This is a genomic window from Primorskyibacter sedentarius (assembly GCF_004342065.1).
GTDB lineage: Bacteria > Pseudomonadota > Alphaproteobacteria > Rhodobacterales > Rhodobacteraceae > Primorskyibacter > Primorskyibacter sedentarius.
In genome coordinates this window covers 112473-169072 of sequence record NZ_SLZU01000006.1, presented here as the reverse complement: position 1 = coordinate 169072, position 56600 = coordinate 112473, and the positions used below count along the sequence as shown (strand labels likewise).

The 56600-nt window shown below is 62.9% G+C and carries 56 protein-coding genes (2 of these 56 cut by a window edge); 30 read left to right on the top strand and 26 right to left on the bottom strand.

Annotated features, from left to right (window positions below; genetic code table 11):
• The 4 genes from EDD52_RS11020 to EDD52_RS11005 all read right to left on the bottom strand — a co-directional run.
• Nucleotides 1-383: the 5' end (the start) of a TRAP transporter large permease gene (locus tag EDD52_RS11020; protein WP_132244841.1), read on the bottom strand. 895 nt of this gene lie to the left of the window's left edge; the window shows 383 of its 1278 coding nt (coding positions 1-383); the start codon lies at nt 381-383; its stop codon lies off the left edge, out of view.
• Between the two features lie 3 nt (nt 384-386).
• Nucleotides 387-890, bottom strand: coding sequence for a TRAP transporter small permease (locus EDD52_RS11015; protein ID WP_132244839.1), 504 nt, complete (start codon nt 888-890; stop codon nt 387-389).
• Between the two features lie 75 nt (nt 891-965).
• The gene (locus EDD52_RS11010) at nt 966-1937 is read right to left on the bottom strand and encodes a TRAP transporter substrate-binding protein (protein ID WP_132244837.1); all 972 of its coding nucleotides are present in this window, start codon (nt 1935-1937) and stop codon (nt 966-968) included.
• Nucleotides 1938-1948: 11 nt separating this feature from the next.
• A complete protein-coding gene (locus EDD52_RS11005; RefSeq protein WP_207906010.1) occupies nt 1949-2680 on the bottom strand; it encodes a GntR family transcriptional regulator in 732 nt (243 codons plus the stop codon).
• A 108-nt stretch (nt 2681-2788) separates the two neighbouring features.
• Between EDD52_RS11005 and uxuA the strand changes: the two genes are divergently transcribed.
• Nucleotides 2789-4003, top strand: a complete 1215-nt coding sequence (gene uxuA, locus EDD52_RS11000; RefSeq protein ID WP_132244835.1) for a mannonate dehydratase — start codon at nt 2789-2791, stop codon at nt 4001-4003.
• Nucleotides 4004-5503, top strand: a complete 1500-nt coding sequence (locus tag EDD52_RS10995) for a mannitol dehydrogenase family protein (RefSeq protein WP_132244832.1) — start codon at nt 4004-4006, stop codon at nt 5501-5503.
• On the opposite strand, the gene EDD52_RS10990 is transcribed toward EDD52_RS10995, so the two are convergent.
• The 7 genes from EDD52_RS10990 to EDD52_RS10960 form a co-directional block, all read right to left on the bottom strand.
• Nucleotides 5500-6216 carry an alanyl-tRNA editing protein gene (locus tag EDD52_RS10990; protein WP_132244830.1) on the bottom strand — a complete coding sequence of 239 codons (717 nt, stop codon included), beginning with the start codon at nt 6214-6216 and terminating at the stop codon, nt 5500-5502. The two genes, EDD52_RS10995 and EDD52_RS10990, sit on opposite strands and share 4 nt — an antisense overlap.
• On the bottom strand, nt 6213-8657 hold the full coding sequence (locus EDD52_RS10985) for a DUF3772 domain-containing protein (protein ID WP_165907517.1): 2445 nt from the start codon (nt 8655-8657) through the stop codon (nt 6213-6215). Before EDD52_RS10985 ends, EDD52_RS10990 begins: the two co-directional genes overlap by 4 nt.
• Nucleotides 8657-9691, bottom strand: a complete 1035-nt coding sequence (locus EDD52_RS10980) for a cysteine synthase A (protein ID WP_132244826.1) — start codon at nt 9689-9691, stop codon at nt 8657-8659. Before EDD52_RS10980 ends, EDD52_RS10985 begins: the two co-directional genes overlap by 1 nt.
• Nucleotides 9692-9756: 65 nt before the next feature.
• On the bottom strand, nt 9757-10896 hold the full coding sequence (locus EDD52_RS10975) for an NUDIX domain-containing protein (RefSeq protein WP_132244824.1): 1140 nt from the start codon (nt 10894-10896) through the stop codon (nt 9757-9759).
• A gap of 57 nt (nt 10897-10953) precedes the next feature.
• Nucleotides 10954-12177: an SAM-dependent methyltransferase gene (locus EDD52_RS10970; protein ID WP_132244822.1), complete on the bottom strand. Its 1224-nt coding sequence runs from the start codon at nt 12175-12177 to the stop codon at nt 10954-10956.
• A gap of 77 nt (nt 12178-12254) precedes the next feature.
• Nucleotides 12255-13676 carry a cryptochrome/photolyase family protein gene (locus EDD52_RS10965; protein ID WP_132244820.1) on the bottom strand — a complete coding sequence of 474 codons (1422 nt, stop codon included), beginning with the start codon at nt 13674-13676 and terminating at the stop codon, nt 12255-12257.
• A gap of 179 nt (nt 13677-13855) precedes the next feature.
• Entirely contained in the window at nt 13856-14440 is a 585-nt protein-coding gene (locus EDD52_RS10960; RefSeq protein ID WP_132244818.1) for an HNH endonuclease, read from the bottom strand.
• A gap of 244 nt (nt 14441-14684) precedes the next feature.
• Between EDD52_RS10960 and EDD52_RS10955 the strand changes: the two genes are divergently transcribed.
• Nucleotides 14685-15125: a VOC family protein gene (locus tag EDD52_RS10955; RefSeq protein WP_132244816.1), complete on the top strand. Its 441-nt coding sequence runs from the start codon at nt 14685-14687 to the stop codon at nt 15123-15125.
• Nucleotides 15126-15150: 25 nt separating this feature from the next.
• Here EDD52_RS10955 and EDD52_RS10950 read toward each other — a convergent pair whose 3' ends face one another.
• Entirely contained in the window at nt 15151-15816 is a 666-nt protein-coding gene (locus EDD52_RS10950) for an alpha/beta hydrolase (RefSeq protein ID WP_132244814.1), read from the bottom strand.
• Nucleotides 15813-16472 carry a DNA-3-methyladenine glycosylase family protein gene (locus tag EDD52_RS10945; RefSeq protein WP_132244812.1) on the bottom strand — a complete coding sequence of 220 codons (660 nt, stop codon included), beginning with the start codon at nt 16470-16472 and terminating at the stop codon, nt 15813-15815. The genes EDD52_RS10950 and EDD52_RS10945 overlap by 4 nt, the downstream gene beginning before the upstream one ends.
• A gap of 90 nt (nt 16473-16562) precedes the next feature.
• Here EDD52_RS10945 and EDD52_RS10940 point away from each other — a divergent pair, with 90 nt between their 5' ends.
• Nucleotides 16563-17822 carry an MFS transporter gene (locus EDD52_RS10940; RefSeq protein ID WP_424449913.1) on the top strand — a complete coding sequence of 420 codons (1260 nt, stop codon included), beginning with the start codon at nt 16563-16565 and terminating at the stop codon, nt 17820-17822.
• Between the two features lie 22 nt (nt 17823-17844).
• On the opposite strand, the gene EDD52_RS10935 is transcribed toward EDD52_RS10940, so the two are convergent.
• The 4 genes from EDD52_RS10935 to EDD52_RS10920 all read right to left on the bottom strand — a co-directional run bounded on the left by EDD52_RS10935 (nt 17845) and on the right by EDD52_RS10920 (nt 22655).
• Nucleotides 17845-18603 carry a squalene/phytoene synthase family protein gene (locus EDD52_RS10935; protein WP_132244810.1) on the bottom strand — a complete coding sequence of 253 codons (759 nt, stop codon included), beginning with the start codon at nt 18601-18603 and terminating at the stop codon, nt 17845-17847.
• Nucleotides 18604-18925: 322 nt separating this feature from the next.
• Nucleotides 18926-20560: a citramalate synthase gene (gene cimA, locus EDD52_RS10930; protein ID WP_424449912.1), complete on the bottom strand. Its 1635-nt coding sequence runs from the start codon at nt 20558-20560 to the stop codon at nt 18926-18928.
• A 98-nt stretch (nt 20561-20658) separates the two neighbouring features.
• Complete coding sequence (gene cysS / locus EDD52_RS10925) at nt 20659-22059, bottom strand: cysteine--tRNA ligase (protein ID WP_132244808.1); 1401 nt, start codon at nt 22057-22059, stop codon at nt 20659-20661.
• A 218-nt stretch (nt 22060-22277) separates the two neighbouring features.
• The gene (locus EDD52_RS10920; RefSeq protein ID WP_132244801.1) at nt 22278-22655 is read right to left on the bottom strand and encodes a VOC family protein; all 378 of its coding nucleotides are present in this window, start codon (nt 22653-22655) and stop codon (nt 22278-22280) included.
• Between the two features lie 93 nt (nt 22656-22748).
• On the opposite strand from EDD52_RS10920, the gene soxR reads away from it, so the two are divergent.
• The 6 genes from soxR to EDD52_RS10890 all read left to right on the top strand — a co-directional run bounded on the left by soxR (nt 22749) and on the right by EDD52_RS10890 (nt 25487).
• Nucleotides 22749-23210, top strand: a complete 462-nt coding sequence (soxR, locus tag EDD52_RS10915) for a redox-sensitive transcriptional activator SoxR (RefSeq protein ID WP_132244799.1) — start codon at nt 22749-22751, stop codon at nt 23208-23210.
• 28 nt (nt 23211-23238) lie between these two features.
• Nucleotides 23239-23586 carry an MmcQ/YjbR family DNA-binding protein gene (locus EDD52_RS10910; protein ID WP_132244797.1) on the top strand — a complete coding sequence of 116 codons (348 nt, stop codon included), beginning with the start codon at nt 23239-23241 and terminating at the stop codon, nt 23584-23586.
• Between the two features lie 68 nt (nt 23587-23654).
• Nucleotides 23655-24482: an isocitrate lyase/PEP mutase family protein gene (locus EDD52_RS10905; protein WP_132244796.1), complete on the top strand. Its 828-nt coding sequence runs from the start codon at nt 23655-23657 to the stop codon at nt 24480-24482.
• Nucleotides 24479-24823: a TfoX/Sxy family protein gene (locus EDD52_RS10900; protein ID WP_132244794.1), complete on the top strand. Its 345-nt coding sequence runs from the start codon at nt 24479-24481 to the stop codon at nt 24821-24823. The genes EDD52_RS10905 and EDD52_RS10900 overlap by 4 nt, the downstream gene beginning before the upstream one ends.
• Nucleotides 24824-24912: 89 nt before the next feature.
• Entirely contained in the window at nt 24913-25086 is a 174-nt protein-coding gene (locus tag EDD52_RS10895) for a YqaE/Pmp3 family membrane protein (protein WP_132244792.1), read from the top strand.
• Nucleotides 25083-25487, top strand: coding sequence for a DUF4112 domain-containing protein (locus tag EDD52_RS10890; protein ID WP_132244790.1), 405 nt, complete (start codon nt 25083-25085; stop codon nt 25485-25487). Before EDD52_RS10895 ends, EDD52_RS10890 begins: the two co-directional genes overlap by 4 nt.
• Nucleotides 25488-25612: 125 nt before the next feature.
• Here EDD52_RS10890 and ndk read toward each other — a convergent pair whose 3' ends face one another.
• Entirely contained in the window at nt 25613-26035 is a 423-nt protein-coding gene (gene ndk / locus EDD52_RS10885; protein WP_132244788.1) for a nucleoside-diphosphate kinase, read from the bottom strand.
• Nucleotides 26036-26243: 208 nt separating this feature from the next.
• Here ndk and EDD52_RS10880 point away from each other — a divergent pair, with 208 nt between their 5' ends.
• The 3 genes from EDD52_RS10880 to EDD52_RS10870 all read left to right on the top strand — a co-directional run bounded on the left by EDD52_RS10880 (nt 26244) and on the right by EDD52_RS10870 (nt 29559).
• The gene (locus EDD52_RS10880; RefSeq protein WP_132244786.1) at nt 26244-28100 is read left to right on the top strand and encodes an ABC-F family ATP-binding cassette domain-containing protein; all 1857 of its coding nucleotides are present in this window, start codon (nt 26244-26246) and stop codon (nt 28098-28100) included.
• A 208-nt stretch (nt 28101-28308) separates the two neighbouring features.
• A complete protein-coding gene (locus tag EDD52_RS10875; RefSeq protein ID WP_132244784.1) occupies nt 28309-28938 on the top strand; it encodes a MarC family protein in 630 nt (209 codons plus the stop codon).
• A gap of 39 nt (nt 28939-28977) precedes the next feature.
• Complete coding sequence (locus EDD52_RS10870) at nt 28978-29559, top strand: retropepsin-like aspartic protease family protein (RefSeq protein WP_132244782.1); 582 nt, start codon at nt 28978-28980, stop codon at nt 29557-29559.
• Nucleotides 29560-29685: 126 nt separating this feature from the next.
• Here the strand turns inward: EDD52_RS10870 and EDD52_RS10865 are convergent, their stop codons facing one another.
• Complete coding sequence (locus tag EDD52_RS10865; protein WP_132244775.1) at nt 29686-30144, bottom strand: DNA polymerase III subunit chi; 459 nt, start codon at nt 30142-30144, stop codon at nt 29686-29688.
• Nucleotides 30145-30201: 57 nt separating this feature from the next.
• Nucleotides 30202-31674 carry a leucyl aminopeptidase gene (locus tag EDD52_RS10860; protein WP_132244773.1) on the bottom strand — a complete coding sequence of 491 codons (1473 nt, stop codon included), beginning with the start codon at nt 31672-31674 and terminating at the stop codon, nt 30202-30204.
• A 166-nt stretch (nt 31675-31840) separates the two neighbouring features.
• Here EDD52_RS10860 and lptF point away from each other — a divergent pair, with 166 nt between their 5' ends.
• The 6 genes from lptF to rsmA all read left to right on the top strand — a co-directional run bounded on the left by lptF (nt 31841) and on the right by rsmA (nt 39345).
• Nucleotides 31841-32950: an LPS export ABC transporter permease LptF gene (gene lptF, locus EDD52_RS10855; RefSeq protein ID WP_132244921.1), complete on the top strand. Its 1110-nt coding sequence runs from the start codon at nt 31841-31843 to the stop codon at nt 32948-32950.
• Nucleotides 32947-34041, top strand: a complete 1095-nt coding sequence (gene lptG, locus EDD52_RS10850) for an LPS export ABC transporter permease LptG (RefSeq protein ID WP_132244771.1) — start codon at nt 32947-32949, stop codon at nt 34039-34041. Before lptF ends, lptG begins: the two co-directional genes overlap by 4 nt.
• Nucleotides 34038-36182 carry an LPS-assembly protein LptD gene (locus EDD52_RS10845; RefSeq protein ID WP_132244769.1) on the top strand — a complete coding sequence of 715 codons (2145 nt, stop codon included), beginning with the start codon at nt 34038-34040 and terminating at the stop codon, nt 36180-36182. The genes lptG and EDD52_RS10845 overlap by 4 nt, the downstream gene beginning before the upstream one ends.
• 7 nt (nt 36183-36189) lie before the next feature.
• Entirely contained in the window at nt 36190-37419 is a 1230-nt protein-coding gene (locus EDD52_RS10840) for a peptidylprolyl isomerase (RefSeq protein ID WP_132244767.1), read from the top strand.
• Nucleotides 37416-38396, top strand: a complete 981-nt coding sequence (pdxA, locus tag EDD52_RS10835; RefSeq protein WP_132244765.1) for a 4-hydroxythreonine-4-phosphate dehydrogenase PdxA — start codon at nt 37416-37418, stop codon at nt 38394-38396. The genes EDD52_RS10840 and pdxA overlap by 4 nt, the downstream gene beginning before the upstream one ends.
• A 106-nt stretch (nt 38397-38502) precedes the next feature.
• Nucleotides 38503-39345 carry a 16S rRNA (adenine(1518)-N(6)/adenine(1519)-N(6))-dimethyltransferase RsmA gene (gene rsmA, locus EDD52_RS10830; protein ID WP_132244763.1) on the top strand — a complete coding sequence of 281 codons (843 nt, stop codon included), beginning with the start codon at nt 38503-38505 and terminating at the stop codon, nt 39343-39345.
• A 72-nt stretch (nt 39346-39417) separates the two neighbouring features.
• Here the strand turns inward: rsmA and EDD52_RS10825 are convergent, their stop codons facing one another.
• The 6 genes from EDD52_RS10825 to EDD52_RS10800 all read right to left on the bottom strand — a co-directional run bounded on the left by EDD52_RS10825 (nt 39418) and on the right by EDD52_RS10800 (nt 44879).
• Nucleotides 39418-40101, bottom strand: a complete 684-nt coding sequence (locus EDD52_RS10825) for a DUF4167 domain-containing protein (RefSeq protein ID WP_132244761.1) — start codon at nt 40099-40101, stop codon at nt 39418-39420.
• Between the two features lie 213 nt (nt 40102-40314).
• Nucleotides 40315-41142 carry a peptide chain release factor N(5)-glutamine methyltransferase gene (prmC, locus tag EDD52_RS10820; RefSeq protein WP_243651900.1) on the bottom strand — a complete coding sequence of 276 codons (828 nt, stop codon included), beginning with the start codon at nt 41140-41142 and terminating at the stop codon, nt 40315-40317.
• Nucleotides 41139-42188 (bottom strand): peptide chain release factor 1, encoded by a 1050-nt coding sequence (prfA, locus tag EDD52_RS10815; protein WP_132244759.1) that lies wholly within the window; start codon nt 42186-42188, stop codon nt 41139-41141. The genes prmC and prfA overlap by 4 nt, the downstream gene beginning before the upstream one ends.
• 73 nt (nt 42189-42261) lie before the next feature.
• Nucleotides 42262-42669, bottom strand: coding sequence for a DUF1499 domain-containing protein (locus EDD52_RS10810; protein ID WP_132244757.1), 408 nt, complete (start codon nt 42667-42669; stop codon nt 42262-42264).
• Nucleotides 42670-42732: 63 nt separating this feature from the next.
• Nucleotides 42733-43704 carry an agmatinase gene (gene speB, locus EDD52_RS10805; RefSeq protein WP_132244755.1) on the bottom strand — a complete coding sequence of 324 codons (972 nt, stop codon included), beginning with the start codon at nt 43702-43704 and terminating at the stop codon, nt 42733-42735.
• A complete protein-coding gene (locus tag EDD52_RS10800) occupies nt 43704-44879 on the bottom strand; it encodes a M20 aminoacylase family protein (protein WP_132244753.1) in 1176 nt (391 codons plus the stop codon). Before EDD52_RS10800 ends, speB begins: the two co-directional genes overlap by 1 nt.
• A 62-nt stretch (nt 44880-44941) precedes the next feature.
• On the opposite strand from EDD52_RS10800, the gene mazG reads away from it, so the two are divergent.
• The 11 genes from mazG to EDD52_RS10745 form a co-directional block, all read left to right on the top strand.
• Nucleotides 44942-45760, top strand: coding sequence for a nucleoside triphosphate pyrophosphohydrolase (gene mazG, locus EDD52_RS10795; protein WP_132244751.1), 819 nt, complete (start codon nt 44942-44944; stop codon nt 45758-45760).
• An 84-nt stretch (nt 45761-45844) separates the two neighbouring features.
• Nucleotides 45845-46852, top strand: coding sequence for a Fe(3+) ABC transporter substrate-binding protein (locus tag EDD52_RS10790; protein ID WP_243651899.1), 1008 nt, complete (start codon nt 45845-45847; stop codon nt 46850-46852).
• Between the two features lie 530 nt (nt 46853-47382).
• Nucleotides 47383-47748 carry a glycine zipper family protein gene (locus EDD52_RS23675; protein ID WP_165907516.1) on the top strand — a complete coding sequence of 122 codons (366 nt, stop codon included), beginning with the start codon at nt 47383-47385 and terminating at the stop codon, nt 47746-47748.
• A gap of 24 nt (nt 47749-47772) precedes the next feature.
• Nucleotides 47773-48159, top strand: coding sequence for a hypothetical protein (locus tag EDD52_RS10780; RefSeq protein WP_132244749.1), 387 nt, complete (start codon nt 47773-47775; stop codon nt 48157-48159).
• Nucleotides 48156-49010 (top strand): SDR family oxidoreductase, encoded by an 855-nt coding sequence (locus EDD52_RS10775; RefSeq protein ID WP_132244747.1) that lies wholly within the window; start codon nt 48156-48158, stop codon nt 49008-49010. Before EDD52_RS10780 ends, EDD52_RS10775 begins: the two co-directional genes overlap by 4 nt.
• Complete coding sequence (locus EDD52_RS10770; protein WP_132244745.1) at nt 49007-49660, top strand: hypothetical protein; 654 nt, start codon at nt 49007-49009, stop codon at nt 49658-49660. Before EDD52_RS10775 ends, EDD52_RS10770 begins: the two co-directional genes overlap by 4 nt.
• 63 nt (nt 49661-49723) lie before the next feature.
• The gene (locus EDD52_RS10765) at nt 49724-50188 is read left to right on the top strand and encodes a hypothetical protein (protein WP_243651898.1); all 465 of its coding nucleotides are present in this window, start codon (nt 49724-49726) and stop codon (nt 50186-50188) included.
• A 253-nt stretch (nt 50189-50441) separates the two neighbouring features.
• Nucleotides 50442-51797, top strand: a complete 1356-nt coding sequence (locus EDD52_RS10760; RefSeq protein ID WP_132244743.1) for a PepSY-associated TM helix domain-containing protein — start codon at nt 50442-50444, stop codon at nt 51795-51797.
• Between the two features lie 273 nt (nt 51798-52070).
• Complete coding sequence (locus EDD52_RS10755; protein WP_132244741.1) at nt 52071-53045, top strand: LysR family transcriptional regulator; 975 nt, start codon at nt 52071-52073, stop codon at nt 53043-53045.
• A 207-nt stretch (nt 53046-53252) separates the two neighbouring features.
• Entirely contained in the window at nt 53253-55688 is a 2436-nt protein-coding gene (locus tag EDD52_RS10750; protein ID WP_132244739.1) for a GcvT family protein, read from the top strand.
• A 7-nt stretch (nt 55689-55695) separates the two neighbouring features.
• Nucleotides 55696-56600, top strand: the 5' portion of a protein-coding gene (locus tag EDD52_RS10745) for a GlxA family transcriptional regulator (RefSeq protein ID WP_165907515.1). 181 nt of this gene lie beyond the right edge of the window; only the first 905 of its 1086 coding nucleotides appear in the window; its start codon is at nt 55696-55698; its stop codon lies off the right edge, out of view.

Sequence of the window (56600 nt, the reverse complement as noted above, 5' to 3'; positions counted from 1 at the left end):
GCTTTCTTCATCCCCGGGATCATCACGCCACCGATAGAGGCCGCATCCGCCACGGCCGTCCCCGTGATCCCGCCAAAGAGCATCGAGGCGGCGATATTGGTCAGGCCCAAGCCACCCCGGATCCAACCCACAAGAGAGTTGGCAAAGCGGATGATCCGCTCGGTTATGCCTCCCTGATTCATCAGGTTGCCGGCAAGGACGAAGCCCGGGATCGACAGCAGCACGAAGACATCCATGCCGGCATACATCTTCTGCGGCATGACCACCGGCGGGATACCCGCCAGCAGCAGATAGGCCAGCGACGAGACGCCAAGCGTGATCGCCACGGGAACACCTGCGATCAGCCCGCCGACGAAGACCAGAAACAATACAGTGACTTCCATTGCTCAGTCCTCTTCGGGTTTGCGGGGTTTGCCGTCTTCGGTGCCTGTCAGCATTCCGAGGACGCGCAGGCTGGCGAAAACCGCCAGAAGTGCCAGCATCAGCCAGACGGTGAAATGCACGTAATGCATCTTGATCCCCAGCGCCGGGGCGGTCTGCATCTTGCCGATGGAGACATATTTCCACGCATGCGGCAGCAGGTAGATCGCCAGCCCGGCGGTCACGATGGCCGCGAACAAGCGCAGCACCCAGGGCGCCCTGCCCGGCAATGCCTCGCAGATCACGTCGACATTCACCAGATCGCCGGTGCGGAAAGAAAGCCCCGCCCCGAAGGCGGCCGAGAACAGCAAGGCATAACGGGTCAGCTCTTCTGTCCAGACCGGAGAGCTGCCGATGAACCGGCCGACCACCTGGATCAGAACGGTCCCGATCAGCACCGCAAAGGAGACCCCCGCCCCGATCCGGGCAAGCAGCACGATGAATTGAATTAGGTGGTCTGCGCGTTTCACCAAGGCCCCCAAGGCTGAAAGGAAGGGCGCCGCCCGCGCGGGGCGACGCCGTTGATGTAGCTGCGTCGGTATCGCTTATTCGGCGAACAGGCTTTCGACGATCGGCTTGATCTCGTCGCTGACATTGGCCAGCACGGCATCCTTGGCTTTCGCCTGGAATGCGGCACCGTCAACTTCGACGAAGGTCATGCCGTTTTCCTCCAGATAGGCGCGGTCAGCGGCGATGCTTTCGTTGAACAGCTCGCGCTCATAGGCCTGCGCACGCGACGCGGCCTCCATCACGGCGGCCTGATCTTCTTCGCTCAGCTTTGCCCATGTGCTTTCCGCAATGGTCAGATAAATCCAGCTGCGCACATGCTCTGTCATGTTGACGTGGCTCTGGACCTCGTTGAAGCTGGCCGAGCGGATCAGCGCAAGCGGGTTTTCCTGCGCCTCGATGGTGCCGTTCTGCAGCGAGGTGAACACTTCGGAGAACGCCATCGGGCCGGGATTCGCGCCAAGCGCCTTCCAGACATCGATGAAAAGCGGCACGTTCGGCACGCGCATCTTCAGGCCGTTCAGATCATCCGGCGAGGTGATCGGCCGGTTGGAGGTCAGGTTGCGCGGGCCACGTGCGAAATGCGTGACGGGCCGGATCTGCACCTTCTCGATGATCTCTGCCTTGATCTGGTCACCGATCTCGCCGCTGGCGACTTCATCCATGTGATCCAGAGACTTATAGGCGTACGGCACCGCCAGCAGGGCCGCCATGGGCGCCCAGTTCTGCAGGCTCTCGCCGGTGATCGTCATGTCGACCGTGCCCAGCTGCATGCCGTTGATCAGGTCGATTTCCTTGCCAAGGCTTTCATTCGGAAACACCTCTACCGCGATGCGGCCTTCGGTCAGCGCCGAAAGCTCTTCACCGAATTTCACGCTGGCCTTGTGCCAAGGGTTGTCCTCATTGGCGAGGTGGCCAAGCTTGAGCACCATGTCTTGTGCCATCACCGGGGCGGCCAGCACTGCGGCGAGCGCTGCGGCCAGGGCGGGTAGTCTAAAATTGAACGTCATATATCCACTCCTCATTGGATCGGTGCATTTACCGGAAGGGGAAGCCCCCCCTCCGGCAGGTCGAAAAACTCTGGGTAGGCGGCGACAATCGGCGGCAGATCCGACAGGACCTCGCGCAGGTGGCAGCGGATGGCCTTGTTGGCGCCCTGCCTGTCGGCGGCGGCAATACGGTCCACGATCTCGGCATGCTGGTCGATCAGCTTTGCCACCGGGAACTGGGCCAGCGACAAAAAGCGGACGCGGTCCATCTGCGATTTCAACCCCTCAACCAGTTTCCATGCGCCGCCTTTTCCGGCAGCTTCCGCCAGCGTGAAGTGAAACCTCTCGTCCAGCTGAATGAATTCTGCACGGTTCTGCTCTGTCACTGCTCGTTGAAGATCCAATTGGGCACGCAGGGTGGCGATCAGACTGTCATCGGCGATCTGAACAAGAATGCTGACGATATCGGCCTCTATGGCTTCGCGCAGGAACCGCGCGTCCAGTACGGCCGCATAGGCAATCTTGTTGACGATCGTGCCGCGCTGGGGTCGTACCGCCAGAAGCCCCTGCTCTTGCAGCTTGATAAAGGCCTCTCGGACGGGTTGGCGGCTGACATCGTGAAGCTTTGCGATTTCGGATTCCGAGATCAGGTTCCCGGGCTTCAGATCGTTCTGGATGATACGGTTGCGCAGGATCCGAAACACCTGTGGCGCAATCGGCAGCGCAGGATCAAGCCCCCTGTCATTCGCAATTGTCCCCATCATGATTCGATCTCCCCCTACCGGCTCATATCATGCTTCCATACTTCCATACTAGCCGCCAATCCCGGACTCTGCTATGGCAGTCGCAGACGACGACTCGGGGAGGAAGTGATGAAACAAACCTGGCGCTGGTTCGGTCCAAAGGACATGGTTTCGATTGACGATGTGGCGCAAGCGGGTGCGACTGGCATCGTGACCGCCCTTCACCATGTGCCCACGGGCGCTGTCTGGACGGCGGACGAGATCGCCGCGCGACAGGCGCAGGTGGCGCGGATGCGCGATGGTCGCCCCTCCGGTCTGACATGGGACGTGGTCGAAAGCCTGCCCGTCAGCGAGGATATCAAGAAACAGAACGGGGATTGGCGCGCCCATATCGTCAACTACCGCGAGAGCCTTGGCCACCTTGCCGATGCGGGGATCGAGGTGATCTGCTACAATTTCATGCCCGTGCTGGACTGGACGCGCACCGATCTTGCCTGGCGCCTGCCCAATGGCGGCACCTGCATGCGCTTTGATCTGACCGATTTCGCGGCATTTGATCTGCATATCCTCGAACGCCCCGGCGCGGCCGAGGATTATGATGATGCGCTGAAAGAGGCTGCTGGCAAACGCTTTGCCGAGATGGCCGACTCTCAGCGCACGCAATTGCTGCGCAACGTGGTCTTTGGCCTTCCCGGTGCGGCAGAGAATTTCTCGCTGGAGGATGTGCGCACGCATCTTGCCGAATATGCCGCGATCAGCGAGGACCAGCTGCGCGCAAACCTCGTGACCTTCCTCGAAGAGGTCGCCCCCACGGCCGAAAAGCTGGGCCTGCGGCTGTGTTGCCATCCGGACGATCCACCCGTTCCGCTGCTTGGCCTGCCCCGGATCATGTCGACCGAAGCGCATTACAAGGCGGTGATGGACGCGGTCGACACGCCTGCAAACGGTATAACGCTATGCTCGGGCTCGCTGGGGGCCCGGCCGGACAATGACCTGCCCGGGATGATGGAGCGGTTGGGCGACAGGGTGCATTTCCTGCATCTGCGCAATGTCAAACGCGAGACCTCCGACATTTTCGGCTCTTTCCACGAGGCGGAACATCTGGGCGGCGACACCGACATGGTCGCGCTGGTCGAGGCCGCCCTGCGCGAAGAGGCGCGCCGCAAGGCCGCGGGCCGGGCCGACTGGTCCATCCCTTTCCGGCCCGATCACGGGCAGGACATTCTTGATGATCTGGGGCGCAGTGCCCAGCCCGGCTACCCTTCCATCGGGCGCCTCAAAGGGCTGGCAGAGCTGCGCGGCATCATCGCGGCACTCAGCCCGCGCATCACGGCGGAGGCCTGAATGACCGACCGCCTGTCGCATCCGGACCAACTGCCCGAAAACGTTGCCCCTCCCTCCTACACGCCCGCGGATCATGGTCCCGGCATCGTCCATATCGGTCTGGGGGCGTTCCACAAGGCGCATCAGGCGGTCTATACCGACACGGCTCTGGGTCTTCACGGCGGGGATTGGCGTATCATCGGGGTCAGCCTGCGCAGCCCGGAGGCAGCGGGCGAGCTTGCGCCGCAGAACGGGCTTTATACGCTGATCGAACGCGACATGCAGGGCAGTTCGGCCCGCGTGATCGGATCCATAGCCGCAGCGCTGTGCCTGCCGGATGACCGGCAGAGCATCCTCGACGCGCTGGTCAGCCCCGCCACCCGGATCGTTTCGCTGACCGTGACCGAGAAAGGCTATGGCATTGATCGCACCACCGGCGGTGTCGACATCACGCATCCGGCCATCGCGGCGGATCTTGCCACACCAGAGGCTCCGATCGGCGTCGCAGGCCTGCTGGTCTGGGCATTGGCGCAGCGTCGCGCGCAGGGCACCCCGCCCTTCACCGTGCTGTGTTGCGACAATCTGCCAGAGAACGGGCCGATGCTGCGCGAATTGCTGGTGGATTTCGCGCGCCGGACAGCGCCGGATATTGCAGAGCACATCGCGACAGAGGTCGCGTTTCCCGCGACCATGGTGGACCGCATCACGCCTGCGCGCAACGCAGACACGCTTGCCGCCGCGCGCGAAATGACGGGGCTGGAAGACGCTGCCGCCATCGAGACAGAGCGTTTCACGCAATGGGTGATCGAGGACCACTTCCCGAAGGGACGCCCTGCCTGGGACGCCGCCGGGGCGATCTTTGTGCAGGACGTGGCCCCGTTCGAGATGATGAAGCTGCGGATGCTCAACGGCACGCATTCCATGCTGGCCTGGTGCGGGTTCCTGTCTGGCCACCGATACGTGCGCGACGTGATGCGTAATGCGGCATTGGTGGGGCTGATCCGGCGTCATCTTCATGCGGCGGCCGCGACATTGCCTGCCTTGCCGGATGTCGATCTTGGTGCCTATGCCGATGCGCTGGCGACACGTTTTGCAAATCCGCATCTGGCGCATGAGACCTACCAGATCGCGATGGACAGCACGGAAAAGCTGCCTCAGCGCATATTGGCGGCCGCAGTAGATGCGCAGGCGGCAGGGTTGCCGTTGCGGGCTTTCGCCTTCGCCACCGCTGGCTGGATGCGCTACGCCCTTGCCCGGCATGACAACGGCGATGAGTACGGCCTGCGCGACCCCCGCGAGGCGGAGATCGCGGCAGCCCTGTCGGACGTGGAAAGCGCCGCCGAGATCGTGAAGACCCTGAGCGCCCTGCCCGGCGTTTTCCCCGAAACGCTTCGTCAGGACGCGCAGTGGCAGGCAGAGGTGACCGAGGTTCTGGACGCGATGATTGCCCTTGGCATGAAAGAGGCGATCCGGCGCGAGGCCTCTGCCAGTCCCGGCCCGGAGGTGGCGAAGGTCAGCTAGTCGAGATGGAGCGTCACCCGGCGGTTCTGACGGCCCTTGTTTTCGACCTTGCCCAGCCGGATCTGGCCGATCTCACCGGTGCGCGCGACATGCGTGCCGCCGCAGGGCTGCAGATCAATCTGTGAACTGCCCTTGCCGATCCGGACGAGCCGGATCTTTCCCGCGCCGCGCGGGGGCTGCACCGACATGGTCTTGACCAGCGAAGGGTTGGCGTCCAGCTCCTCTTCGGTGATCCAGCCGTCCGTCACTTCAAGATCGCGGTCCACAAGCTGGTTCAGCGCATCCTCCACGGCATCGCGATCTTCCAGCGCCTCGGGCATGTTGAAATCCAGCCGGCCGCGATCCGCGCCGATCTGGCCACCGGTCACGGGCAGCGGAATGACCACTGACAGCAGGTGCAGCGCGGTGTGCACGCGCATATGGCGATGCCTGCGCTCCCAATCGAGCCGTTGCGTCACATGCGCCCCGATGGGTGGCAGCGCGCGAGGCTCTGCCGCGACAAGGATGCTGGCATCGCCCTCCCCCTTCACGGCCGTCGCGATGGGAAGCGCCTTGCCATCCCATAGGATCTGCCCGCTATCGCCGGGCTGTCCACCGCCCGTGGGATAGAAAAGCGGCGCATCTACAACGATGCCCCCCTCTGGGGTATGCGCGATGACCACACCGGGCGCCTCGCGCTGGTAGGGATCACGCCGGTAAAGCGGTTCTTTCATATCTCACCGTCATCAGGGTCAGATGTTGCGGCCGGATCGGTCCTGGGGATCGGGTTTCTGGCGGGCTTTTCGCTCTCTGTCGTGTCTGCCTCTGGCGGGGATGCAGCCTCGACCTGAACCTCGCCCTTGTCCTGCCGCAGGGTTTCAGGATTGCGCAGCCAGACATCGCGCTGTGCGAAGGGAATCTCGATCCCTTCCTTCGCGAAGGCCTCGACGATCTGGTGGTTCATTTCGGTGCGAACCTTCAGCCCTTCATTGATGTCGGACAGGACGGCCCGGATCTCGAAATCCATCGAATCCGCGCCAAACGCCTTGAACAGCACGTAAGGTTCAGGGGTCAACATCACCAGCGGATGGAACCGCGCGATCTTTAGCAGGATCTTTTCAACCTTGCGCGTGTCCGTGCCGTAAGCCACGCCGACCGGCACGATGATCCGACCCAGCGCATTGCCGCGCGTGTAGTTCGACACGCGTCCCGAGACGAAATCCGCATTGGGGATGATCACATCATACCGGTCGAACGTCTCGATCCGGGTGGACCGGACAGAAATGCTGCGCACCGTTCCATGCGTGCCACCGACTTCGATCCAGTCGCCTTCCGAAATCGGGCGTTCGATCAGCAGGATGATCCCCGACACGAAGTTCGACACGATGTTCTGAAGCCCGAAACCGATGCCGACAGACAAGGCACCTGCAACAATGGCCAGCGATGACAGGTCAAGCCCCGCCGCCGTAATCGCAATGATCGCGGCAAGGAAGATCCCCAGGTAGCCGACACCGGAAATGATCGCGTTTTGCCCGCCAATATCCAGCTTGGTCTTGGGCAGGACCGATCCGCGCAAGCCGCCCTGCAACAGCCGTGTCGCGCCGTAGCCCACAGCAAAGACCAGCGCGAATGTCAGAAAGTCGGTCGGGGCAATCCTGGTGTCGCCAAAGGTAAAACCTTCGCGGAACTGGGCCCAAAGCTCTGTCAGGTCAGCAACCCGCGCGCCCCAGATCAGCGCCAGAACCGGCAGCGCGGCGAGCGACAGCAGGAACCCCGCAAGGACCGGCAGCAATCCGTCTGCCTCTTCCTCGTCGCGCTGCGTCACGGCGGCGTAGAGGTCGGAGATAAAATGCTGCAACAGCAGGACAAGCCCCAGCACCACCAGCGTCATCACCGCCGGGTAGACCATCGCCTCGCCCGCATTGGTGTACCCGATCATCGCCATGACCGGACCAAGCACCGCCACGACCATGGCCGCCTGACCCAGCAGGCGCACGATCCGCAGGCGATAGGCCAGATCCGTCCCGTCCGGGTTGTCCAGCTGGTCCGCGGCACCAACCTTGCGCAGGCTGACACCAAGGCGGAACAGGATGATCCCGGTCAGAACGATCACCGGGAAGGTCAGAACGACGCTTGTCGCGCTGTTGTAATCCTCGTAGGCCGCGATGGATCGGACCACGTCAAAGGCGACCAGCATGACGCCAAGCAAGCGGGTGTTGATGCGCGCCTCGGTCCGTTGCGCCTGTGTGAGCGGGAGCAAGCCGGTCTGATGGGTCTTGGAGAAGACCTGCTCGCCCAGCCACCAGACGCCCAGCACGATCATGGCCCAGCCGGGCACTTCCGCCAAAAGCAGCGCGCCGCGCGTGCCCAGCATCCCGGTGGACAGCGCCGCGCGTGACAGCGCCAGTATCCCCAGCATCGGCACGATGATCTGGCCCAGCGAGACCAGAAAGCTCCAGACCCCTGTGCCGTGCCGCGTCAGGTCACGCAGGCGCTGTACGGCATTGCCGACCCAGCGGCGCCCCCGCAGCAGCAACACCATCCCGACCACCAGCAACAGCAGGGCAAGCGGTGCGGTTTGCTTTGCCCCGGCGCGTTTCTCGTCCGAGGCCCAGTTTTCCTGAAATTCACTGATAAGCTGCCGGACCGATGTCAGGAAAGATTCCGCGGCCTGCGGCCATAGCGCGGGGTTGATCGGCGCCGGGCCCAGCTCCAGCAGCTCTCTGGTCTGGCGCTCGCGGATCTTTGAATCGATTTCGGAAATGATGCCATTGGCCCGGCTATAGGCCTCTTCGGCGCGGCGCACCGGCGACCGCAGCTCTGCCATCTGGCTTTCAAGCGACAACCGCCGTTCAGAGATTTCTTCCGTTTCCTCGACGCCCTCTTCGGGCGGCGCGCCCAGAGCATCGATCTGGCCCTGCAACGTGGCGATCCGCTGGGCATTCACCTTGGTGCCTTCAAGGAACTCCTCGCGCCAGGTCGCCACATCGGCGCGCAGGCTTTCCAACTGCGCGTCCGTCGCATCGCCGCTTTCAACCGTGGCTTCGGCAGTCGCCGCCAGATCGGACCACGCGTCGTAGTCGATCTCTGTCTGGGCGATCCCCTGCACCGCCAGCGTGACGCATAGCGCCAGCGCAAGAAGCGCTGATTGCAGAAAAGTCCTTGGGTTGGGCATCATGTTTCCTGAAACACGCCCGGAATGGATGCAGGCGCGCGGTCGAGCCAGCTTGGCACGGGCAGACCTTTGTCCTTGAGGAAATCCACATTGAACAGCTTTGACTGGTAGCGCGTGCCGTAATCGCAAAGAACGGTCACGATTGTGTGGCCCGGGCCCATTTCGCGGGCCATGCGCACAGCCCCGGCCACGTTGATGCCGGACGACCCGCCCAGGCAAAGCCCTTCCTCTTCCAGCAGATCAAAGACGATGGGAAGCGCCTCCTCATCCGGGATCTGGTAGCTGAAGTCAGGTGTGAACCCTTCGAGGTTCGCGGTTATCCGCCCCTGCCCGATGCCTTCGGTGATAGACCCCCCTTCGGACGCAAGCTCCCCGGTCGTGTAGTAGCTGTGCAGCGCGGCGCCCATCGGATCGGCCAGACCGATCTTCACGCCTTTGGGCTGCAAGGCCATGCCGACCCCGGCGAGCGTGCCGCCTGACCCGACGGCGCAGATGAACCCATCGACCTTGCCACCGGTCTGTTCCCAGATCTCTGGCCCCGTGCCCTCGATATGGGCCTGACGGTTGGCGATATTGTCGAACTGGTTGGCCCAGATCACACCCTTTTCCGAGGATGCGGCCAGCTCTTCGGCCAGACGGCCGGAATAGCGCACGTAATTGTTGGGGTTGCGATAGGGGGCTGCCGGCACCTGCACCAACTCTGCGCCCGCCAGGCGGATCATGTCCTTCTTTTCCTGGCTCTGGGTTTCGGGGATGACGATGATCGTCTTGAACCCCATCGAGGCCCCCACCAGCGCCAGACCGATGCCGGTATTGCCGGCCGTGCCTTCGACAATGGTGCCACCGGGCTTGAGAAGCCCTTTTTCGACAGCGTCGCGGATGATGAACAGCGCCGCGCGGTCCTTGACCGACTGGCCGGGGTTCATGAACTCGGCCTTGCCCAGAATTTCGCAGCCCGTTGCCTCGCTCGCGCGCCGCAGCCGGATCAGTGGAGTGTTGCCGATCGCCTCGGCCAGATCACCTGCAATGCGCATACGGCGTTCCCTTCGCGTGTTCGTTTTCTTTCAGCCCAAAGGTGTAGGGCGCACAAGGGGGGACTTCAACCCGGGCTGGTGTGTCCAATGCGCAAGTTTGGCCGTTCGCGCGCCAGCCACAGCAGCATCATCGCAAGCGGGCCTGCATTCACTTCTCCGCTATCAAGCAGCGCCATCGCCGCATCGAAGCTGATCACATGGCTGCGAATGTCTTCATGCTCTGTATCCAGCCCGCCCAAACCGCCCTCTCGGGTGCCCATATCGCACAGCCCGAGAAAGCAGTGGAAGAACTCGCTGGTATAACCGGGCGAGGCATAGACTTTGGGCATGGGCAGCATGCGCCCCAGCGTCATGCCGGCCTCTTCCTCGGCCTCGCGCCGGGCGCACTCCTCTGGCGTCTCGCCGGCATCGACAAGCCCCGCGACGGGCTCCAGAACCCACGGCGCCGGATCGCCGCGCATCAGGGGGCCGTACCGCATCTGTTCGATCAACAGCACACGGTCGGTGGCCGGATCATAGGGCAGCACCAATGCGGCGTCGAAGGCAACAAACGCCTCGCGGTCCATGACCTCGCTCCAGCCGCCATCAAAGGTCCGGTGCCGCAGGGAAAACGCCCGCATCCGGAAAAAGCCGTCATAGCCCGGGCGTTCTGCGGTGAATTCGACATCCCGCGCCGTCATGTCCGCGCGCAGCGTCTGCGGCGCCGGTTTTGCTGACAGTTGCCGCGCCCAGGCCCGCGAGCGGATGAAGGGAAAGAGCGTGCCGATCTCTTGCGGCGTCGCGTGGCCATAGCGCGCCATCACCTCGCGCGCGGCATCGCAGCTCAGCTGGCCCCACTGATCGACCCATTCCTGCAACGACCAGATGCTGCCCGGCGTCCAGCGACGCTCTACCGGAATGTAGACCTGCGCCGGGACGGGGCCGGTATCTGTCTCGACCGGCATCACCCGCGTGTCGAAATCAAACCCGGCCTCGTAGAAATCCAGCCGGGCGATATCTTCGGCGTCAAGGCCCCGCACCAGCAAACCCCTGGCCTGCGCCCCCGGCTCTGCAAGCAGCATCGGGAACGGGCCTTCGGTCACGGCACGCACGGAATGATCCGGCAGGAAAGCGGTCTGCGAGTCGATGCCCTTTGCCGCCCGGCCGAGCACGATTTCCAGCAACGGCACATGGCGCAGGCTGCCGTAGAAGAAGAGCGATGTCATAGAAATACTTTCGGCATCCTGTGAAAATTCCCGCCGCTCGGGTGCTCGCTCAGCGGGTCAAGGCTGCGCGCTTCGGGCGGGTCTTGTCAGGGTTATCTGGGTCACGTCACAATTGCCGCTGTGAAAGGTCGCGGCACAGGAAGTCAAGTAAAAGTTCCACATCCGCCGAAACCGATCATCAAATCCAAGCTGTGAAATCTCCTCCCAGCGGGCGTTGAACGTATCATGCCAGCGCCGCAACGTCTGGCTGTAGCTCTCGCCAAATTCGACCGAGCGGGCGATCTTCAGCCCGGCCCTTTCCACCTCGGACCGCAAGGCCATCGGGCTGGGCAGCATGCCGCCCGGGAAGATATGTTTCTGAACGAAATCCACGCCGCGGCGGTACACGTCCCAGCGTTTGTCCTGCACGGTGATGATCTGCAGCGTGGCATTGGCACCCGGCTTCAGCCGTTCACGAACCGTGTTGAAATAGACCGGCCAGTATTTCTCGCCCACAGCCTCGAACATCTCGATCGAGGCGATGCCGTCATAGGTGCCGGTCTCGTCGCGGTAATCCTGCAACTTCAGCTCTACCATGTCCGACAGGCCCGCCGCCGCGATGCGGTCGCGCGCATAATCGAACTGTTCGCGACTGATTGTCAGCGCCGTCACCCGCAAGCCCCTCTCTTTCGCGGCATATTCGGCAAAACCACCCCAGCCACAGCCGATCTCCAACACGTGGTCGCCGGGTTTCGCGCCCATCTGATCCACAAGCTGTGCATATTTGGCGATCTGTGCCCGCTCCATGCTTTCCTGCCCAGTCTCGAATAGGGCCGAGGAATAGGTCATCGTCTCGTCCAGCCACAGCCCATAGAAATCGTTTCCAAGGTCGTAGTGATGGGCGATGTTTTTCTTCGCCTGACGGCGCGAGTTTGACCGCAGCCAGAACCGCGCACGTTCAAAGGCACGCACCAGCCCCATGCCGGGGAAGCCGTCAAACAGAACGTCATTGTCAGCATGGATCAGATCCATGAAGGCCATCAGGTCGGGCGTGCTCCACCATTCCTCCAGATAGGCATCGGAAAACCCCAGATCCCCATCGCGGATCAGCCGCGCAAAGATATCGGGGTTGTGGATGTCGAGCTGTGCCACCGGGCCCGGCACCTTGCCTTCCGCCCGAAACACACGCCCATCCGGCAGGACGAAATCGATCCGGCCCCGGTTCATGCCCCGGGCAATGTCGAACACCCGGGAAAAGTAACGCGGCAGGTTGGTCTGGTTCTGTGTCGTGGTCAGGATCATTGGGGGTCCGGCATTCAATTACGGGAAATAAGCTAGGGCTGTGGGGCCCCATGAGGCAAGAAATTTTGACGAAAGCGTCAGAAGCCCCTGTTTTCATAAGCATTAAGCGCACGCTGGCGACCGTCAGATGCTGAAACAACAGGCTCAGGGTAGCTGTCCCCGGCCGACAATCCCCAGCGTTGGGGCACGGCATCGAAATAACTTAACGCAGTATCCGGGGGGGTGCTTTGCCCCTCTGCGATCCACGCGCGCTGATAGGCGCCCTTGGGGTCAAACTTGTCCAGCTGTGTGACCGGATTGAAGACGCGGAAATAGGGTGTGGCATCGGGGCCAGAGCCCGCCGACCACTGCCATCCCATCGCGTTCGATGCCGGGTCCCAGTCGATCAGGCAGTCCTCGAACCACCGCAACCCGATCTTCCAATGGCTCATCAGATGTTTCGTCAGATAACTGGCCACGACCATGCGGGCGCGGTTGTGCATCCGCCCCGTGACATACATCTCGCGCAGGCCGGCATCGACAAAGCGAATGCCGGTGCGGGCCTGTTTCCACGCCTGTACCTCGGCACGCCGTTCGTCTTCGTTCCACGCGAAGGCGTCCCAGTCTTCGCGCCAGTTGCCCGTCAGGATGCGCGGCGTGTGATACATCAGGTGATAGGCAAATTCGCGCCAGACCAGTTCCTTGAGGAAGGTCTCTGCGCCGCGCTTGCCCTCTTCGCGGGCGCGGATGCCCGCGTGCCAGCATTGCTGCGGACTGATCTCGCCAAGGGCAAGGTTTTCTGACAACCCGGATGTGCCGTCAATGTCCGGGCGGTTGCGATCATCGGTATAGTCGGCCACGCGCTGCGCCATGAAAGCCCCAAGCCGGGATTGCGCGGCGCTTTCGCCAAGGCGCACATAGGGGCGGACGATCTCCGCCCCGCGCCGCATCGCCTTGCCCATTTGCCAGTCGCCAAGCGCGTCGCTTTCGGGCCAGCTACCCGGCGCCGGGATCTGTCCCGGTGTTGGCAGGGGCGCTTCGACATTGCGGTCTTTCACATTCTTCCAGAAGGGTGTGTAGACCTTGTAATACCCGCCCTGCCCGGTCTCTACCGTCCAGGGTTCGAACATCAGATGTCCGCCAAAGCTCCGCGCCTCGATTTCGTCTTCTTTCAACCGGGCTTTGACGCTTCTGTCGCGGTCCATGCTGTCGGGATCATAGGCCCGCGTCCAATAGACCGCACCCGCGCCGGTTTGGCCGATCAACTCTTGCAGCACATCCATGGCTGCGCCACGTCGCAGGATCAGACAGCTGCCCTTGTCGGAAAGGGTGCGCGACAGGTGTTCCACACCAAGGCCAAGCCGCCATTTCGGGGCCGCACCCAGCCCTTCCACCAGATCATCCAGAATGAAGACGGGAATGACCGGCCGTCCTGTTTTACAGGCGGCGTGCAACGCGGGATGGTCCGATAGCCGAAGATCGCGGCGAAACCAGAGGATGATGGGGGAAGTGTCGCTCAACTGCCTGTCCTGTATTGTTGTCTTAACAATACGTAACACGCGGATGTGCAGATCAAAATTTGGCCCCGACCCGTTGCAGACCGTCCGTGTCAGGCGAAATCCACGACCACTTGATCAAAGAAACGGCACAGCCGGTCCGCGGGCGGCCGACGGTCCAAGCCCAGCCGCGCGATACCTGCTCAGGCGTCCAGTTCTGCGTCCCAGTAAAGGAAGTCCAGCCAGCTTTCGTGCAAGTGGTTGGGCGGGAAACGGCGGCCCATGTTGCGCAATTCCTCCGCCCCCGGCTGCCGGGGTGGCTTGCGCAAGGAAAGCCCGGCATTGCGCAGCGACTTGGACCCTTTCCTGAGGTTGCAGGGCGCACAGGCGGCAACAACGTTTTCCCAGCTCGTGATCCCGCCCGCCGCACGTGGCACCACGTGGTCAAAGGTCAGATCGCCCTTCGATCCGCAATACTGGCAAAGAAATTCGTCCCTCAGAAAAAGATTAAAGCGCGTGAAGGCCACGCGCTTTCTGGGTTTGACGAAATCCTTGAGGACAACGACGCTGGGGATTTTGAGGCACATCGAAGGACTTCGCACCACCTCGTCATATTCGGCCACGATATCGACCCTGTCGAGGAAGGCAGCCTTGATCGCGTCTTGCCACGGCCACAAAGACAAAGGGTAGTAGGACAAGGGCCGGTAATCCGCGTTCAGCACCAAGGCGGGATGCTGTTTCAACGCACCGGATTCCCTTACGAAATGGGTTCTGAATTCGGCCTGCATCTGCACTTCGTCTCCTGCTCTGTCAGTCCCTCTTCCAACCACCGGAGCAGCGCCGACCGCCCAAGCCTGTCACCACTATATCTCGTGGGCGGCAACGCGCAAGCCCCGCTACTTGGGGGTGTTGCGCCGAACATAGCGGCACGTCTTGACAATGATATGACACCCCGGACAAGCCCGGGCCAATGGCCATCGCCGCGCGCTCGGGGCGCTTTTTCCGTGCAAGGCGATCTGCTAGACTGGGCCTATGGCCGATGATCCGCTTCCCTTTGCTGCCGCCCCCTCCCACCTGCTGGAGGCGGCGGTCTATTGCGCGGATCTGGATGCGGCAGAGCGGTTTTACAACGGCATTCTGGGCCTGGAGAGGATTGTTCGGGACAAGAACCGCAACGTGTTCTTCCGTGTCGGGACGGGCGTTTTGCTCGTCTTCAACCCGTCCGAGACGGTCAAGCCGCCGGGCAATCCTGACCGCCCGGTGCCGCCCCATGGCGCGCTTGGTGACGGCCATGTATGCCTTGCGGTCCCGGGGCCAGCGCTGGATGACTGGCGGGCCCGGTTGGAAACGGCGGGGGTCGAAATCGAGGCGGATTTTCGCTGGCCCAATGGCGCGCGCTCAATTTATGTGCGCGATCCGGACGGAAATTCCGTCGAACTGGCAGAACAGAAACTCTGGCAGCAGCCAATCTGAAGGTGCAGCGCCTCTGACCGCAGGGTCACAGGCTGCATTTGTCCCGCATGAAGGCCAGCGACACGCCAAGACCATCGGGATCAATGCCATGTCCGGTGCCCTTCATGATATGGGCGAACACTTCCTTGAAACCGGCCTTCTGCAAGGCTTCGGCTGCTTCGGGGAGCGATTGCGGCGGGACGACCTCATCGGCATCGCCATGCACCAGCAGCACCGGCGGGCGGCTGACGGTCTCGTCCTCCAGCAGTTCCGGCGACAGCAACCGGCCGGAAAAGCAAACCAGCCCCGCCACCGGATCCTCGCGCCGCGGCGCCACGTGCAGCGCCATCATCGTGCCCTGGGAAAAGCCGAACAGGACCATCTGCTCGGGCAGCATGTCCTCGTCCACCAGCAGCGCGTCAAGAAAAGCGTTCAGATCCTCTGCCGCCGCCTGCATTCCGACCTCGGCCTCTTCCTGGCTGGATCCGTCGATCCACGGGATCGGGAACCACTGAAACCCCATCGGCGCGCCTGCGCAGGCCTCTGGCGCGTCAGGGGCCACGAACAGCGTGTCCGGCAGGTGTTCGCTCAGCGGATCGGCCAGTCCCAGCAGATCCGCGCCATTGGCGCCATAGCCATGCAGGAAGACGACGACCGAGCGCGCCTCGCCCGAAAGTGGTTCCTTGCGTCCGGCCTGAAGTACGCGTGTCATGCCAATCCCTCTTTGTCCTTTGCAACATGGTAGTAGGCAAAGAGCGTGCGGGCTGCAACCGATCGCCAGGGGGACCATGCGCGCGCCATCTCGCGCAGGTCGCGTTCCTTGGGACGGACAGGCAGATCGAACAGAATTCGCGCGGCCTCCTGCAAGGCCAGATCACCGGGGGCAAACACATCCGCGCGACCCAGAGAGAACATCGCGTAGATCTCTGCCGTCCAGACGCCGATGCCCGTCACTGCCGTCAGCTCTTTGACAACCTGATCGTTGGGCGCGTCCCGCAGCGCGTCAAAATCAATCCGTGCCTCGGCCAGCGCATGGGCATAGCGCGCCTTCTGGCGGCTGAGGCCGATGCCGCGCAGATCTTCTTCTGTCACTGACAGAACAGCTTCGGGCGTGACCATACCGGCCGCCTCCAGCTTGGCCCAGATCGCACGGGCAGACGCGACGCTGACCTGCTGACTGACAATTGCCGACAGCAGCTGCCCAAACCCGTCGGGACGCAGCCGCAATGGCAGGGGTGCCACCTGCTCCAGCGCATACGCAAAGCGCGGTTCCGCCTTTGCCAGCCACGCTGCCCCTTCGGCCACGCAGGCATCCGACCGGATGATCCGGCCCACGCCCTGCCCGGTTGCTTCTGCCTGTTGTGTCATCTGCCCTCCGGGATGTCCCCGGAAGGTGTTGCACAGACTGCGGCGAATGGCCAAGCCGAATTCCCGCGATCCGGTCTTGCAGCCCGCCGCATGACCGCTTACCGAAACGGCATGGAAACGCTGCAGTCCGACTCCCGCGCAAAGCGCAATGTCATTGTCCTCGCATTGGCGCAGGCAATCCTTGGCGCACAGATGCCGATGATCTTCACCATTGGCGGGCTTGCCGGGCAATCGCTGGCGACCAACCTGTGTTATGCGACCTTGCCGATCTCGCTGATCGTGCTTGGGTCAATGCTGACGGCCACGCCCATTTCCTGGGCGATGCAGCGTTTCGGGCGCCGGGCCGGGTTCTTTATCGGGGCTGCAGGCGGCGCTGCCGGGGGGGCCGTTGGCGCATTGGGGCTTTACCTTGCCAATTTTCCGATCTTCCTGCTCGGCTCGCTCCTGACGGGCATTTACATGTCAGCGCAGGGATTTTACCGGTTTGCCGCAGCCGATACCGCCTCTGACGCCTACCGGCCGAAAGCGATTTCCTATGTCATGGCGGGCGGTCTGGCCTCGGCCGTCATTGGCCCGCAGCTGGTCAAGCTGACCGATGGCATGTTCGAGTCGCCCGACGCGCGGGTGGCGTCCTTTCTGGGGGCCTATGTCGCGGTCGTGGCGATCAACATACTGGGATCGCTTCTGTTTCTGTTTCTCGACATCCCGCGCCCACCGGTGCCCGAAGAGGACGCGCCCAAGGGCCGCTCGCGGTGGGAGCTGATCGCGACACCCCGCATCGCCGTCGCCGTGATTTGCGGCATGGTCAGCTATGCGCTGATGAACCTCGTGATGACCTCCACCCCGCTGGCCGTCGTGGGCTGCGGGTTTGAAAAGGACAATGCGGCCGATATCGTGACGGCCCATGTGCTCGCCATGTTCCTGCCGTCATTCTTCACCGGTCACCTGATCGCCCGCTTCGGTGTGGAAAAGATCGTGGCCGCCGGTCTGGTGATCCTCGCAGCCGCAGGCGCCGTGGCGCTGCAGGGCGTCCGGCTGGAGAATTTCTTTATCGCGCTGATCCTTCTGGGCATCGGCTGGAACTTCGGCTTCATCGGGGCCACCTCGATGCTGGCAGGCGCGCATGAGCCGCATGAACGCGGGCGGATGCAGGGGTTGAATGATCTGCTGGTGTTTGGCGGCGTGACCTTCGCCTCACTTGCCTCGGGCGGGTTGATGAACTGCTCTGGCGGGTCCGCGCAAGAGGGCTGGTCTGCGGTCAACATCGCCATGGTGCCCTTTCTGGCGCTGGCGGGTGCGGCGCTGATCTGGCTGTACCTGCGTCCCGGCGACGAGACAGAGCACGCCTGACACGGCCCCTGTCCCGCGTGGGTTACACCCAGCCCAATGCGGCAGCCCGGATAAGACGCAGCTTGCGCCCGGCCTCCGGCATCTGGACGGCGCCTGCGGCAACCAACCCCGGCTGAGCCGCAACCCGGCGCAACAAGGCCGCAGCCGTCACGCCCGGGAACAATGCTCCCTTCGACTGCCCTGACAATGCCAGCGCCTTGCGCCCGCGTTTCAGCCGGGCAAGGCCCTCCTGCGCCAAGGTCGCGATTGCGGCTTCGCGCCCATCGACAAGCGGGACGCGGCCGCGCGCTTCCAGCTCTGGCACGGCCTGCAGGAACATGGCGAGCCCCGCGCCAAAGCCATAGTCGGTCACGCCTTCATCGTTCCCGCCAAGCGCACGCACCCCGGCCCGCATCAGCATGGCGGCAGTGTCTTCAAGGTAGTGTTCCAGATGGGTCTCATCCTCGAACGGGTCGCGGTAGATATCCCAGCGCCGCGCCTCGACAAGCCGGTCCAGAAGGCGCGCAGCCTCCGGGTCCAGAACCTCTGCCAAAGGCGTGACCACCTCGTGCCGCCGGACGGGCCCGCCGGATGCGATCTCCTCCAGCGCGTCGCGCCACCATTGCAGGCGCATCTCGGCGATCATGGCTTCCTGCGTCACCCAGGGCGCCCGCGCCACTTCGATATTGAAGGCATAAAGCGGGAAGAGCACGCGCCGCGCCGCAACCGGCGCCGCCATTGCACAGGCAAACCGCCAGGGATCTCCGCGTTCCACCAATGCAGCGCAGGCCTCAATGCTCATTATCGGCATCCCGTTCCATCATGCTGCGCGGGTTACAATGGCTCTGCGGTGAAGACCAGACCCGGCCTCTACTCTTCCGAACTTGATAGCTGGGGGAAGATCATCGGATCGGAGGCGACATGTGAGCGTATAACCGTCAGCATGCAGGTCCTGGGGGATAGGCTGCTGCTGGCGTCAGCCTCCGATCCGATGGTCATGAGTTGCACCAGTCCGCACATCTCATGACACTATTCATAGCCCCTGATGCGACTATGTGCAAAGTGGGAATTGGATAGACCCCTTCCCCCGGCGGAGAGGCGCCACCTCTCCGGTCGGATAGGTCTCAGCCTGCGTCGCGAATAAGTTTCCAGCGCACCGCGTCCAGAAGCGCCTCGAAAGAGGCATCCACGATGTTCGCGCTGACGCCCACGGTGGACCACCGCCGCCCCTGTCCGTCCTGGCTGTCAATGATGACGCGGGTCACGGCCTCTGTCCCGCCCTGGGTGATGCGCACCTTGAAATCGACCAGATGCATATCGGCCAGAACGGCCGAATATTGCCCCAGATCCTTGACCAGAGCCTGCCAGAGCGCGTTGACCGGGCCGCGATCCATACCGCTGGCATCCATCGACTCGCTGACCGACTGGCGCTTTTCGCCATCGACCTTCACCACGACAACCGCCTCGGACAGCGACACCATCTTGTCATACTTGTTCTTGCGCCGCTCAACCGTCACCCGGTATCGCTTGACCTCGAAGAACTCTGTCGCGAGCCCCAGCTCGTCTCGCGCCAGCAGCTCGAAACTCGCCTGCGCGGTGTCGTAGGAATAGCCCTCGGATTCGCGCGCCTTGATCCGTTCCAGAATGCGCGCAAGGGCGGGATCACCAGGCGCGACCTCCAGCCCGGCTTCGGCCAGACGCCGCCGCAGGTTCGACTGCCCGGCCTGATTTGACATCGGGATGACGCGCCGGTTGCCGACCATGCCCGGATCGATATGTTCGTAGGTCGTCGGGTCCTTGAGGATCGCGCTGGCATGCAGCCCCGCCTTATGCGCAAAGGCCGATGACCCGACATAGGGCGCCTGTTTCAGCGGCACCCGGTTGAGGATATCGTCCAGCATCCGGCTGACCTTCGTCAAACCCTCCAGCGCGTCAAGGCTGACGCCCGTTTCGAACCGGCTGGCATAGGGCTCTTTCAGCAGCAGCGTCGGGATCAGAGAGGTCAGGTTGGCATTGCCGCAGCGTTCGCCCAGCCCGTTCAGCGTGCCTTGAATCTGCCGCGCCCCAGCCATCACGGCCGCCAGCGATCCGGCAACGGCATTTTCCGTATCGTTATGGGTGTGGATGCCCAGACGCGTGCCCGGAATGCCCGCCGCGATCACCTCGCCCACGATTTGCGCGATCTCTTCCGGCAAGGTGCCGCCGTTGGTATCGCACAGGACGATCCAGCGCGCGCCCGCCTCGGTTGCGGCATGCAGGCATTCCAGCGTGTAGCCCGGGTTGGACTTGTAGCCGTCAAAGAAATGCTCGGCATCAAACAGTGCCTCGCGCCCCTCGGCCACCAGATGCGCGATCGAGGCGCGGATGTTATCGACATTCTCCTCCAGCGAGATGCCAAGCGCGGTGCGCACATGAAACTCGTGGCTCTTGCCCACCAGACAGACAGAGGGCGTGCGTGCGTTCATCACCCCGGCCAGCACCTCGTCATTGGCAGCAGAGCGCCCGGCCCGCTTGGTCATGCCAAAGGCCACCAGCGTGGCGCGCATCGCGGGCACTTCGTCGAAAAACGCGCTGTCGGTGGGGTTCGCCCCCGGCCAGCCGCCCTCGACATGATCTAGCCCCAACCCGTCCAACGCCGCCGCAATCCGCAACTTCTCGGCCGTGGAGAACTGCACCCCCTGCGTCTGCTGCCCGTCGCGCAAGGTGGTGTCGTAGAGGTAGAGACGTTCTTTCCCGATCGCTTCGCTCTCACTGCTCATCACGACACTCCCCACGTCTGCATGGCAGAGTTACTGCTGGGACACGGGCGCTGGCACGGCTTGGTCCACCCCCGGTTTCAATTTTCCTCCCGACCATTTTACGTCAACCTTTCAAGTGTCGCCGCATCAAAGCCGGGACCGGGAACAAGCTCCACGCCCGCCTTGGACATACGCACTTCCACACCCGCATCGACAAGTGCAGCCTTCAATGTGTCCACGTGCGAGAAGTCCTTTGTCTGCATTGCTTGGTCGCGCAGTCGAACCAGACGCTCCTCAAGGCGATCCAGCACTGCGTATCGAGCTGGATCTACCCAACCGCTCTTCAGCGTTGCAAGATTAAAACCCAAGAGTTGAAGAGACGCACGCAGGGCCCCTGCGTCTTTCTCGCGAGCCAATCGATGCAATACTTGGATTGCCTTATGCGTGTTGAGATCTTCAGCCAGAGCTTCCAATACGCCTTCCGCCACTTCCGTTGGCGGTTTCCCTGCTACTACGCTCAGAAAATGGTCCAAAGTGGCTTTGGCCTCATCCCGCTTCTTCTCCGTCCAATCCATCGGCTTGCGGTAATGCGTGGAGAGCATGACGAAGCGGATCACTTCGCCCGGGATGCCTTGGTCCAGCAGGTCCCGGACGGTGAAGAAATTGCCCAATGACTTGGACATCTTCTTGCCCTCGACCTGCAGCATCTCGTTATGCATCCAAACCTTTGCGAAATCGCCTGACGGGTGCGCGCAGCGCGACTGCGCGATCTCGTTCTCGTGGTGCGGGAACATCAGGTCGTTGCCGCCGCCGTGAATGTCGAACGTCTCGCCCAGCAATTCGAACGCCATGGCAGAGCATTCGATATGCCAGCCCGGACGCCCCCGGCCCCACGGGCTGTCCCAGCCGGGCAGTTCCTCCGTGGACGGCTTCCACAGCACGAAATCCATCGGGTTGCGTTTGTAGGGTGCCACCTCGACGCGGGAGCCTGCGATCATGTCATCGACCGTGCGGCCCGACAGCGTGCCATAGTCGGAATAGCTTTCGACCGCGAAGAGCACGTGGCCCTCGGCCTCGTAGGCATGGCCCTTGGCGATAAGCCCCTCAATCATCGCCACCATCTGTGGAATGAACTCTGTCGCGCGCGGTTCCTTGTTGGGCCGCAATGCGCCGAGCGCTTTCATGTCGTCGTGATACCAGCGGATCGTCTCGTCAGAGCGTTCCTGAACCAGCTCCTCCAGCGTGCCTGTGGCCCCGGCCTCCTTGCGTGCCAGCGCGGTCGCGTTGATCTTGTCGTCAACATCGGTGAAGTTGCGCACATAGGTCACCTGATCCGGCCCGTAGACATGCCGCAGCAGGCGGTAGAGCGTGTCGAAAACCAGCACGGGCCGAGCATTGCCCAGATGGGCGCGGTCGTAGACCGTAGGACCGCAGACATACATGCGCACGTTGTCCGGATCGATGGGCGTGAACACCTCTTTCGAGCGTGTCCGGGTGTTGTAAAGCTTGATCGTCGTCATAATCGTCCTCGCGCGCGGGTCCGCGGCGGGCTTAGCAACTTCGGATCATAGAGGAAACAGAAGAACGGCCCGCCGAGCGTGTCAGCCGGTGATAATCGGTCCGCAAATACAGATCGCCGTTCTCATACGGTTTGATCTACCCGAATGCGAGGCGCGATGCAAAGGCTTTCGCGGGGGCGAGGCACCGGGTCCTTGCGGCCCGGTGCGGGCGCGCGGGATCAGTCGTAGCACACCATTTCGTATTCCACCCCGTCGGGGCCCTCGAAATAGAAGCGGCGGCCGGGTTCGTAATCCGCATGGCTGTGCGGCGTGTAGCCCGCAGCGCGCACTTTCTTTTCAATCGCTTCAAGGTCGTCGACGACGATCCCGATATGGTTCAGCGCGGCCGTGCTGATATGGCGTGGCGCGCCCTTGGACGGCGCCTCTTTCGGGGTGTAAAGCGCGAGGTAGCTGTCCCCTGTTCCCACATGCACGGTCCAGCCATCGTTGAGCGCGGCCCCTTCCCAACGGATTTTCCAGTTGAGCAGATCGCACAGGATCGCAGCAGTGGCCGTGGCATCCGGGACGGTGACGTTGACATGTTCGAGACGGGTCATCGGGTTTTCCTTCATCATTCATTTGGTTGACTTCAGCAGGATAGTTCCTCAACATTACTTTAACTCAAGGACAAACTTTCATTCTGGATCAACATGATACAAAGACGCGGGCTTACCATCGGCCAAATCTCTGATCGGACCGGGCTGGCACCCTCTGCTATCCGCTTCTACGAAGAGCAAGGGCTGGTCACCCCCGACCGGACCGATGCGGGGCAGCGCAGATATGCCGGGTCCGACATTCGGCGGCTGTCTTTCGTGATGATCGCGCAGAACCTTGGGTTTTCGATTTCCGAGATCCGCGCGCAGATGGCCTCGCTGCCGCAGGAACGCACACCGACCAAGGCGGACTGGACCCGTATTGCCAACCGGTTTCGCCGGGTGTTGGATCAGCGCATCCGGCAGATGCAGGCCCTGTCGGACAAGCTGGATGGTTGTATCGGCTGCGGATGTCTGTCGCTGCAGACCTGCAGGCTTTACAACCCCCAGGACCGCGCGGCGCGGCTGGGGCGTGGTCCGCGCTACCTGATGGGCAATTCCGCCAGCGAGGTTGAGTAATGCGCCACGCTGCCGCAAGATCACGTGTATGAGCCGCGAAATCGTCAACCGCATATGTGCCGCCCTGCCCGGTGCCGAGGTCTCCGACCCCTGGGGCGGTGGGCATGACGCATGGAAACTGGGTGGCAAGATGTTTGCCTGCATCGGCGCGATGGATCTGGGCGTGTCGGTCAAGACCGCCGATATCGAAACGGCGCAATTCCTGATCGAAATGGGGCGTGCCGAACGTGCGCCCTATTTTCACCGCTCATGGATTCTGGTGCCCTGGTGGCTGGCCGAAGAGGACGAGCTGCGCGACAGGCTTCTTGCCTCTTACGATCTGATCCGTTCAAAACTGCCAAAGAAAGTTCAGGCGACAATCGCGGACAGAGATTGACAGGGACGCCGCATCAAGGCCCACTTGAAGCAATCACCAATCCTCCACGACCCAAGAGGCCCCTGCCCATGCGCCATGATCCCGGCCCCGCATTCCGCGCCCTGCACATTCCCGGCAATCCGTTCATCCTTGCCAATGCCTGGGATCTGGGCAGCACGCGTATGCTGGCCGCGATGGGGGCGCAGGCGATTGCCACCTCGTCAGCGGCCCATGCCTTCACACTCGGGCGCCCCGATATGAAGGGGGCCAGCCGTGACGAGGCGCTGGCCCATGCGGCGGACCTCGTGGCGGCAGTGAACCTGCCTGTGTCTGGTGATTTCGAAAATGGCTATGGCGACGCGCCCGAAGATTGTGCCGAAACCGTCCGCCTGTCGGCAGAGGCGGGGCTTGCGGGCCTGTCGATCGAGGATGCCGCCCCGCCCGATGCTGCCGCCTACCCGGCTGACCTCGCGGCAGAGCGCATTCGCGCGGCAAGTGCCGCGGCACGAGCCTTGCCACGCGATATGGTTCTGGTCGCCCGCGCAGACGGGGTGATGAACGGGCAATATGATCTTGAAGAGGCGCTGCGCCGGATCGCAGCCTTTGAAGAGGCGGGCGCCGATTGCGTCTACATCCCGCTGCCGCCCGGTTTCGCGGATCTGTCACGCATCTGCGCCGCGACCCGTCTGCCGGTCAACGCCCTTGTCGCGGGACCGTTCACCGCCCATTCGCGGGCAGAGTTCGCAGCCGCAGGCGTCGCACGTTTGTCGCTGGGATCCGCGCTTGCCCGCGCCACCCACCGGCTGATCCACGACGCTGCGGCAGAGATGTTCGGCAACGGCAGCTTTACAAAGCTGAGCGAGAGTATTTCCAGTGACACGGTCGATGCGTTGCTGGCAAAAGGCGCAGGGGCATGAGCACACCCATTTCCTCGATCCGCAATCTTGGCCCGGCCGTGGAAGAGGCCTGCGCCCGCGCGGGCATACGCTCGGCCGAGGATCTGCGGAAACTTGGTGCCCATGAAGCCTATCGCCGCATGTTGCTATCCGGGACACGCGCGCATTTCATCGGCTATTACGTGCTGCATATGGCGCTTCAGGGGCGTCCGTGGAACGATTGCAAGGGCAAGGAAAAAGAGGCGCTGCGCACCCGTTTCGACACGCTCAAGGAAGAGGTTTCGCACAGTACGGACAAGGGCCTGTCCGCGCTGGAGGCCGCGCTCGACGCCATCGGCGTGGTCGAACGGCCCAAACGCTGAGCCAGACACTGTCTCGACGCATTCGGGAACAAACTGCCGGGGCCACACGTTCTATCGGTAACTGAAACACAGCCGAAAGGACCATCCCCATGGACCTCATCCGTATCATCGCTGCCGTCATCCTTCCGCCGCTTGGCGTCTTTCTGCAAGTCGGCATCGGCAAGCATTTCTGGATCAACATCCTGCTGACCCTTCTGGGCTATATCCCCGGTATCGTCCACGCCGTGTGGGTGATCGCCCGCAAGGGCCCTGCCGCCGCATGAGTGTGGCCAACCGCCCACCGGATGCGGCGGCTGACAGGCGCGCGGCCGACAGGGCCGAGGCGCTGGCCCGCCGCATGGACAGTGCCATCCGCGTGCCACTGACGCCGATCCGGTTGGGATGGGACAGTATTCTCGGCCTTGTTCCGGGCGTTGGCGACACGCTGGCGCTTGTGCCGGGTGCTTATATTATCTTTCTGGCGCATCGCACCGGCGTGCCAAAATTCACGCTTGGGCGCATGGCGGTCAATTCCGGTCTGGATTGGTCGATCGGCTTGGTGCCCGTCCTGGGTGACCTCTTTGACGTCGGCTTCAAAGCCAACATTCGCAATGCAGCGCTCCTGCGCGATTATGTGGATGCCCGGCATGGCACAGCCACCACGGCGCATCACGCAACCGCCTAGGTCGCCCGTGCCTCGTCAGGCAAAGTGCGCCCCCCGGGGAGGGCCAAATCGCTTAGAAATCCGCGAATGAAAAAGGGGCCGCATCCTTGTGATGCGACCCCTTTCATTCGGTCTGAGCCGTGGTCTTAACCCACCAGCTCCAGGCCGGAGAAGAAGTAGGCGATCTCAACCGCTGCTGTCTCCGGTGCGTCCGACCCGTGGACAGAGTTCTCGCCAACCGATTCAGCAAATTCTGCGCGGACGGTGCCAGGTGCGGCATCGGCGGGGTTGGTCGCGCCCATGACTTCGCGGTTCTTCGCAATCGCGCCTTCGCCTTCCAGCACCTGCACGACGACCGGCTCGGAGGCCATGAATTCGCACAGTTCGTCATAGAAGGGACGCTCGGCATGCACGGCATAGAACACGCCGGCCTGTTCTTTGGTCAGCTTGATGCGCTTTTGCGCGACGATGCGCAGGCCTGCTTCCTCAAACTTGGCGTTGATCTTGCCGGTGAGGTTGCGCTTGGTGGCGTCGGGTTTGATGATCGAGAGTGTACGTTCGGTGGCCATTATCTGCTCCTGTTCAAAGGCCGGGCCTTGCGCCCTGCCCCGGTAAATCCGCGGCTGCGATAGCATGGGGCTGCGCGGTTGGAAAGGCCTGCGAACACCCATGGCGCCCGATGTCGCAACGTCCTGAATCCATGCGTCACGCGTTTTTCAGCTTCCAGAGGGCAAGAATCGCGTCGCACCCGCCAAAAGCCTCTGCTATGGGGCGGGAATGTTAAGACTTCAGGACATTTCCTATTCGGTCGATGGCCGCCCCCTTTTCGAGGGGGCCACGGCTACGATACCGGACGGCCACAAGGTTGGCCTTGTCGGTGCCAATGGCGCGGGCAAAACGACCCTCTTCCGTCTGATCCGCGGTGAACTCACGCTGGACAATGGCAACATATCGCTGCCCAGCCGTGCCCGCATCGGCGGCGTGGCACAAGAGGTGCCGGCCTCTGAAACCTCGCTGCTTGACACGGTGCTGGCGGCGGATACCGAACGTGCGGAGCTGATGGCCGCGTCAGAGACCGCGACCGACAGCACGCGCATCGCAGAGATCCAGACCCGGCTTGCCGATATCGACGCATGGAGCGCAGAGGGGCGCGGCTCCTCCATCCTCAAGGGTCTGGGCTTTGACGATGCCGAACAGCGCATGCCGTGTTCGGATTTCTCGGGCGGGTGGCGGATGCGCGTCGCGCTGGCCGGGGTGCTGTTCGCGCGGCCCGATCTGCTGCTGCTTGACGAACCGACCAACTATCTGGACCTCGAAGGCGCGCTCTGGCTCGAAAGCTATCTTGCGCGCTATCCTCACACGGTCATCATCATTTCCCACGATCGCGGTCTTTTGAACCGTGCCGTTGGCGGCATTCTGCATCTCGAAGACCGCAACCTGACCTACTATCAGGGGCCCTATGACCAGTTCGCGCGTCAACGCGCGGCGCAGCGTGCCCAGGCCGCCGCGACGGCCAAGAAACAGGCCGCCCGGGTCGCCCATCTGCAAAGCTTCGTCGACCGTTTCCGGGCCAAGGCCTCCAAGGCCAAGCAGGCCCAGGCACGCCTGAAGATGATCGAGAAGATCGACATGGTCACCCCGCCGGAAGAGGCGGCACGCGCCGTGTTCACCTTCCCGCAGCCCGACGCCTTGTCCCCGCCCATCATCCGGATCGAGGATGGCGTTACCGGCTATGGCGGCCCGCCTGTCCTCAAACGGCTGAACCTACGCATCGATCAGGATGATCGCATCGCGCTGCTGGGCAAGAACGGTCAGGGCAAATCCACCCTGTCAAAGCTTCTGTCCGACCGTTTGACGCTCAGCGAAGGCACCATCACGCGGTCGTCGAAGCTGCGCATCGGGTATTTCGCGCAGCATCAGGTGGACGAGCTTCACGTCGACGAGACGCCGCTGCAACACCTGCAAAGCGCCCTGCCCGGTCTTCTGCCGCCCAAACTGCGCGCGCGGCTTGCGGGGTTCGGGCTTGGCGCAGATCAGGCCGAGACACCGGTCGCCAAACTGTCCGGGGGGCAAAAGGCGCGGCTTTCGCTGCTTCTGGCCACGCTTGACGCGCCGCATCTGCTTATCCTCGACGAACCGACCAACCACCTTGATATTGCCAGCCGCGAGGCGCTGGTCGAGGCGCTGACGGCCTATTCAGGCGCGGTCGTGCTTGTCAGCCACGACATGCACCTGCTCTCGATGGTGGCGGACAGGCTTTGGCTGGTCTCGGACGGGACCGTCAAACCCTATGAGGACGACCTCGACTCCTATCGCCGCCTGCTCCTGTCTGGCGACAAGCCTGCCAAACCTGCCAAACCGGCGGCTGCGAAACCCAAACGCGCGCCCCGCGATACGCTGGTGACCCTGCGGGCAGAGGTTCGCAAATGCGAAGAGCGGGTCGAGAAACTGCAACAGATGCAAGCCAAACTGTCGGAAAAGCTGGCCGACCCCAAGCTTTACGAGGATCACATGGCCAGCGATCTTGCCGTGTGGAACCGCAAATTCGCCGAGGTGGAAGAGGCGCTCGCCCGTGCGGAAACCCTTTGGCTCGCCGCGCTGGAAAAGCTCGAAGCTGTAACCACCGCGAACTGACCCCCGCCCCATTGGCCGAATACATCGGGCCGGGGCAACATGCCTCTCGCCTCGGCTATCACCCGGACGGGATCCGGGGCGACACTCCCTGCGCCTTGCGCAGCGGGCACATAGATTGTGATTACGGTCGCGGGGCATCCTGGATTTGTCAGCGCCCCGATCAAAAACCCCTCTTGCCTTTGCGCGCCGCCCGTGGTGGCTATGGGCCATGGACAGCGCCTTTCTCATCACCTCTTTTGCCACGCTCTTTGTCGTGATCGATCCGATCGGGCTGACCCCCGTCTTCATCGCGCTGACCGTTGGTGCAAATGCCAAGCATCGCCGCGCTGTTGCCATCCGCGCCTGCGTGATTGCTGCCATCCTTCTGACCCTGTTCGCACTGTTCGGCGAAGCGGTGCTGGGTTTCATCGGCATCTCGATGCCTGCCTTCCGTATCGCCGGCGGGATCTTGCTGTTTCTCACCGCGCTCGACATGCTGTTTGAACGGCGCAACAAAAGGCGCGAGGGTCAGGCCAGTGAGGCGGATGCCGAGCCGGATCATCCGGACCCGTCGGTCTTCCCGCTCGCCATCCCGCTCATCGCGGGCCCGGGCGCGATTGCGTCGATCATTCTGCTGTCGGGTCAGACCAGCGACCTTGCAGGGTTTGCGACCGTTCTCGGGGTGATGTTTGGCGTGATCGCCATGGTCTTTGTGCTGTTTCTCAGCTCTGGCATGCTGGAACGCGCCCTTGGCAAGACCGGCATCACCGTGGTCACACGGCTGCTTGGCATGTTGCTGGCCGCGCTGTCGGTGCAATTCGTGCTGGACGGGCTGCGCGCGTTCGGCGTTGCCGCCTGACCCCTGTCATTCACCCGCGACCAACCCTATATAGGCGCCATGTCAAACCTTGATTACGGCAGCCTCATCTATCTGGTCCTCCTTGGCGGTGTCCTTGTATTCTGGTTCTTCGTGCAGAACCGGCAGAACCTGACGCGCAAGGTCCAGCAACTCGCAGCCTGGGGGTTCATCTTCCTCGGAACGATTGCAGCCGTGGGGCTTTGGGACGACATCCGCCAGACCGCGCTTCCCGCCCAGATGGTGTTTGAAAGCGAGGGCCGGATCGAGCTTCCCCGCGCCCCGGACGGTCATTACTACATGATGCTGGAAATCAACGGCGCGCCGATCCGTTTCATGGTTGATACCGGCGCCAGCGGCATGGTCCTGACCCGGCAAGATGCCGAAAAGGCCGGGATCGACCCGTCCAAGCTGCCTTATTTCAGTCAGGCGATGACAGCGAATGGACCGGTGCAGACCGCCCCCGTGCGCCTGCGCGAGGTTCGGCTGGGCGACATCACCGATACCGGTTTTCAGGCCTATGTGAACAGTGGCGAGATGCAGCAATCCCTGCTTGGAATGAGCTACCTGCAACGGTTCGAGCGGCTGGAAATCACCCGTGGGCAAATGGTGCTGGTACGTTAGGCATGAATGCCGAACTATCTGATATAAATCAATCCCGTAAAGATCGAAGCTTCAGTATCGCATCAACTTTCTCGCGGCTTCCGGGCACGCTCCGAACCGCAAGATCCTCCCTTAAATCCGCCGTTTTCAGCGCTCTGCCTTCTTCTCCCACCTGCCGCTTTCTTCGGACCAGTATTGCGCCGCGCAACCTTCGTCTGTCAGTGCCTTCCACTGCGTGCGCGCCTTGGCAAGTGCTTCGCCGTCATTCCCGTCGAACAGCACGCAGACCCTCTCCAGCGCCATGACCTCCTGTGGCGAGACCTCGGCGCCATCAATGGCCATCACGCATTGCGGATCATTCGCAGCACTCGCCTGCGTGGTCAGCAGGATCGGTTGAGCCGCTTCATGCGGGCCGCCCGCCAAGCCGTGCGGCAGAAAGCCCTCCTCGCGCCCCAACCAGAGCTTCTGGTCAAGCCACCCCATCCGGCCTTCATCCCGCCCGCGCACGGCCACTCGCCAACCTTGCAAAAGGGCGCGTTCCAGCAATTGCGGCAGTGTTGCCTCCAGCGGCCGCTGCGTCAGGTGATAGAAATAGACCGCTCCCATCAGCGGCGCCCCCCGCAGAAAAAGCGCCTTGCGCGTGCTGACAGACTCCCCATGTCCTCAGTCCCTTTCGAACCGGTCGGCAACCAGCCGGTTGAGCGCAAGAACACCCCAGCCAGTCGCCCCCTTGGGAGAGAGCGGCAGATCGCGCGGCACATGCGCCACCCCCGCGATATCAAGGTGCACCCATGGCATGCCGTCCTGAACGAAGCGCAGCAGAAACTGCGCCGCGGTAATGGACCCGGCCGGTCGCCCGCCGCTGTTCTTGATATCCGCGATCGGGCTTTTCATCATGTCGTCATAGGCCTGCCCCATCGGCATGCGCCATGCGCCCTCGGCCTCGGTTCTCGCGGCCTTCAGAAAACCGTCGGCCAGTCCTTCATCATTGGAGAAAACCGCCGCGTTTTCGTGGCCAAGCGCCACGATGCAAGCCCCTGTAAGCGTGGCCAGATCGATCATCGCGGCGGGCCGGAAACGGGTCTGCGCGTACCACATCACGTCACACAGCAAGAGCCTGCCTTCGGCGTCGGTATTGATCACCTCGATCGTGTCGCCTTTCATGGATGTCACAACATCGCCCGGCCGAACGGCGCTGCCAGAGGGCATGTTTTCCACCAACCCGACAAGGCCAATGACATTGGCACGGGCCTGTCGCCGGGCCAAGGCATGCATGGTGCCCGCGACAGTGCCGGCCCCGCCCATATCCATCGTCATCGTCTCCATCCCCGCCGCGCCTTTGAGGGAAATGCCGCCCGTGTCAAAGACAACCCCCTTGCCGATCAGCGCAAGCGGCGGCCGATCATCGCCCGCACCGTTCCAGCGCATGACGACAACCTTGGTCGGGCTGACAGAGCCTTCGCCCACGCATAGCAGGGCCCGCATGCCTAGGTCCTGCAAAGCGGCCTCTTCAAGTACCTCGACCTCGACCCCCAGATCGCGCAGGTCTTCAAGACGTGCGGCAAACTCTGTCGTGGTCAACACATTGGCAGGCTCGGACACAAGGTCACGGGTCAGGAAGATTCCTTCGGACAGGGCGGAAAACGCCTGCCACGCCTCGCGCGCGGTCTCGGGATCCGACCCCATGACCGTCAGGGCACCGCGCGGCTCATCCTCTGCCGTCTTGTGATCGGTAAAGGCATAGCTCCGCAGGGAAAACCCGAATGCAATTTCAGCCGAAGGCTTGGTGGTGTCGGCAAGCACCAGCATTTCTGCGCCCCCCGCGGCCCGGGACAAGGCCGCACCACCCTTGCGCGCCAATGCGGCGTCAGGTCTGCGCGGAAGGCGCAGGATGTCGACGCTTTCGACCGAAAGCCCGGCCGGATAGGCCAGGCTCAGCACCTGACCGTCTTTCAGCTTGGCGAATTTTTCTCCGGCGACCGCACGCGCCACGGCCCCTTTGGTCATCCGGTTGACCCGTCGCGCGCCCTGACCAAGCTGCCCGGTCTCCGGGACCACCACCGCGATCCGCCCCTGGGCATCCGCAATGGCAGACAGCTCGGTGGCATGGAAACTGACGGTTACAGGTGTGGTCATCTTGGTTCTCCCGGGATGTGGCGGCGTGTATCCGCCCGTTGGCACCACACCTAACAGCCCCCCCGCATCCTTGACCAGATAGGAGTTTTCCCTCGCAGGGCTTTGCGATAGGGTCGCGACACTTCGATGCCGCTAGGGGGTGAACTTGGGCAGATTCGACAGATACATGCTGTCGCAATTGATGGTGCTGTTCGGTTTCTTTTCCCTGGTGCTGGTTTCGGTCTACTGGGTGAACCGGGCGGTCATCCTGTTTGACAGGCTGATCGCCGATGGCCATTCGGCGGGCGTTTTTCTTGAATTCACAGCGCTTTCGCTGCCGAACGTGATCCGAATGGTGCTGCCGATGGCGTCATTTGCGGCTGCGGTCTATGTCACCAACCGAATGACCTCGGATTCGGAACTGACCGTGGTGCAGGCCACCGGCTACAGCCCCTGGCGGCTGGCGCGGCCGGTGGTGATGTTCGGACTTGTGATCGCGCTGATGATGTCTGTGCTGACGCATTTTCTGGTCCCCGTCTCGCTGGGCCAACTGCGCGAACGCGAAACCGAAATCTCGGGCAGCGTCTCGGCCCGGTTGCTGCGCGAGGGCGTGTTCTTGCACCCGATCCGAAGCGTGACGTTCTATATCGGCGACATCTCTGCCGATGGCGAGCTGAGCGATGTCTATCTTTCGGATCGCAGGCAACCCGACCGCAGCGTGACCTACACGGCAGAGCGGGCCTATCTTGTCCGCGACGACGCGGGACCAAGGCTGGTCATGGTCAGTGGTCTGGCACAAACGCTGAACACCGAAACGCGCAGGCTCTCCACCACCAATTTTCGGGATTTCTCTTATGATATCAGCGCGCTGATACAGCAGTCAGGAACGCCGACGCCGCGGGTCAAACACATGTCGACCTTTGATCTGCTGACTCGGACCGAGGACATGGCGGCCGCGGCAAAGGACACAACCGGAGAGGTTCTTGAAGAGGCGCATGGCCGCTTTCAGCAGGCGCTGTTATGCATTGTCGCGGCGCTGATCGGTTTTGCGACCCTGCTGATCGGGGGGTTCAGCCGGTTCGGCGTGACACGTCTGATAGTTCTGGCAATCTTTCTGCTGGTGGTGATCAAGCTGGCCGAAAGCGCCGTCACTGATCCTGTGCGATCGAATGGCGCGCTCTGGCCGCTCATCTACCTGCCCTCGGCTGTGGGGCTCTTTCTGGGGGGTGGTCTGCTGCACATCGCCTCGCGCCCCTTCAAACGAAGGCGCAGCCCGACAAGGGAGGCCGCGGCATGATCCTGCACTATTATTTCGCCCGGCGGTTCCTGTGGATGTTCCTCTCTGTGGCAGGGGTTTTCTTCATCTTCCTCACGCTGCTTGATCTCGTCGAGCAGATGCGCATGTTCGATGCCTCTGTCAGCTTTGGCGAAATTCTGGTGCTGACCCTGTTGAACACGCCTCAGGCGCTTTACCAGATCGTGCCGCTGATCATGATTTTGGCGACCATTGCGCTGTTCCTGACACTATCGCGCTCGTCAGAGCTGGTGGCCGCGCGTGCGGCGGGGCGGTCCGGGGTGAAGGCGCTGATCGGGCCGCTGGCAGTGGCGGCCGTGCTTGGTGGGCTTGCGCTGGCAATGGCCAATCCCATCGTCGCCGCCACGTCGAAACGGTATGACGCGCTCAAGGAGTCGTATCGCTCTGGCGGCGAATCGACCCTGTCGATCGGGTCAGACGGGCTCTGGCTGCGGCAGGGCGACCTTCGCGGACAGACGGTGATCAGGGCGGCACGGGCCAACCCGCAGGCCACGGTCCTTTATGACGTGAGCTTTGTCGCCTACGCCCCGAGTGGCGGCCCTGTGCGCCGGATCGAAGCGGAAACAGCCCGTCTTGAAGCCGGGGAATGGCTGCTGACCAACGCAAAGGCATGGCCGCTGGCGGCGGGGCTGAACCCGGAAGAAGCCGCACTGGATCATGATACGTTGCGCGTGCCGTCCACCCTGACGCAGGACCGTATCCGCGACAGTTTCGGCACGCCCTCGGCCATTGCAATCTGGGATCTGCCGAGTTTCATCAACCAGCTTGAAGAGGCCGGGTTCAGTGCCCGCCGCCATCAGGTCTGGCTGCAGATGGAGCTGGCCCGGCCGCTATTCCTGATCGCGATGGTGCTTGTGGGCGCGGCCTTCACCATGCGGCACGCAAGGCTAGGCGGCACCGGCATCGCGGTGCTCGCAGCGATCCTGCTTGGCTTTGGGCTTTACTACATCCGGAATTTCGCGCAGATCCTTGGGGAGAATGGCCAGCTGGCACCGGCGCTGGCAGCGTGGATCCCGCCAATTGCCTCCGTGCTGCTGGCGATGGGCCTCATTCTGCAACGGGAGGACGGATGATACAGCGGACTTGCCTGCCCCTGTCTTTGCGGCTGCTGGCGGCGCTGTGCTTCGTGCTTGGCGCGGCGCAGGTTGCGCGGGCGCAATCCGACGATGCCGCCATGTTGGTCGCCGACGAGGTTCTGCTTACTGGGGATGACACCCTCGTTGCCAGCGGCAATGTCGAGGCAATCTTTCAGGGCAGCCGACTGACGGCCGCCCGGATCACCTATGACCGGGGAACCGACACGATCCAGCTCGACGGCCCTGTCAGGCTGACCGATCCCCAAGGCAACCTGCTGACTGCAGACAGCGGCACGCTGGAGACGGATTTCGAAAATGGCCTGCTGCGCGGTGCCCGGATGGTGCTGGACGAGCAGTTGCAACTAGCCTCGGTCGAGGCGCGTCGCGTGGGCGGGCGGTACACACAGCTCAGCCGCGTGGCCGTGACCTCTTGTCAGGTCTGCGGCGCCAATCAGGTGCCCCTTTGGCAGATCCGCGCCGGGCGCGTCATCCATGACGAAGAAGAACGGCAGCTGTATTTCGACGACGCGCAGCTGCGCGTGCTGGATTTTCCGGTGTTCTACGCGCCGCGCCTGCGCCTTCCCGACCCGACATTGAAGCGGTCCCAGGGCTTTCTGTTCCCGTCGATCCGGTCGACGACCCTCTTGGGGTTCGGGATCAAGGTCCCCTATTTCATCCCGATCGGCGATCATCAGGACATCACGCTGACGCCGTACCTTTCCCCCGTCACGCGCACGCTGGAGGCCCGCTATCGGCGCGCGTTTCGAAACGGCGACCTGACGGTTGACGCAGCCGTCACGCAGGACACGCTCGACGAAGGGCCCCGCCGGGGGTATCTGTTTGCCGAAGGCGCCTTTGACCTGTCAGGCGATTACAAGCTGAAGTTTGACATCGAAACCACTTCGGACGACGCCTATCTCAACGATTACGACTACGCAGACAAGGATCGGCTGGACAGCGAGCTGACGGTCACCCGCACCAAGGCCGACCGGTATTTCGAGGTCGGCGTGACGCATTACCAGTCGCTTGTTGATGACGAGGACAACTCCACCCAGCCGACCATTATCGCCGATGCCATCTATGAGCAGCGGGTCTTTCCAAAGGCACTGGGCGGAGAGCTTCGCATGGGGCTCGCCGCACATGGTCATTTTCGCTATTCCGACGACGATATTGAGGGCCGCGATGTCAGCCGCCTGAACGCCGATCTCAACTGGCGGCGACGTTGGACCCTTCCGGGCGGCGTGCGCGCCGGGGTCCGTGGCCAGCTTTGGGGCGATGCGTTCAGCGTCAGTCAGGACAGCACCAGCGACCGGCGCGCAGCGCAGCTGACCCCGGCCGCCGCGGTAGAGCTGCGCTGGCCTCTCACCCGCACCGCCGCCAGTGGCGCCCGCGACCTGATAGAACCGGTCATGCAGCTGGGCTGGGTTGGTGGGGATCGTCTTGATATCGCCAATGACGAATCCACTCGGGTAGAATTTGACGAGGGCAACCTGCTGGCCCTGTCGCGGTTTCCAGCCCCTGACCGGCGCGAACGGGGTGTCACCGCCGTTTACGGCCTGCGCTGGATGCGCGAAAACCCCAATGGCTGGAGTGCGGGGCTGACCCTTGGCCGTGTTTCGCGCGCAGACCCCGAAGAAGGCCTGTCGCGCTCTTCCGGTCTTGGCGGCGATGCCAGCGACTGGCTGATCGCGGGCCATCTTGCAACGCGGTCCGGGCTGACATTCACGGCACGCGGCTTGCTGGATTCGGATTCGCGCTTTTCCAAAGCGGCGGCACGGGCCGGCTGGACAAACAGCAGGCTGGACCTCGGCGCCTCTTACGTGCTGCTTGTCACCGACCCGGACGAAGACCGGGACGATGCGATTTCCGAATGGTCGTTCGACGGCAGCTATCGCATCAACCAGCACTGGACCAGCTCTGCGAATTGGCGCTACGATCTCGCCTCCAGTGATTTTGCCAAGGCCGGGCTGGGCCTGGACTACACCAATGAATGTATCGCGGTGGGCTTTTCGGTCTCGCGGAAGTTTCCCTCTTCCTCTAACCTTGAACCATCAACAGATTTTGGCCTGACCGTCGAGCTGAAAGGCTTCAGCACCGGCGGCAGTGCCAAGGACTACCGCCGTTCCTGTAACGGCTGACCTTGGGATGACACGACCTATGCGCTTGCTGAGTATTCTTTCCGCCACCCTGGCCCTTTTCGTTACCGTAGCGGCACTGGCGGCCCCTGCCCGCGCGCAGTTCGCCCCGGTGATCCTAGTCAATGACAGCGCCATTTCCGGCTACGAGCTTGAACAGCGCTCCCGGATGCTGCGGCTGCTGAATGCGCCGGGCAATCCGGCGACGCTGGCGCGCGAACAGCTGATCGATGATCGCCTTCGGCTTCAGGCCGCGTCAGCGGCAGGCATTCGCCCGACAGCCGAGGAAATCAGCGAAGGCATGGCCGAATTCGCGGGACGGGCAAACCTGTCGCGCGACGAATTCATTCAGGCGCTTGCCGGGAACGGCGTTGACGAACAGACATTCCGCGCCTTCGTCGAGGCAGGCCTTGCATGGCGACAGCTTGTCCGGGCACGGTTTGGCGGCCGGTCTGCCCCGTCCGAGGGCGAGGTCGACCGTGCGCTGACTTCCGGCGCAGGTGGCAGCGGTGTGCGCGTGCTGATCTCTGAACTCATCATGCCCGCCCCTCCCGCGCAGGCCGATCAGGTCCGCGAACGGGCCAACCGTATTTCGCAGATCCGGTCCACCGATGCTTTCTCGGCCGAGGCCCGTCGCTACTCTGCCACGGCCAGCCGCGCCCGTGGTGGGCGGCTTGACTGGCAGAACCTGTCCGACCTGCCCCCGGCGCTGCAGCCGCTGATCATGGCCCTGGCTCCGGGAGAGGTCACCGATCCGCTGCCGATCCCCAATGCGATCGCGCTGTTCCAGCTTCGCGCCATCGAAGAGACGGGCTATCAGGCGCCGGAATATGCGGCGATTGATTACGCGGCCTATTACATTCCCGGCGGCCGGAGCGAAGCCGCCCTTGCCACGGCCCGCCAGATCGAAAGCCGTGTCGACAGCTGTGATGACCTGTACGGCGTGGCGAAAGGCCAGCCCGCAGAGGTTCTGGAACGTGGCAGCCTGCCCCCGGCGCAGATCCCCACGGATATCGCGGTAGAGTTGATGAAGCTTGACGATGGCGAGGTGTCGACGGCCCTTACACGTTCGGGCGGGCAGACGCTGGTCTTCCTGATGCTTTGCGGCCGCACGGCGACATTGACCGAAGATGTCGACCGCGAGCAACTGACGATGGGCCTGCGCAACCAGCGGCTCAACTCTTTCGCCGATGGCTATCTCGCGCAGCTTCGCGCCGAGGCCCGCATTCGCACAAGATGACCGCTCCTTCCCGCGCAGCCCCGATTGCGCTGACCTGTGGTGAGCCTGCGGGCATCGGGCCCGAACTCGCCGTTGCAGCGCATGAATTGCTCGCGCAGACAGTGCCTTTCTTCCTGCTGGGGGATGCGAAACATCTGCCCGACGGTGCCGCCTTTGTCACCATTGCCGACCCCGCCGAAGCGGTCGATGCAATGGCCCATGGGCTGCCCGTCCTTCAGCACGATTTCGGCAGTCCGCGTGTCCCCGGCCAGCCGCAACCCGATCAGGCCGCCCATGTGGTTGCCGTGATCGAAAACGCCGTAAGGCTGGTGCAATCTGGCGCCGCATCTGCAATCTGTACCCTGCCCATCCACAAGCAGGCCTTGGCCGAAGGCGCAGGGTTCGGCTATCCCGGACATACAGAATTCCTTGGCCATCTTGCAGAGGCCCAAGAGGTCGTGATGATGCTGGCCTCTGACCAGTTGCGGGTCGTGCCGATCACCATCCATATCGCGCTGGACGAGGTCGCCGGCAGCCTGACGCCCGCATTGCTGGAAACCCGGCTGCGCATCACGCATCAGGCTATGGTTGCGCAATTCGGCATCCCCGCCCCGCGCATCGCGGTGGCCGGGCTCAACCCGCATGCGGGCGAAGGTGGCCGGATGGGCCGCGAGGAAATCGAAATCATCACACCGGTGCTGGAGCGTCTGCGCCGCGAAGGGATGGATCTGAGAGGCCCGATGTCGGCCGATACGATGTTCCACGCCGCAGCCCGGACAGGGTATGACGTGGCCGTCGCCATGTATCACGATCAGGCGCTGATCCCCATCAAGACGCTGGATTTCGACCGCGGGGTGAACGTCACGCTGGGCCTGCCCTTCGTGCGGACATCGCCCGATCACGGAACGGCCTTTGACATTGCAGGCAAGGGGCGCGCCAACCCGACCTCCACGGTCGAGGCTTTGCGCCTTGCCGCGCGGCTGTCCGGATGGCTTTGATGGCGGGGCCTGACCACCATTTCGGCGCATCTGGGCGCGGCGCTGGCAGGGCCGTGCGTTACAACAGGTCGCCCGGAGCGGCGACAAACCTTCCGGAGGGTGTGATTTGAGCGGGATCGACAGCTTGCCGCCGCTGCGGGCGGTCATCGCCGAACATGGGCTGAGCGCCCGCAAATCACTGGGTCAGAACTTCCTTCTGGATCTGAACCTGACCGCGAAAATCGCGCGTCAGGCGGGCGATCTGAGCGGCTGTGACGTGCTGGAAATCGGGCCCGGTCCCGGCGGTCTGACCCGTGGCTTGCTGTCCGAAGGCGCCCGCAAGGTGCTGGCCATCGAGAAAGACGCCCGCTGCCTGCCCGCGCTGGCGCAGATCGCCGAGGCCTATCCAGGCCGGTTGCAGGTGATCGAGGGCGATGCCCTTCAGATCGACCCGTTGCAACATCTCACGCCGCCGATCCGCGTGGCGGCCAACCTGCCCTATAACGTCGGAACCGAACTGCTGGTGCGCTGGCTGACACCCCCGGACTGGCCGCCTTTCTGGCAAAGTCTGACGCTGATGTTCCAGCGCGAGGTGGCCGAACGGATCGTCGCAACACCCGGATCAAAGGCTTACGGACGGCTGGCCCTTCTGGCGCAATGGCGCAGCGATGCGCGGATCGCGCTGACCCTGCCGCCCGATGCGTTCACGCCGCCGCCCAAAGTGTCGTCGGCCGTGGTCCACCTGACCGCCCTGCCAGAGCCGCGCTTTCCAGCCGACCCTGCTGTGTTGTCCAACGTGGTGGCACGCGCGTTCAACCAGCGGCGCAAGATGCTGCGGGCCTCGCTGAAAGGGCTTGCGCCGGATATCGAAGACCGCCTGATCGCCGTCGGCATCAAGCCCACGGAACGCGCCGAGCAGATCTCTTTGGAAGAATTCTGCGCGCTCGCCCGGGCTGTGGCCAAGACCTAGGCCCTTCGCACACGCAAAACGGGCGCCCCGATTGGAGCGCCCGAAAATATCTCACCAGAATGGCGCTGACGCTTATTCAGCCGCGTCCTTGGCCCCGCCTTCACCGCCGTCGGAAGGCTCTGCTGCGGCCGTATCTGCAGGGGCTGCGGTCTCTGCGCCCTCTGCACTTTCCTCACGCTTTTTCGGTGCGGCTTTCTTGCGCGGCTTGCGCGCAGGCTTCGGCTTTGCATCCGCCTTTGCGTCGGCCTTCGGCTCAGGCTTGGTGTCCGGCTGGGCGGAGGCATTCTCGGGGGTATCCACAAGAATGTTGCCCTCGTCCCCATCGCTGAGATCCAGCACATCGGGCTGTTCCGCGCTTGCAGGGTCAGGCTTGCTGTGCTGCTGATCGTGACGGGGCTGGTCGTTCTGCGCCGGTGCGGCCTGTGCCTCGCGCTCAGAGCGTTCGCGGTCACGTTGCGCCTGGCGTTCGCGGTTTTCACGCTCCTGCTGTTCGCGGCGGCTGTCCTGCTCGCGCTGCGCCTCGCTCAGCATCCGCAGGTAGTGTTCCGCGTGCTGCTGGAAGTTTTCGGTGGCGACCCGGTCATTGCTCAGCTGCGCGTCGCGGGCGAGCTGGTTGTATTTGTCAATGATCTGCTGCGGGGTGCCACGCACCTTGCCCTCCGGGCCCGAGCTGTCGAATACACGGTTGACGACGTTGCCAACGGTGGAACGGTTGCGGTTCGATTTCGACCGCGATCTTGATTTGGAAGATCTCATATGTCTCTTGATCCAGCCTTGTCTCTGACTGTTGTGCGACCCGGTGGCGCCTCATGCGCTCAACTTAAGGACGGGCCTCATCGATTTCCGGCTTGGCGTCGGGGGCGAGCGCCTGAGCGTTCAGCCATACCGACTGACAATGCAGTAATCACGTCAACGGCTTCCAGACAAGCAAAAAACGCGCAAGTCGGCATAGTTTCGACAGAAAACGCGTCAATTTGGCCCAGATAAGCAGCACGAAACGACACGCGGCTTGCCAGCCAGATCGGGCTGGACCGTGACTTCGGCAAATCCGTGGCTGCGAAAAATCTCTGAAACTGCCGGGCCTTGCTGCCATCCGATCTCGACCAGAAGACGCCCACCGGGGGTCAGGTGATCGCCGGCCCCTGCCGCGATCTGCCGGTAGGCACCCAGCCCGTCGCCCTCATCGGTCAGGGCCAGACGCGGTTCGTAGTCGCGCACTTCGGGGGCGAGGCCGTCCATTTCATCGGCCCGGATATAGGGCGGGTTGGACACGATCACATCAAACTGTTCCGGCACAGCATCGAACCAGTTTGACTGCCGAAAGCCGATGTTGGAGAGCCCCGCGCGGTGCGCGTTGCGGCGCGCCACGGCCAACGCCTTTTCGCTGATATCCGTTGCAAGGCCGGCAGACTGGGGCCGCTCTGCCAGAAGCGACACTGCGATACAGCCAGAACCTGTGCCAAGATCAAGCAAGGTGTCGAATGGGTGCTGCAATGCCAGTTCGACAAGTGCTTCGGTGTCGGGCCGGGGGTCAAGAACGTCTGGTGTGACTTCGAAATCCATCTTCCAGAAGGCGCGCTGCCCGATGATCTGGGAAACCGGTGTTCGGTCAAGCCGCGCTTTGATCCCGGCCTGGTAAAGTTCCACGGCCTTCGCGCTTGGCGCGCCGCTTTGCGGGTCCGTGCCGCCCTCTTGCATCGCCCAGGCGCGCAGCTTTCGGCAGTCCCGCGTTGGGTCTGCCACGCCGGCACGGCTGAGCTGCTCCAGAACAGCCGGGTCAATCTCAAGCCAGTTCACGCGCCCATCTCGGCCAGTGCTGTTGCCTGCGCATCGGCTGTCAGCGCGTCGATCACCTCGTCCAGGTCGCCCTGCATCACCTGATCCAGCTTGTAGAGCGTCAGGTTGATGCGGTGATCGGTCATGCGGCCCTGCGGGAAGTTATAGGTGCGAATACGTTCGGACCGGTCACCGGATCCCACCTGCGCCTTGCGATCGGCAGAGCGTTCGCTGTCCACCTTCTGGCGTTCCAGATCGAACAGCCGCGTGCGCAGCACCTGCATCGCGATCTCGCGGTTGCGGTGCTGGGATTTCTCGGAACTGGTCACGACAACGCCGGTGGGCAAATGGGTGATCCGCACCGCCGAATCGGTGGTGTTGACGTGCTGGCCGCCCGCGCCGGAACTGCGCATCGTGTCGATCCGCAGATCATTCGGATCGATACGAATATCGACCTCTTCGGCCTCTGGCAGCACGGCTACGGTCGCGGCAGAGGTGTGGATGCGCCCACCCGATTCCGTGGCAGGCACGCGCTGCACCCGGTGCACGCCGCTTTCATATTTCAGCCGGGCAAAGACGTTCTGCCCGGTGATCCGCGCCGTCAGCTCACGGATTCCGCCCAGTTCGGTTTGCTGCTCTTCCAGGATTTCCAGCTTCCAGCCGTGGCTTTCTGCATAGCGTTGATACATGCGCAGCAGGTCGCCTGCGAAAAGTGCGGCCTCTTCCCCGCCCGTGCCCGGACGGATTTCCAGAACGGCGGGCCGTGCGTCGGCGGCGTCCTTGGGCAGAAGCGCCAGTTGCAGCGCATGTTCGGCCTCTGGCAAGGCGGCGCGCAGGGCGGGCAGCTCTTCCTCGGCCAGTTCCTTCATGTCGGGGTCTGACAGCATTTCCTCGGCCTCGGCCAGATCGGCCTGAAGCTTCTCATAGGCGCGGATCTGTTCGACCACGGGGCGTAGCTCTGCGTATTCGCGGCCCAATGCGGCAATATCGCCGTCCCCCTGGGCCATCTTGGCCTCAAGGAATTCAAACCGTTCGGATATCTGGGCAAGTCTGTCTGCGGGAACCATGGCGGCCCGTGTCCCTTATTGCGCGGGTTTGGTCAAGGGCTCTGACGCGCGCGCAGGCAATGGTGGCGCATGCTCAGCCTGCGTTCAGCTCGTCAATCCAGCGATCGACACGCGCCGCATTGACGCCGAAATCGGCCTTGCCGAAACGCAGCCGCGCATAGATGCGGATCTGGCCATCCGTCAGCTGAACGGTGGTGTGATCGGGAAAGCCGAACCCGGCAGAGCGCGTGACGTAAGTGATGTGCCCATCATCCACCGATCCGGCCAGAACCTTCGTCCGCGGGGTGGCACGTGCAATGGCATCGAGCCGCTCAAGCATCTGCGCGTCGCCGGGGATGACGCGCCGCGCGCCACCTGCAAGCGTCTCGTCGGCGTCAAATGTCAAAGGCACATGCCAGCGCGCGGGATCGCTGGGCGACAGCCGGATAAACACCATCAGGCCAATAACCAGAACAAGGACGATCAGCGCTGCGGTTTTCATCTGGTCTCTCCACTTCAGAGGGCGGAGATAGGCCCGTAGGCTCTGCGCTTCAAGGGCGCGCGTCTACGCGCCCTTCCCCAGCCTCGACCAGCCGATCAGGCACAGCAGCTCCATCGCGACATGTGCACCTGCAACGGCCGTGATGCCCGCATGATCGAAGGGGGGCGAAACCTCGACGACATCGCCGCCCACCAGCGTCACCCCCGCCATGCCGCGCAGGATCGCGGCCGCCTGCGCGGTGCTGAGCCCGCCCCAGACAGGTGTGCCGGTGCCCGGCGCAAACGCAGGGTCCAGCCCGTCAATGTCAAAGCTGAGATAGGTCGGCGCATCGCCCACGATCTCGCGAATACGGGCGGCCACGGCCTCGGGCCCGATGCGGTGCGCTTCTGCTGCGTCGATGATATTTAGGCCCATCGTGTCGGGATTCGTCGTCCGGATACCGATCTGGACAGAGCGCGCCGGGTCGATCAACCCCAGTTTCACCGCCTTGTAGACGAATGTACCGTGGTCGATCCGGTCCATGTCGTCATCGGCCCAGCTGTCGGAATGGGCATCGAATTGCACCAGCGCGAGCGGGCCATGCTTTGCCACATGCGCCTTCAACAGCGGCAGGGTGATGAAGTGATCGCCCCCCAGCGTGACCATCGCCGCGCCAGAACCCACGATCTTTGTCGCATGCGCCTCCAGGGCTGCCGGGAATTCCGACACTTTGGCATAGTCAAAGGCCAGGTCACCATAATCCACCACGGTCATTTCGCTCAGCGGATCGAAACCCCAGCCATAGGGCGGGTCATAGGGTTGCAGGAGGCTCGCCTCGCGAATCGCGCGCGGGCCAAGCCGTGTGCCCGGCCGGTTGGTCACGGCCTGATCGAAAGGCACGCCCGTCACGGCAATATCGACGCCGGTCAGGTCCTTGGTGTAACGCCGCCGCAGGAAGGACGGTGCGCCGCCAAAGGCATTCTCGTAGCTCAGCCCCCTTGGGTCGTCGCGCGTGAAGGCATGGTCAATCTGGGTTTTTGCGTCTTCAAGCGCCATCAGGCCACCTTTTTTGTTGAGGGTTGCGCGCGCTCTACCAGCCGCGCGAAGAAGGATGCGCCAACAGGGGCCACGGCGTCGTTGAAATCATAATCGGTCTGGTGCAACCCCGCCCCCGGCCCCTGCCCGAGGAAAAGATAGGCTCCGGGCCGCGCCTGCAGCATATAGGCGAAATCCTCGGCGCCCATCTCGCGCTTCATCGCCGGCTCCACGGCCTCGGCGCCCACGACCTCCGCCGCGACATCAGCGGCAAAGCTGGCGCCCTCTGCATGGTTCACCGTGGGCGGGTAGCCGCGCACATAGGACAGCTCTGCCGTGACGCCATAGCTTTGCGCCTGCCCCGCCACGATTTCTGCCAGCCGCCTTTCGGCCATGTCACGCACATGGGGTACGAAGCTGCGCACGGTCCCGTTGATGAACGCGGTATCGGGGATCACGTTATCCGCGCTGCCGGTATGGATCTGCGTGACAGAGATCACGAGGTCATCCAGCGCGGAATTGTTCCGGCTGACGATGGTCTGGATCGCCTGCACGATGCCGCAGGCGGCAACCACCGGGTCGCGCGTCTCGTGCGGCATGGCGCCGTGGCCGCCCTGCCCGGTCACATGGAACCGGAACTCGTCCGCCGCCGCCATGATCGGGCCGGGCGTGGTGAAGAAATGCCCCTCTGGCAGGTTCGGCCCATTATGCAGCGCATAGACCTGCGAGACGCCGAAACGGTCGAGCACGCCCTCGTTGACCATCACCTCTGCCCCGCCGCCATTTTCTTCGGCAGGCTGAAAGATCAGCGCCACCCGACCCGAGAAGTTGCGCGTCTCCGCCAGGTATTTCGCCGCCCCCAGTAGCATCGCGGTGTGCCCGTCATGCCCGCAGGCATGCATCGCGCCCGGCACACGGCTTTTCCAATCGGGGGTTCCGGTTTCCTCCATCGGAAGCGCATCCATATCGGCGCGTAACCCGATCACGTCGCCCGGCCCCTGCCCGTCGATCATTGCCACCACGCCGCTGGTCGCGATGCCTTCGTGGATCTCAGTGATGCCAAATTCGCGCACACGTTCGACCACAAAGGCCGCTGTCTTGTGGCAGTCAAAGCGCAGCTCCGGCATCTGGTGGAGGTGTCGCCGCCACGCCGCCATCTCTTCTGCAAAACCAGCGATGCGGTTGATGACGGGCATGGGTGGACTCCTTGGGGCGGTGTTGTCAGGTTGCATCTGACGCGAAACCACGGACCTCTGCAATGCCCGAAGATGACCTGATCACCGACCCACATGGCGGCATGCCGCGCCTGCGCGAAATCATGCGACGCCTGCGCGACCCTGAAACCGGATGCCCCTGGGATATCGAGCAGACCTTCGCCACCATCGCGCCCTATACGATCGAAGAGGCCTATGAGGTGGCCGACGCGATCGAGCGCGAAGCATGGGACGAGTTGAAAGGAGAGCTGGGCGACCTGCTGTTCCAATCTGTGTTCCACGCGCAGATGGCCGAAGATGCGGGGATGTTCACCTTTGAAGACGTGGCCGACACGATGTCGGACAAGATGGTCGCCCGGCATCCGCATGTCTTTGGTGACGAATCCAACGCCAAGAGCGCCGAGCAGCAGACCATCGACTGGGAAAAGACCAAGGCCGCCGAACGCGCGGCGAAGGCCCAGACCGGCGCGCTGGACGGCGTTGCCGTTGGTCTGCCTGCGCTTCTTCGGGCGGTGAAACTGCAAAAGCGGGCCGCGCGCGTGGGGTTTGACTGGCCGGAGACAGAGCAGGTTCTGGACAAGATCGCCGAGGAATGCGCCGAATTGCGCGAGGCTGCGGCCTCTGGCGACAAGGCCCATACCGAGGAAGAGCTGGGCGATCTGCTGTTTGTCATGGCCAATCTCGCCCGCCATCTGGACATAGATCCAGAGGCCGCTCTGCGCAGCGCGAATGCCAAGTTCACGCGCCGGTTCAAGGGGATAGAGCGCGCTCTTGCAGCGAAGGGCAAACGCCCTGAGGATTCGGATCTGGCCGAGATGGACGCGCTTTGGGATGCGGAAAAGCTGCGCGAACGGAAACCCTGACTAATTTGTTTGGGTATTCGATTGACCAAGAAAAAGACTCGGGTTAGACAGGCCGCAAATTTCGCGTACTCGAAAGGATGTCCGATGTATCGCCTGACTTGCGCCACCGCGCTGATGCTCTCTACCGCCCTGCCTGCAATGGCCGAAGGTGTGGTCAATATCTACTCTTACCGCCAGCCCGAACTGATCGCCCCGCTGACAGAGGCCTTCACCGAAGAGACAGGCATCGAGGTCAACGTCGCCTATCTGGAAAAAGGCATGGTCGAGCGTCTTCAGGCCGAAGGTGACCGTTCCCCCGCCGACATGGTGCTGACCGTCGACATCTCGCGCCTGTCCGCAGTGGTCGATGCCGGGCTGACGCAGCCTGTTGAGACCGAAACGCTGACGACAAACGTGCCCGCGCAATATCGCGACCCCGATGGCAACTGGTACGGTCTGACCACCCGCGCGCGGATCGTCTATGCCTCCAAGGATCGTGTCGATCCGGCCGAAGTCACCACCTACGAAGATCTGGCCGATCCGAAATGGGAAGGTCGCATCTGCACCCGTTCCGGGACCCATGCCTATAACGTCGCGCTGACCTCTGCCGTGATCGAGCATCAGGGCGAAGAAGCCGCCAAGGAATGGCTGCAAGGCGTGAAGAACAACCTGGCACGCAAGCCGCAGGGCAATGACCGCGCACAGGTCAAGGCGATCTGGGCGGGCGAATGCGATATCGCCATCGGCAACACCTATTACATGGGCAAGATGCTGGAAGATCCCGAGCAGACAGAATGGGCCAATTCGGTCAACGTCCTCTTCCCGGAATTCGAAGATGGCGGCACCCATGTGAACATCTCGGGCGTGGCGCTGACGAAATCGGCACCCAACAAGGAAAACGCCATCAAGATGATGGAATTCCTGACCTCGCCCAAGGCGCAGGAAATCTATGCGCATGCCAACTATGAATATCCCATCGCGGAAGGCACCGAAGCGGATGATATCGTCAAGGGTTGGGGCACATTCACTGCCGATGAGACCAACCTGATGGCCATCGCCGCCCACCGCGCCGCGGCCCTGAAGATCACCGAAGAAGTCGATTTCGACGGCTAATCCCGAGACACCACTCACCACCACTCCCGGCCCCGACCAGCAATGGCGGGGCCGTTTGCTTTTCTGCACCACGGCCTGTTTTCGGTGCAATGCGTAGGCTGGATCGCATTTGGTCTTTCGTGCATTACGCGCGTCCCGCAAGCGTCTGATATGTATCCCGTATCAGCATCGGCCCGTTGAGGCGGCGCCCTTTGGGTCAGGCGCCCGTCGACGCGTCGTAGGCGTTATGGTGACCATCTGCGGCTTCAGGAGACGGGCGCGTTGATTTCCATTTCGTACCGGCGCCTCTCACAACCTCCGTTTGCCGCTGTAATCAGATCGAAGTCGCCACTTCCTTCTCCATGAAATCCCTATCTTCGCGCCGCCATAGGACTGGCAAGAGCCCCACGGCTGGTCTGGGCAGTTCTGCCCGCCTCCCGATGTCCAAGATTGATACCCAGGGTCAAATCCTTGATCGTTGCGGTCATGCCGGTCTGGCTTTGTGCCGTCTATGTCCTGCGCATCAAACAACGCATTTGGGAAATAGGACCATGAATCAAACCATTATCACGCTCTGCGCCGGAACCTTGATCCTGTCGGCCTGTGCCGACAGCGGTGCCAATTACACCCCCATCCTTGACGGCCCCACCACGCCCGCCTTTCAAAGCGATCTGTCCGCCTGTCAGATGCTGGCGCGCGATCAGCGGCAATTCGATCACGAAACGGCCGCTGCAGCCGGTTTGGGCGCAGGTGCCGGGGCGCTTCTGGGCGCTGCGGATGAAGACGGCAGCGCCCTTGGCGGGGCGATCGCGGGTGCTCTGGCGGGCGGCGTTTCCGGGGCTGTCAATGCAAGCGAAAGGCGCGAGGAAATCGTGGTTGAATGTCTTCGCGGCCGGGGCCACCGCGTCGTAGGTTAAACCCTGCCAAAAAGGATCACCGCCATGTCAGCCCAAACCCTCGCCATCATCTACGCAGCCCTCGCGGCACTTCCGATGGCCATGCATATCGCGCTTAGCCTTGGTGCGCCGCTTGGCCGGATTACGGTTGGCGGGCGCTTTTCCGGACGTCTTCCCTGCGCGTGGCGCGGGCTGGCACTGGTGCAGGCCGCTCTTCTGCTGGCGATGGGCTGCGCGGTTCTGGACCGGGGTGGCGTCCTGTCCACAGAGCTGCCCGATGCCGCATTCTGGCTGGCGCTGGCGCTGACTCTGCTGACCGCGCTTGCCAACGGCATCACCCCGTCCCGACCAGAGCGCATGCTATGGGGGCCGGTCACATTCGCCATGAGCGTCGCAGCAATCGGCGTTGCAGCTGGAGGATTCGCGCCATGAAAACCGTTCTTGTCGCCGGGGCGACCGGTTACCTGGGGCGCTACCTTTGCGCGGAATATGCGCGGCGCGGTTGGTATGTGACTGCCCTTGTGCGCAGCCGCGCCCGCGCGTCAGACCTGACTGCCGATCAACTGGTGGAGGCCGAAGCGACTGTGCCCGCCACCCTGCAGGGCATCATGGAGGGCGCGGATCTGGTTGTCTCGGCCCTTGGGATCACGCGGCAGGCGGACCGGCTAAGCTATCGTGACGTCGACTATCAGGCCAACCTTAACCTGCTGCTGGAGGCAGAGCGCGCGGGTGTGGGCCGCTTTGCCTATGTGCATGTGCTGAACGCTGATGCCATGCGCCACGTCCCGCTGGTTGCCGCGAAGGCGGAGTTTGTTCAGGCGCTGCAAGCCTCGCCTCTCCCCTCTACGGTGATCGCGCCTTCGGGGTATTTCTCGGACATGGGTGATTTCCTGTCGATGGCCCGGTCCGGGCGGGTCTGGTTGTTTGCACCCGGAACCCGTCGCATCAATCCGATCCACGGCGCCGATCTGGCCGCTGCCACGGCCGATGCGACGGATGCGGGGATGGCGTGGCGCGATGTCGGCGGGCCTGACACCTTCACTCATATTGAACTGGCCCATCTGGCCGCAGCCGCGGTCGGACGTCCGCCGCGCGTCACCCTGTTGCCTGACTGGCTCCGTCGGCTGACGTTCAGGCTGCTTCCCATGGTCAGCCCGCGCCGGATACACGGGCCTGCACAGTTTTTCCTGACCGCGATGGGCATGGACATGGTCGGGCAAGCCTGCGGCACCCGCCGCCTGAAAGATCATTTTGCATCATCGGTCAGAGGAGAGCACACATGACCCTGACCCGCCTCGGCGGTTTCGCCGCGCTGACCTGCGCCGCCACCTACCTCATCGGTTTTGACCTTCTCGTGACGCTGCTGGCACCGCTGGGATATGGCAGCGCGGCGATCGATCCCGTTGCTGTCACCGCCTTTATCCACGCCCGCCCCGGCGTGCTGATCGCCTGGAACACCACGATCTATATCGTGAACGCACTGGCGCTTGTGGTGCTTGTAGTCGCCCTGGCCGAACGATTGTCCCCTTCGGACTGGGCAGCACTGACGCGCGCCTTTGGCCTGATTTGGGCAACACTTGTGCTGGGCGCAGGCATGATTGCCAATGTCGCTGTCGCACGCTCCGGCCATCTGTATCCGGCCGACCCAGAGGCGGCAGCCGCGCGGTGGCAGGTGTTGCACAGCGTGGAACTGGGCCTTGGTGGGGGCAATGAAATCGCAGGGGGGATCTGGATCGCCTGCGTAAGCTTCGGCGCAAGGGGGATGCGCGCCTTGCCCAGACCAATCTCGGTGCTGGGCCTGCTTACTGGTCTGGGCGGGCTGGTCACGATCATTCCCGCATTGGCTGACATGGCGGGCGCGATTTTCGGGCTTGGGGCGATTGCGTGGTTCCTGACGGTGGCGGCTGTGCTGCTGAAGGTCCCACACAGCTAGACCCCGCCGCGATTGCCGCACCCTCACGGCAAACCGCCGGGTGATCTTTGTCCGGCGCGGGATATGAAGACCGCAAATGCCCGCCCAAAGCGCGCCGATGACTTCGGATCGGTGATGCGACCTATACCGAACGTTGAAAGCACTGGTGCGCCCGACAATAACCACGGTATAACACCGGGCATGAACGGCATGGCTTTCCACCACCTGAGGGTCTATTTCGCGGCACTGCTTCTGGCGGTGACCAGCGTCACGTCCGCAGCGATGCTGGCGCCGGACCGCGCAGAGGCTGCTCTTGCTCAGCTGTCCGTGCTGGGGATGAACGCCAATGACATCTGTGGAGAGGCTCCCGGTCACGATCACCGATGCCCGTATTGTCACCTGCTGGCTGATACCCCAATGCCCTGCCCATCCGGGCTGGAGACGCGGTTGCAATCCGTGATGGCCTGGAAACTGGCCGCTGACCTTTACCGCGCGGCACAGGCGCGGGATCATGCCCGGTCACCAAGGGCTCCTCCCTCCATCCTCTGATCGCGGCTCGAAACAGGGCCATCCGACCAGAAACGCGGCAAGAAAGCCGCCTGACAGCGCGGGCAGCGGTGCGTCCGTGCGCGCGCTTCGATGGAGAAACCTATGCAACCAATTCACTCGGGCCATGCCAAAACCCTGCATGCGACCCCGGACAAAAGATGCGCGGCGCAGACCGGCCAACAGGCCCCCACTTGCGGGACATACGTGCCTGCGCATGCCGCCAAGACACCCACCGCGACGGAGGGGATTCTCAATGCCTGACACAACCAGACAGGCGGGCTCTTCCGCCCTTTACCGCGCCGTCTGGCGTTGGCATTTCATTGCGGGGCTGCTGATATTGCCCTTCGTCTTCATCATCGCCCTGACCGGCGGCATCTACCTGTTCAAGGACGAGATCAACAACGCCGCCTATCGCGACCTGCGCATTGTCGCGCCTGCCGATACCGCGCCACTTGCGGCCTCGCAGATCACCGCAAATGCACTGGCCGCGCATCCCGGTGTGTTGAAGGCCTATCAGCCTGCCCCGACAGCCGACCGTGCGGCAGAGGTGAATATCCTTGGCGAAGACGGGCTGAAAAACTCCATATTCGTGAACCCCTATACCGGCGACGTGCTGGGCAGCCTGTGGGACGCGGGGGCCTCGGGCACGCCCGCGATGTATGTTGTGCGCAAGCTGCATTCGCTTGAATATGTCGGGTGGGTCGGCAACCGGATCATCGAGGCGGTGGCGGGCTGGATGGTGCTCCTGACCGCGACGGGCATCTACCTTTGGTGGCCTCGGGGCAAGAAACTCGGCACTGCCACGATCAAGGCTACCAAGGGTCGGCCATGGTGGCGGGACCTGCACGCGGTGACGGGCATCTACTCTGCCGCGTTCATCGTGTTTCTCGCTATGACAGGTCTGCCGTGGTCGTCGGTCTGGGGCGGGTATTTCTACGACAGTGCCTATGCGCTTGGTCTGGGAATGCCGGATGGCTACTGGTCGAAAACACCTCAATCCACCGTCCTGACCGCAGAGGCGCTGGACCGAACCCCCTGGATCATGGAGCAGCAACCGATGCCGATATCGGGCGCGACGTCGGGTGTTCCGGCGGGGCTTGACCAGATCGTTGCGACGGTCGAGGGGCTGGGCATCGCACCGGGTTATGCAGTGAATATGCCATCGGGTGAAGCGGGCGTCTTTTCGGCCTCTGTCTATCCTGACGACATCACGCAAGAACGGGTGATCCACCTTGATCAATACACCGGCGACGTTCTTTATGATGCCGGGCTAGGCGATCTTGGCGCGCTTGGCTGGGCGGCAGAATGGGGCGTTTCGATCCATATGGGACAGGCCTGGGGGCTGGCGAACCAGATCGTGTTGCTGCTGGTCTGCGTGGCGATGATGGTCATGTCGGTCGCCGCGGGGGTGATGTGGTGGAAACGCCGTCCGGCGGGTGCTCTGGGCACGCCGCAAATCCCAACCGACTGGCGTATCCCGCGCACGGTGCTGCTGATAGCGGTTGCTGCCGGGATTTTCTTTCCGCTTGTCGGCCTGACCCTGATCGTGCTGGCGGCCGTTGAATGCGTGATCTACCTGACAGAGCCGCGCAGGGCGCGAGCGTCCTGATACCAACAGGCCGCCCGGTGACCTGTCGGGTGGCTGATGCGGGACTTGCCCTGTAAACGCACGGTTCGTCGGCGCAGACGCCGCAGCAAGAATCGCGCGCTGTGCCTCGTTAAGAACGCGGCAGACGCGACATGAAAAATCCAGACGCCCCTGCCGTTTTCGATGCGCCTGCGGCGCAGGGCGCGCGAAGACCAGAGTTTTCGATAATTTGCGATGTCTATTATCAGGATTTGCAAGTAACCTGCCCCGGTCCAAACAAAGTTCCGACCGTCCATGCCTCGCAAATCCGCCCCCAAAGACCTCAGCCTCAAATCGCTGGAGCTGTTCCAGATCTGCGCCCGCAAAGGCTCGCTTCAGGCGGCCTCGCAGGAAACCGGGCTGACGTTGAGCACCGTGTCGCACCACCTGCGCAACCTGGAGGACAATCTGGGGGTGGAGCTGTTCAACCATGCCCGGCGGCCCATGGTCCTGACGCCGAAGGGCCGCGCGTTTCTGCGCAATATCGACGACGCGCTGTTGTCGATCCGCAAGGCCAAGGCCGAAGCGTCGGCAGGCAGCGTGACCGAGGCCCGCAACCTCCGGCTTGGCACGATCGAGGATTTCGACAGCGATATCGTGCCGGAACTGGCGGTATTTCTTTCCTCCAGCATGCCCGCCTGCAACTTCATGTATCACACCGATTCCAGCCATATGATCATCGAGATGCTGCGCAACCGGCAGCTTGATCTGGGCATTATCACCGCCCCCACGGACAGCCTGACCGATCTGCAGGATCGCACCCTTCTGCGTGATCCGTTTGTCGTGGTCCTGCCCAGAGGATGCGAAGAGTCGCTCGAAGACGTCGTGGCTGGACGCACGAAACTGCCCTTCCTGCGGTTTTCAGCCAGCCTGATGATCGCGCGGCAGATTGAATCGCAGCTTCGCCGCATCGGGGTGTCCTCCCCGCACCGGTTCGAATGCAGCAACAACCAGACGCTGATGGCAATGGTCGCGGCCGAAGCGGGGTGGACGATCACCACGCCCCTGCTATTCTCACGCGCAAAACGGTTCCACCCCAAGGTGCAGATGCGGCGCTTTCCGGGGAAAAGCTTCTCGCGGACGCTGCTGCTTGTCTCGACGCCGGACTGTTCGCAATCGGTGATCGAGCTGGTCGATGCCAAGATCCGCAGCCTGATCCGGGATCGCGCCATCACGCCCTTTCATCAAAGCGACCCATGGCTTTCGGACAGTTTCAAACTTCTGACCTGAACGACCAAATCTGCCGAAAACTGGCGCTGTCGACACATGCAGCCCCTGCCCTGCGCCGCCCGGCCCCCGAAGCGACGGCCCACCTCTTCCGCGCAACTATCAAATTATCGAAACCTTATTTCGTTATTTTACCAAGGATCGGAAACGGCTTTGAGATTGCACTGATTTTCGGTCCTACTCTGGCAAAATCGCATCAGAGGCTGACCCATGAAATCGCGGACCAAGGTTGTTGTCATCGGTGGCGGTATCGCCGGTTGTTCGACGCTCTACCATCTTACTCAGGAAGGCTGGACAGATGTGGTGCTGGTCGAGCGGAACGAGCTGACCTCGGGCACCACATGGCACTCTGCCGCGCAGGTGACGAATTTCGGCGCCAACCAGACGATGGTGGGGCTGAAGACGCATTCGATCGAGCTTTACAAACGGCTCTCCGAAGATCCGGAATATCCGATCAACTATCATCATGCGGATGGCGGCATCCGGCTGGCCAATACCGAGGCGCAGATGCAGGGCTATCGGCACTTTGCCTCTATGGCGCGCGGCATGGGTGTTGAATTCGAAGTGATCGATGCAGAGGAATGCGCCCGCCGTCATCCGCTGATCTCGACCACCAATCTTCTGGGCGGGCTTTGGGACCCGCTGGATGGCGATATCGACCCGGCGCAGCTGTGTCAGGCGCTGGCCTATCACGCCCGCAAGGCCGGGGCAGAGGTCTATCGCGAAACCCCCGTCACGGCCCTGACCCAGCACAAGGATGACACCTGGACGGTCCATACGGAAAAGGGCGATATCGATTGCGACATCGTGGTCAATGCCTGTGGCTACCGTGTGAACGAGGTCGGCGCGATGATGGGGGTGCATCACCCCGTCGCCTCGATGGAGCACCAGTATTTCCTGACCGAAGACATCCCCGCCATTGCCGTGGCTGGCCACCGGATGCCGCTTCTGCGCTGCCCGATCTCGGATTACTACAGCCGTCAGGAAAAGGGCGGGCTGCTGGTCGGCTTCTATGAACAGGGCTGCAAGACCTGGGGCATGGACGGGATCGACCCGAAATTCGTCAACGCGCTGTGCCCGGACGATCTGGACCGTGTGATGGACGTGCTGGAAGGCGCGTTTGAACGGATGCCCGCGCTTCAGGAAACCGGGATCCGCGCGGTCGTGAACGGCCCCATCACCTATACGATCGACGGGGCGCCGCTGGTTGGACCCATTCCCGGAAAGCGCAACGCTTTCTGCATCATCGGGTTGCGGGCCGGTCTGGGCGAAGGCGGTGGCCACGGCTGGATGCTGGCGCAGCAGATCGTGCATGGCGAGGCATGCTATGACACGTGGTGCATCGATCCGCGCCGCTTTACCGGCCACGCGAATGTGGAACTGACCGCGCTGAAGGCGATAGAGGATTATCAGAACGAATTCCGTTTTCACTTCCCGCATGAACACCGCCCCGCCGGGCGCCCTGCCAAGACCACACCGCTGACGCCCATCCTTGCCGCCGAGGGCGCAGAGTTCACCGTGGTCAATGGCTGGGAACGCGTGGATTACATCAAGCCCGACCCGGATTTTCACCCCACGCTCAGCTTCAATTTCGACGAAGCTTTCGATCTGGTCGCGGCCGAGGTGAAGAACGTGCAGGAAAACGTGGGCCTCTGCGAGGTCAACGGGTTCAACGGGTTCGAGATTACCGGCGCCGACCGCCACGCTTTCCTTGACCGGATGTTCTGCGGCGCGGTGACAAGGCGCGATGGCCGCGTGGGTCTGGGATACCTTTTGAACCACCATGGCAACATCAAGGGCGAGGCCACCATCGCCAACCTGCCAGCGTCTGATCGCGGCCCTGCGCGGGTCTGGTACGGGTCTGCGGCCGCCAGCGAGTATCACGACATGGACTGGCTGACCGCGCATCTGGACCCGGATGAGGATGTGCAGATCCGCAGCCTGACCAACGATCAGACGATCCTTGTTCTGGCCGGCCCCAAGGCGCGCGCCGTCCTGTCCGCCTGCTCCCGCGGTGATTGGTCGAAAGAGGCGTTCCCGTGGCTCAGCGTCCGCGAATGTTTCGTAGGCTTTGCCCCTGCCACCGTTCTTGGCGTCAGCTTCTCGGGCGAACTGGCCTACGAAATCCACGTTCCCAACGCCTCTGTCTACGCGGCCTACCTTGCCTTGCGCAAAGCAGGCGAGGCGCATGGGCTGAAGCTCTTTGGCGCGCGCGCGGTGGAGTCGATGCGGATGGAAAAAGGCTTCCTGCATTGGAAGGCCGATCTCATCACCGAATTCGACCCGTTCGAAACATCGCTTGACCGCTTCGTGAAGCCCGGGAAAGACGATTTCATCGGCAAAGAGGCGCTGTTGCAACGCCGCGAAGACGGCCCGCGCAAGAAGCTCGTCACGCTCAGGATCGACGCCACCCATGCCCCCGCCCATGGCGGTGCGTCCCTCATGCAGGGCGACACGGTTGTGGGCACGATCACGTCGGGCGACTGGGGCCACCGGGTCGGCATGAACCTGGCCTACGGCTTTGTCGCGCCAGAGCTTTCCACCCCCGGCAGCACGATGCAGCTGGACATGTATGGCGATCTGGTCGCGGCCGAGGTTATCGCGCCCAGCCCCTACGATCCCGACTACAGCCGGATGCGCGGATGACCCCAGCATGACGCCGGTTCAGGTCAGCATTCTTGTCGAACCGGGCTTTGTGCCCACTGAACTTGCGCTGGTGCAGGACGTGCTGCGCATCGCGGGCAGGCTTGGTCAGGGGATCGGCTTTGACATCCGGCTTTGCACAACCGCACAGACCGGGGAGGTCGAAGGCATCGGCGGCATGTTTGTGCGCGCGCAGGCGCCGCCACGCCGGGATGCTGCCTTGCCCGATCATCTTGTGGTGCTGGGCGGCGCAGGTATTGCAGCGCGGTTTGAGAAGATCCGCACAAGGCTACGCGGGTTTGAACGTATGGGGCAGGACATCATCCTGCTATCGGACGCGGCCACGCAATGGCAGCGGCTCCATCCCGAGGTTGACAAGATCACCACCCATTGGGAAGATCAGCAGGTCCGGACCATCGCGACCTGTGGACAGGGCGGCACGCGCCCCTTGTTCACGCGGACCGGTCGCATCACCACAGCGGCGGGTATGTTGTCGACAGCCGATGTCATCCTCAGCCTGATCGTCGCGCCGCGCTCTGCCCGGCTCGCACAGGCCGTTGGCAACGTCATGCTGATGGAGCGTATCCGCGATGGCCAATCCCAGCAGCCGCGCAGCGAAAACGATGTCGACGCCCTGCGCCTGGCCAGGATCGAGACGGTGATCCTGGCGATGGAAGATCACATTGAAGAGCCGCTGCGACTGGCAGAGCTTGCCAAATGTGCCGGGCTGTCGATCCGGCAGCTTGAACGCAAATTCAAATCCTGCCTTGGTCAAACCCCGGCAGCCTTCTACAGGGGGCTTCGCCTGCGCCGGGCCAGGACGCTGATCGAAAAGACAATATTGCCGATTGCAGAGATCTCTGTCGCATGCGGCTTTGGAAGCCCATCGGGTTTTGCAAAACTCTATACGGCCGA

Coding starts and splice junctions, on each gene's coding strand:
- EDD52_RS10970 (WP_132244822.1), bottom strand. CDS start 12,177: ATGATCCTGACCACGACACAGAACCAGACCAACCTGCCGCGTTACTTT.
- EDD52_RS10950 (WP_132244814.1), bottom strand. CDS start 15,816: ATGACACGCGTACTTCAGGCCGGACGCAAGGAACCACTTTCGGGCGAG.
- EDD52_RS10800 (WP_132244753.1), bottom strand. CDS start 44,879: ATGCCCGTCATCAACCGCATCGCTGGTTTTGCAGAAGAGATGGCGGCG.
- EDD52_RS10940 (WP_424449913.1), top strand. CDS start 16,563: ATGACCGCTTACCGAAACGGCATGGAAACGCTGCAGTCCGACTCCCGC.
- EDD52_RS11005 (WP_207906010.1), bottom strand. CDS start 2,680: ATGATGGGGACAATTGCGAATGACAGGGGGCTTGATCCTGCGCTGCCG.
- EDD52_RS10995 (WP_132244832.1), top strand. CDS start 4,004: ATGACCGACCGCCTGTCGCATCCGGACCAACTGCCCGAAAACGTTGCC.
- EDD52_RS10960 (WP_132244818.1), bottom strand. CDS start 14,440: ATGCAGGCCGAATTCAGAACCCATTTCGTAAGGGAATCCGGTGCGTTG.
- EDD52_RS10770 (WP_132244745.1), top strand. CDS start 49,007: ATGACCCTGACCCGCCTCGGCGGTTTCGCCGCGCTGACCTGCGCCGCC.
- EDD52_RS10825 (WP_132244761.1), bottom strand. CDS start 40,101: ATGAGATCTTCCAAATCAAGATCGCGGTCGAAATCGAACCGCAACCGT.
- EDD52_RS10840 (WP_132244767.1), top strand. CDS start 36,190: ATGACACGACCTATGCGCTTGCTGAGTATTCTTTCCGCCACCCTGGCC.
- EDD52_RS10980 (WP_132244826.1), bottom strand. CDS start 9,691: ATGCGCATTGCAGGTGATCTGGCCGAGGCGATCGGCAACACTCCACTG.
- EDD52_RS10890 (WP_132244790.1), top strand. CDS start 25,083: ATGAGTGTGGCCAACCGCCCACCGGATGCGGCGGCTGACAGGCGCGCG.
- EDD52_RS10810 (WP_132244757.1), bottom strand. CDS start 42,669: ATGAAAACCGCAGCGCTGATCGTCCTTGTTCTGGTTATTGGCCTGATG.
- uxuA (WP_132244835.1), top strand. CDS start 2,789: ATGAAACAAACCTGGCGCTGGTTCGGTCCAAAGGACATGGTTTCGATT.
- EDD52_RS10875 (WP_132244784.1), top strand. CDS start 28,309: ATGGACAGCGCCTTTCTCATCACCTCTTTTGCCACGCTCTTTGTCGTG.
- EDD52_RS10860 (WP_132244773.1), bottom strand. CDS start 31,674: ATGACCACACCTGTAACCGTCAGTTTCCATGCCACCGAGCTGTCTGCC.
- EDD52_RS10985 (WP_165907517.1), bottom strand. CDS start 8,657: ATGCCCAACCCAAGGACTTTTCTGCAATCAGCGCTTCTTGCGCTGGCG.
- EDD52_RS10790 (WP_243651899.1), top strand. CDS start 45,845: ATGTATCGCCTGACTTGCGCCACCGCGCTGATGCTCTCTACCGCCCTG.
- EDD52_RS10990 (WP_132244830.1), bottom strand. CDS start 6,216: ATGAAAGAACCGCTTTACCGGCGTGATCCCTACCAGCGCGAGGCGCCC.
- EDD52_RS10870 (WP_132244782.1), top strand. CDS start 28,978: ATGTCAAACCTTGATTACGGCAGCCTCATCTATCTGGTCCTCCTTGGC.
- EDD52_RS11010 (WP_132244837.1), bottom strand. CDS start 1,937: ATGACGTTCAATTTTAGACTACCCGCCCTGGCCGCAGCGCTCGCCGCA.
- lptF (WP_132244921.1), top strand. CDS start 31,841: ATGCTGTCGCAATTGATGGTGCTGTTCGGTTTCTTTTCCCTGGTGCTG.
- EDD52_RS10910 (WP_132244797.1), top strand. CDS start 23,239: ATGAGCCGCGAAATCGTCAACCGCATATGTGCCGCCCTGCCCGGTGCC.
- EDD52_RS10775 (WP_132244747.1), top strand. CDS start 48,156: ATGAAAACCGTTCTTGTCGCCGGGGCGACCGGTTACCTGGGGCGCTAC.
- speB (WP_132244755.1), bottom strand. CDS start 43,704: ATGGCGCTTGAAGACGCAAAAACCCAGATTGACCATGCCTTCACGCGC.
- EDD52_RS10945 (WP_132244812.1), bottom strand. CDS start 16,472: ATGACACAACAGGCAGAAGCAACCGGGCAGGGCGTGGGCCGGATCATC.
- EDD52_RS10935 (WP_132244810.1), bottom strand. CDS start 18,603: ATGAGCATTGAGGCCTGCGCTGCATTGGTGGAACGCGGAGATCCCTGG.
- mazG (WP_132244751.1), top strand. CDS start 44,942: ATGCCCGAAGATGACCTGATCACCGACCCACATGGCGGCATGCCGCGC.
- EDD52_RS10895 (WP_132244792.1), top strand. CDS start 24,913: ATGGACCTCATCCGTATCATCGCTGCCGTCATCCTTCCGCCGCTTGGC.
- EDD52_RS10755 (WP_132244741.1), top strand. CDS start 52,071: ATGCCTCGCAAATCCGCCCCCAAAGACCTCAGCCTCAAATCGCTGGAG.
- EDD52_RS10900 (WP_132244794.1), top strand. CDS start 24,479: ATGAGCACACCCATTTCCTCGATCCGCAATCTTGGCCCGGCCGTGGAA.
- cysS (WP_132244808.1), bottom strand. CDS start 22,059: ATGACGACGATCAAGCTTTACAACACCCGGACACGCTCGAAAGAGGTG.
- lptG (WP_132244771.1), top strand. CDS start 32,947: ATGATCCTGCACTATTATTTCGCCCGGCGGTTCCTGTGGATGTTCCTC.
- EDD52_RS10880 (WP_132244786.1), top strand. CDS start 26,244: ATGTTAAGACTTCAGGACATTTCCTATTCGGTCGATGGCCGCCCCCTT.
- prfA (WP_132244759.1), bottom strand. CDS start 42,188: ATGGTTCCCGCAGACAGACTTGCCCAGATATCCGAACGGTTTGAATTC.
- soxR (WP_132244799.1), top strand. CDS start 22,749: ATGATACAAAGACGCGGGCTTACCATCGGCCAAATCTCTGATCGGACC.
- pdxA (WP_132244765.1), top strand. CDS start 37,416: ATGACCGCTCCTTCCCGCGCAGCCCCGATTGCGCTGACCTGTGGTGAG.
- EDD52_RS10975 (WP_132244824.1), bottom strand. CDS start 10,896: ATGACATCGCTCTTCTTCTACGGCAGCCTGCGCCATGTGCCGTTGCTG.
- EDD52_RS10920 (WP_132244801.1), bottom strand. CDS start 22,655: ATGACCCGTCTCGAACATGTCAACGTCACCGTCCCGGATGCCACGGCC.
- cimA (WP_424449912.1), bottom strand. CDS start 20,560: ATGAGCAGTGAGAGCGAAGCGATCGGGAAAGAACGTCTCTACCTCTAC.
- EDD52_RS10955 (WP_132244816.1), top strand. CDS start 14,685: ATGGCCGATGATCCGCTTCCCTTTGCTGCCGCCCCCTCCCACCTGCTG.
- EDD52_RS10905 (WP_132244796.1), top strand. CDS start 23,655: ATGCGCCATGATCCCGGCCCCGCATTCCGCGCCCTGCACATTCCCGGC.
- EDD52_RS10750 (WP_132244739.1), top strand. CDS start 53,253: ATGAAATCGCGGACCAAGGTTGTTGTCATCGGTGGCGGTATCGCCGGT.
- EDD52_RS10780 (WP_132244749.1), top strand. CDS start 47,773: ATGTCAGCCCAAACCCTCGCCATCATCTACGCAGCCCTCGCGGCACTT.
- EDD52_RS10765 (WP_243651898.1), top strand. CDS start 49,724: ATGAAGACCGCAAATGCCCGCCCAAAGCGCGCCGATGACTTCGGATCG.
- ndk (WP_132244788.1), bottom strand. CDS start 26,035: ATGGCCACCGAACGTACACTCTCGATCATCAAACCCGACGCCACCAAG.
- EDD52_RS23675 (WP_165907516.1), top strand. CDS start 47,383: ATGAATCAAACCATTATCACGCTCTGCGCCGGAACCTTGATCCTGTCG.
- EDD52_RS10845 (WP_132244769.1), top strand. CDS start 34,038: ATGATACAGCGGACTTGCCTGCCCCTGTCTTTGCGGCTGCTGGCGGCG.
- EDD52_RS10760 (WP_132244743.1), top strand. CDS start 50,442: ATGCCTGACACAACCAGACAGGCGGGCTCTTCCGCCCTTTACCGCGCC.
- EDD52_RS10865 (WP_132244775.1), bottom strand. CDS start 30,144: ATGGGAGCGGTCTATTTCTATCACCTGACGCAGCGGCCGCTGGAGGCA.